Source organism: Paenibacillus arenosi (assembly GCF_014841135.1).
In the GTDB taxonomy this organism is placed as follows: domain Bacteria; phylum Bacillota; class Bacilli; order Paenibacillales; family Paenibacillaceae; genus Paenibacillus_B; species Paenibacillus_B arenosi.
Window position 1 is genome coordinate 519,044 of the sequence record NZ_JACYTN010000002.1, and the last position, 57,671, is coordinate 576,714.

The window sequence follows — 57,671 nt, forward strand, 5'->3', positions numbered from 1 at the left end:
ACTCATGCTTTCAGCAATGGCTGCTACTTCTACTTCCACTTCCAAACGAGGGAAGATCGGATCACCCTTCTCTACTTTCGTACCCGTAGGAATGACGCCGAATGTACGCAGCTGCTCCCATGTCGCATATGCTTGATCAATACCTAACTGAGACCAAATACGTGCTGGAGTTTGCGTCAAGAACGGTTGCAACATCGTTGAAACGATTCTCAAGCTCTCTGCCAAGTGATTCATAACAGAAGCCAACTCAGCACGCTTCGCTTCATCCTTAGCAAGCGTCCAAGGCTGTGTTTCATCGATATACTTGTTGGAACGACTTACAAATTGCCACAGTGCCGTCAATGCAACTGAGAATTCCATCTTTTCCATTGCCTCTTCGTAACGATCAACCGTTTGAACAGCAAACAATTCCAAGCTCTCATCGTAAGCAGTAACTTTTCCTTCGTAGGATGGAATAACACCATCGAAATACTTATTGATCATAGCAACCGTACGATTTAGCAAGTTACCAAGATCGTTAGCCAAATCAAAGTTTACGCGCTCTACGAAGCTTTCAGGAGTAAAGCTGCCATCCGAACCGAATGGAACTTCACGAAGCAAATAATAACGAAGTGCATCCAAGCCGTAGCGATCAATCAATACGACTGGGTCAACAACATTGCCTTTAGACTTGGACATTTTACCGTCTTTCATAAGCAGCCAACCATGACCGAATACTTTCTTAGGCAGTGGAAGCTTCAACGCCATTAGCATAATCGGCCAATAAATTGTATGGAAACGGATAATCTCTTTACCTACCAAATGCACATCTGCTGGCCAATAACGCTCATACAATTCTGCATTTTCCGAACCATATCCAAGCGCTGAAATATAGTTGGACAACGCATCGATCCATACATAAACAACGTGCTTCGGGTCACCTTTTACTTTTACACCCCATTCAAACGAGGTGCGAGATACAGCAAGATCCTCAAGCCCTGGCTTGATGAAGTTGTTTATCATTTCATTTTTGCGAGATTCCGGCTGAATAAAATCAGCGTGATTCTCATAGTACTCTAACAGTTGATCCGCGTATTTGCTCATACGGAAGAAATAACTTTCCTCTTTCACCAATTCAACGGAACGACCACAGTCAGGGCAATTGCCATCTGTTAGCTGACGCTCAGTAAAGAACGATTCACAAGGCGTACAATACCAACCTTCGTACGTTCCCTTATAAATATCATCTTGAGCAACAAGCTGATCAAAAATTTGCTGCACAACTACTTTATGACGATCTTCTGTTGTGCGAATAAAGTCATCATAAGAAATATCAAGCTTTTTCCACAGATCCTTGATGCCTGAGACGATGTCATCGACAAACTGTTGAGGCGTTTTTCCCGCTTCAGCTGCTTTACGTTCAATTTTTTGCCCATGCTCATCAGTACCAGTCAAGTAACGCACATCAAAGCCGCGGAGACGCTTATAACGTGCCATCGCATCCCCTGCAACTGTTGTATAAGCATGACCAATGTGCAGCTTATCACTTGGATAATAAATAGGTGTAGTGATGTAGAACGTATTGCTAGGTTTAGACATATTACTTCCTCCTTGAATTACATCTATATCTATATAAGTTAGAACACACAACAAGCATGTACCTTATGCGGACACAAAAAAACCCCCATCCGCTTGGGACGAGAGTTAACCTCACGTGGTACCACCCAAATTTCTGACGCATCCGTTACAAACATTTGCTTGTAGGACTAGCCAGCTTCATTGTCGCTGCATGCAGCAGCTCAGCATTCGGTAATGGGAATGACTCACTGAAAGCTAACTTGTCTTCACTACTGTATGTATAAACATAAGAGCGAATACCTGCTCACTTCCAGAACCTCCGAGACCATCTTCCATCGTGTAGCTATACCGGCTCACAGCAATTCCCGGCTCTCTGCAATAGCACAACAGTGTACTCATCTCATCATCAGCATTGGATATACATATTCACATTTGCAAATGAACACATTATTACTCAATATATCTTGAACGGCGTCCACTGTCAATTATCATCCATTCCATGTTGGCCTACTTTAGTTCGTATTAGCTCTGGATGAATTAGAATGCCCAGAATCTTGGGAATGTTCAGACTCAGCCACTTGCTCAGATAAACCCAATTTCTCATTTTTATGCCGAGGCGGTACAGGATCATAACCACCAGGATGAAACGGATGACAACAAGCTATTCGCTTCACTGCCAACCATGATCCTTTCGCAGCACCATGTACATCGATTGCTTCTAATGCGTATTGCGAGCACGTCGGATAGAATCTACAGCTAGGCGGCTTCAACGGCGAGAGAAAGCGACGATAGAAATGAATCGGAGCCTTTAGTGTAACCGCAGTCCACCTCTTAGCTTGTTTCATTCTTATTACACCTGCTCTTCTTTGTATTGACAAGTCTCACAATACCCAAACACCTCGAACTTATGCTTCACAACTTGAAAACGCTCGGGTACATCCGTTAAAGCAGGCATCGGGCAATAGTGAATAGGATATGTCTTCTCACATTGCAAGCAAATCATATGGTGATGATGGTGACTGGCCGAACAATGCGCCTTAAATTTCATACCTTCCTCAAATATAACTTGTTCCAGTACACCTAATTCATGCATGACACGCAAATTGCGATATACCGTATCAAAGCTAAGTCCTGAATATTGTTGTCCCATATATTCATATACATCTTTCGGTGTCAAATAACCTTCCGTCTCAGCAAAGAGCGTAGCTAATGTGCGGCGCTGCTCTGTAATCCGTAAACCTTGGCTCGACATCTTTTGCAGCATTTGCTCAGTCTTCAGCATCTTCGTCCCCCCTATCTTTATAATGCGTTAAGGTTGACACCTTGTCAAACGGCAAGAAAGACGCTGCAAACTGCAGCGTCTTTCAACGTACATAAACAATAGCGATAAAAACATCTATAAGGCCTAATGCCAAAAAAAGTTGATATTCTTACATAATCGTATGCTACATTGACAATGGTTCACTAGTATCCTTACGTACGCTTCGGAGGAAGCTGTGTCATAAATATATTCACTGGCATATTACTTGCCGCAGCTGGCGTGAACCAAATTTCGACCTTCTCTTCACGATCACCAGTACGGTATATCGGAGTTGCTTCATCTTTATTTTTCAAAATACCATTGATTGGTAGTCCAACTTCCTGTCCGTTAACCAAGATAGAGCCAGAGTACTGACCACCGCGGGCGTTAACACCAATAAGTGTGTTTGGAGCAACACGATCCAACACGACACGATACAATACTCCATAGTTACCTGCATTGTCCACATCTTTATTGGAAGTTGTATCCCAGCCGCCAATTTTTTTATCCGATTTGTTGTCTCCAATTACAATACGAGAAGATTCCTCTCCCACTAATTCAGAGACGGTCAGTGTACGGTCTGCATTATTGAATGATCCACGAATATGCGTACCATCTGACGGGAGAATTTGCAAGTTAGGTAGCTCTTTCCAAATATCCTTACTTGCATCTAGAGCAATAATTTTATATTCCAAGTTATTGTCTCCCAAGAAATCAGCATACATCGTGAATACTTGCTGCGGCTTAATCGCTCTACTGCTCATCTCAGGCATTAGAAGTGCAGATTGTTTAGGCTTCAAAGTCTGCTCTGAGATAATGCCGTGCTCACGGAACGACTGGAAGTAGCGCTGCGCTGCCGCTTTACCTGTCTGCTGAGGATGTAGACTCGGGCCTGCTGTACCCGCACGCTCCACTCGAACGACTGCATCTTCATCGGAAACGTTCTTAACGACAACATACAATTTGATATCAGTAGACTTCGCATTTTTATGATGGAGTAGAATACGAGTTCCACCTGCAATGTGGTCTTTATAAAGGATACCATCTTGTACGATGGATTCAGGGCTATTCGAACGATACAATGTACGCTGACCATGGCGCAATTGTGGCAATATTTCCTTCATTCCAAGAATAGATGATCCATCAAGTGGATATACATGACCGACTTGCGTATATATCTTATTGAACTCCTCAAATGTATACAAGGTTTCATTTGTAATGGTAACAGACTTCGTTATTTCTGCTGATAATCCATGCTTGTCTGTTACTTTCAACGTCACCTGATGCTCCCCAGGGGTAAAGAACGCTTGCTTATTGTTTGTCCATTCTACCTTATCGATCGCATCTTCATCATCATAACTTTCATTCGAATACTCGATCAGTTCACCCATCTTGTACTGACTCTTATTCGTTGTAAAGTCTACAACCGGTGGCATATTAGGCGGTTGTACGTTAATAGTAACGCTGTACGGCTCACTCCATACTCCTTTTTCATCGAGCACACGGAGTGAAATCACATACTGGCCTGCGTCAGAATAGAACGATTCTAGTCCTGTCCACTCATAATCAATAATTTGTAAACCACGCGGATGGAAGGATTGATTCTCAACCACAACTTCTGTCTGGCCTGCAAAAATATGTTCAGGTTTTACTTTGAACTTAGCTACAGGTGCAGCTGACATTTGCACAATAATACGCTTAGTATGTTGCTCCCACTTGTATTTCATTTGCATAGCCTGTAGGGCAGATGTTAATGGGACCATAAACGTATTTTTCTGCAAGTAGGAAGCACCGCTCATCTTGGTCAACTCGCCATTGACTTGATAGAAATCTGAATTCGATTTATATCGCAGCTCGCGATCTCCCTGCTTAATAATCGTTTCTTTCGTTGTATTATCGAAGTCTAGCTGAAAGCCAAAACGATCAACTAAACCACGAACAGAAATATAAGATACACCTTTTTTAACCGTAATTGGCTCTTTAGAATAATGGGTCACATTATTATGCACCATGACGTTGCTATTAGCCAAAATAACGAGTACATCTGAACCATATATCGTTGTATCTATATTATGCTCGACAGATTTCGGTTCTGTTGTGCCCGGATTTTCAATCGTTGAACCATCCGTTGCATTAGGATCACCGCTTGTTCCGTCAGAAGGCTGACCTGCGTCTGTAGAACCGTCGACATTAGGGTCTACAGCTTCTCCATTCGTTGCCCCGCCCTCAGTAGTTTCATTGTTGCCCGTTTGCTCCATACCATTTGAGTCTTGTCCATCCATTGACGATTGGTAGCCATCTACAGATTGCGACTCAAACGTTTGAACTTGTGTAGTATCATTCATCTCTCTCTGCTCTAATGCACTTGCTACTGGAATCACAGCAGCACATTGTAGCGCTACTAAAGCCATAGCAATTGTGCGTTTCCATCTAAAATGACTCATTCCTTCGCTCCTAACTCCTAAAGTAATCCTCGTCTGCTCTCGTAACGTCGTTGGACCGATCATCTTGTTCAAGGAGACATAGTAATAGACGTCACGAAGAATAGAAAAGTTTCTATAAATATGCTCATTTGTCTAAAGACACATTCTACCTTTATTGACAGAACAACGCCTACTATTATACCTGAATCACGTCTATTAACCTAGCACTTTTTTACACCTATGCAAAATAATCACACATAAAAAGGCCCGCATGTCATCAGTCATGCGGGCCTCAACAGTATGACTAAAAATTCGACTAAGCTATCGGTTGCTTGCTATCGTTTAATCCATATCCGTAAGGATAGTCAGCATTAATAGTAACAGGAAGTTTGCCTTCCGCCTGTTTACGACCAACTAGCACTTCTGCCAATGCCGTCATCGATGCAGGACGATTCTCGTAGCAACACAAGTACGTTTTCACAGAGTCAAACTGATTCAAGTCGTAAGGATTGCGAGACGACGCTACAATAACCCGTTCATGGCTATTCGCTAGTTGATTTACAATCTCAACTTGCCCAGCATGAAGCTGGGATACCGCATTATACGTAACGATAACAATTTGCTCATAGTCGGCAGCGAATTGGATCGCCGCAGCAACTGCATCGGCATCTGGTTGTGTTCCAATTCGATACTCGGTAACATCGCCAAGGTATGGTTCCAATCCTGTAGCAACTGTGTACTTTTGCACAATTGGCTCATCAACCTCTGTATGCTCACGTACTTCCGGCCAAATAACTAACGTCTTCAATTCAGATTGAAGTGGCAGCAATCCTTCATCCTTAATAAGGGTAATACTCTTTTCACAAATTTGCTCTACAACTGCCTTCGCAGCATCGGTAGCAAACTGTTCAGCAAAGTCAGCTGTCACTTCAGGCAATATGTCCATTTGACGACGCTGCTTCAATTGAAGGATACGTTCTACAGATGCGTTAATTTGAGCTTCGGAAATGCGGCCAGCACGAGCAGCAGCAACAAGCGCTTCAAAAGCTGCTGTCTGTTCAGCGAATCTATGGCTAACTAGTACAACGTCTGCTCCCGCCTCAACTGACATAACTGCACCCTCAGCAACACCATACACATCAGATATAGCTTTCATTTCCAAACAATCCGTTACAATAATACCTTGGTATTGCAATCTATTACGCAGCAAGTCAGTCAATACGCGACGTGATACAGTAGCTGGACGCTCTTCAGGTTCAAATGCAGGGAACATAACATGCGCTGTCATAATCAGGTCAACACCTGCAGAGATCGCTTGCACAAAAGGTACCAGTTCCAAATTCGTCAACCGTTCTTCGTCATGAGCTACAGAAGCTAACCCATGGTGCGAATCAACAGCAGTATCTCCATGTCCAGGGAAATGCTTCGCTGTAGCAGATACATTCGCATCCTGAAGACCACGAATTTGAGCATTACCAAGTTGTGAAACCAAATCAGGACGTTCACCGTACGAACGCACCCCAATTACTGGATTTTTTGCATTGTTGTTAATATCAACACTTGGAGCAAAGTTCATATTAATACCCATCTTCAGCAACTCTTCACCGCAAATACGAGCTGCATCATATGCCAGCTGTGCATCGCGCGTTGCACCTACAGCCATATTTCCAGGAATTAATGTAACATCATCCCAGTCTATACGAGCTACCATTCCACCTTCTTGATCAATACAGATAAAGAGTGGAATTTCCGTCTGCTTCTTTGAAATTAATTGCAAATCACGTGACAACTTGCAAGTCTGCACTTTGTTATCTAAATTACGACGGAAATAAATAATACCCCCAAGATGATGCTTCTCAATTAATGTCGTAATGTCTTCGTCAACTTCTAATCCTTTAAATCCACACATGACCATTTGACCGATTTTTTGTTCCAGCGTTAGTTCACTAATATTCATAATGAATCCCATCCTTATGAAATAATATATTTTTGTAGTTTATACACTTGAACTTTGAGCTTCTTTCTCACGATATTCAGAAGGTGTAAGCCCCGTATATTTCTGAAATACTCTGGAGAAATATCGACGCTCTGAATATCCGACCAAGCTGCCAATCTGGGTGATGTTCTTATCGGTCATGAGCAGCATGGATTTTGCTAGTTCCATGCGCTGTTTGGTTACATACTCAACGAAGGTCTCACTATAATAATTTTTGAACAATAAACTAAAATAACTACAGCTTATGCCCAAATAGTCAGCAATCTCATCAATGCCAATGTCGGAGCTTAAATTGCGTTGGATATAGTCTTTAGCGGCAATCATCATTAACTCGCTAGACTTCTTATTCATCGCATGTTCCTTCGTCTGTACAACAAGTTGCGAAATAACGATCATTAAATCTTTTACACTTACACAGTGCTGAAGCCTCTCCCATGCCTGTTCTTCTTCTTGCTTACTAAGCAGCTCCAATTCACGCATTTCCCTCAATAGATGAATGATAACGTAATGAAGGAACTTCTCAGCTCGTACAATTGAATGCTCTGACATTTGTAACAGACTGGATTGAAGCGCTGCAAGGCCCTGCTCTATCTTCTTTTTATCGTTCTGCTTCATCCCCGATACGATTTCCTCAACGGGCTGCCACTGCGATACAGATGCAGCTTGTCGAGCGATAGAGCTCTCGTCAACCGAGACAAGGACTTCATCATCAGGATGGAGAAGCAGGACGCGCTGAAGACGCTTAAACGTACTCGATAAGCCCGTCATCGGCACAGGACCAGAATCCCATGCGAGACTAACCGTAAACTTAATGTGATTGCGTACCGCATCTTGAATCATGGAAGACCAATTCGCCACATCTTTTTCTTCCACTTCGAAGCGGTCTTTATAAAATTGAACCAGGATACACCATTCACCTTCACGGGTTTGGAGTACAGCATACTTAAGCCATTCATCACCTTGCAATGCATCTTGTAAAACATTTCGTACAGCAAAATTCCACAATCTGCGCTCATTGTCACTCCAAGAAACCGTCTGCTGCGCGTATTGATCTAAGTCCACTAGTAAGACCGTATATACAAGCTGGTCAGCCTGATCCTTATCATCGACAGTAAAATAACTTGGATGACCAGCAGAGAAGCCCATAATTACATCAAACATCATCTTCTCATACGCAAGACTGATAACTTTGCCCCAACGGCGCTCAGCCATCTTCTTCTCCATCTTCCGATTGCGTATAATGTCTGCAACTTTACGTACTGTATTTTCTAACTCTTCATAATTAATAGGTTTCAAAATATAATCTCTTACACTATGTTGGAGTGCAATACGAGCATATTCAAATTCCTGATATCCAGTCAGCATGAGCACTTCGACCTCTCCGCCCAGCTGCCTCACTTCCTTCAGGAACTCCATCCCGTCCATTACTGGCATTCGGATATCACATAGAATCAAATCAGGCTCATGCTCTCGGACAAGGCTCAGCCCTTCTACTCCATTACGAGCAGTTCCAACAATTTGAATTTGCATATTTTCCCACGGAAGCACAATTTTCAAGTTGTTTAGGATCGGAACTTCATCATCTATTAAAATAGCCTTCACACTCATTTGTTCTCACCCTGCTCATATCTCGGTATTGTACATTGTATGATCGTTCCTTTATCAGGAGCCGAACAAATAATTAGCCCATATTGACTTCCATACTGAATGCGAATACGGTCAGCCACACTTCGTACACCTAAACCACGGCGTTCCATATTTAGCGCCTTTTCTTCTTGCGGAATAAGTGATTTCGAATCATCATCTTGCATATATTGGAACCGCATTAATTGCTTTGCGGAAATTCCTATTCCGTTGTCTTCTACTCTCAATATTATTCTTCCATCAATCGAACATGCCGATATACGAATTAAACCTGTATAAGAGATGCCATCAAATCCATGTTGAATGCAGTTCTCGACAAGCGGCTGCAGCGTTAATTTTTGAATCATACAGTGCATTAATTCCTCAGGAACATCGAACTCAAAATTAAATACATCTTCAAAGCGGAACTTTTGTATTTCTAAATAGCTCATTAAGTACTCAAGTTCCTGACGAATGGTAATCTCTTCTTTGTCCTGAATGCTAATACGCAATATATTCCCCAATCTATGTACCATATGACTAACTTTGCGCCCTTCATTCTGTATAGCTAGCACATTGATCGATTCTAGTGTATTAAATAAAAAATGCGGCTTAATTTGAGCTTGAAGCACTCTCATTTCTGCTTTGTTTTTCTGCTGTTGTTCCTGCTTCACCTGCTCTAGCAAATCAGTTACTCTATCAATGAGACGGTTGAAGCCACGTGATAACAAGCGAAGCTCATCTTGCCCTTCCTCATCCACACGCGCTTGAAGGTCGCCCTCTTCTACTCTCCTCATAAATCTAACCGTACGAACGATATGCTTCGTAACCCGATTCATGAACAAAAATAGAAATAGCAGCGCACCCAGCATACAAATAAGCATAATAATCGATACCCATTTAATATATTCCGTCATCTCATTGGATAAGGAGTTCCATGAACGGACAGATACTAAATGCCAACCGTATTCAGGAATCTCATAAAAAGAAAGAACACTATCCTGATCATTAAACTTGTCTTTGTAACTGTGATAGCCTTCCTTCATCTCCAACGGCTTATCCAAATAATTAGGGAGTTTGTTACCGTTCAATCTCTTTTCATTATCGAACAATATTAGCCCATTCTCGTTCACGATGAAAAATCTAGAATTCCTCATTTGTTCCACATGATAAAAGTTATTAAAAAACGTCTCGATATCCCAGTCGTTTACTTGAACGATAAGGACCCCTAAATTTTTGAGCGTATACAAATCCTTAACAACTTTAATTTGTGTAAACACTTGCTCAGACCCAGTCAGCTCAGGTATTTCATTTGGTCCAAGCCAAACAGGTGACCCCTTACTATTCATTACCTCATCATAGATAGGATGCTTGATAAATTCTTCGAAAGGCATCGTTTTAAAGTTTTCTTTGGCGAATATTGGGATAATGTCAGTATAACCTGACCCTGGATAATATGTATAGCCTTTTAAATTATACAAAAAGGCATAGCTAATGGAAGGATGATTGAACAACAACCGCCGAAACACCTGCTGACGGTTATTCATCTCCAAATAGTCAATCCCTTTTAAATCGGTAACTTTTAATGGCGGCTGAACCGACTCAGTCCCGCTGCTACTATTTTTACTAGCTTCTGTCTCTTCCGCCCGAACTAAGTCTTGATCTTTCACATTCGGAGAAATTAACGCAAGTTGAAAAATATTATTGGCTATTCCGTTATCAATAATTTTCTCGACTTCCTTAAATACGGATCGAATGCTATGTCCCATCGCCTGCATAGAGAATTCGGTCTGTTCACTGTACTTCTTCTCTATCATTTTAAACGTAATTGTAAACGTTATCGTCCCCAATAAAAATAAAGGGATAATGATAAGAAGAACAAAGCCGCTAAACAATTTATAACGTAAGTTCATTCTTCTCACTACCCCTTTAGTCTCTATTATTGTGACGAACCTTTTCCAGTTTACCACGCCATAGAGAACAATTCACTTGTATTATTCGATTATGTTCAACTTTTTTTATCCTTTTACGCCGCCCGCTGTTAGACCTTCAATAATCTTCTCTTGCAAGAATGCATAGATGACCATTACAGGTACGACACTGTATACGATACCAGCACTCATTTGAGCATAGTTCGTATTGTAAGCATCACGGAAACCTACCATACCTACTGGCAATGTACGCCATGTATCATCACTTAGGAAGTAGTTAGCAAGCAAGAACTCATTCCAGTTACTCATAAAGTTTACGATAAATACGGTTACTAATGCTGGTACACTCAACGGCATCACGACTCTAGCAAAAATACCAGGTGCTTTCAATCCGTCGATAACAGCTGCTTCCTCAATTTCTGAAGGTATAGATCGCATAAACGCTGCCAATATAATAACCGTAAACGGAATTGCTGACGCTGTGTAAGGAAGAAGCAACGCCATTGGTGTATTCAACCAATCAAGCTGTTTAAGAATACCATATATCGGCAACAGCAATGCATTTCCTGGAATCAACAAACCTAATAAGATAAATTGGAAAGTAATGAAACTGAGCTTGTTATAACGCATACGAGTAATTGCAAAAGATGCGAGTGAGCCAATAATCAGTGTAGCTATTGTAGCTACCGTTGAAATCCACAAACTATTCCAGAAATATCCCCCGATATTTGCATTAACCCAAGCTTTTACATAATTGTCCCAAGCGAATTCCGTCGGAATACCGAATGGATTACTTGAAATAGCCCCGTTATCTGTCTTTACAGAAGAGAAAAGAACAAATAAGAATGGGAATAAAATAACAACCAAGTACCCTAGTAGAAAGATATGATTTACACTTTTCTTTAGTAGTTTAATCATTAGTATTCAATCCTTTCTGCTCTACGTGCAATCAAGAACTGATATGCAAGCGTAATGAGGAGCGTGAAGATGAAAATAAGGACTGAAATACTATAACCATAACCGTATTTAAAGCTTGCAATCGAGTGTTTCATCATATACGTTGTCATAACATCTGTGGAACCAGCAGGTCCACCTTTTGTCATTACGATAATAATATCAGCTGCTTTCATTGCACCAGCAATGGAAAGCATGATAACTACCGAAACGATTGGCATAATCAATGGAACTGTAATTCTGAGAGCACGTTGAATACCTGTTGCTCCATCAATCATAGCAGCTTCATCTAATTCTTTAGGAATAGAGAGGATTGCTGCCAACACCATAACGATATAGAATCCGGTCCACTGCCAAGCGTTCGTAATAAGAATTGCGATCATTGCCCACTTTTCATCGGACAACCACATGATCGGATCTATGCCAAACACTCCCAAAATCTTGTTCAACAAACCGACATCCGGGTCATAAATGAATCCCCACAAGATTCCGATTACCGCTGTAGACATAACAGATGGCATAAACACTGCCGTCTTATATAGACCTCTCAAACGCTTGACATTGGAGATGAGCAGTGAGAAGAAAATAATTAACGGAACTTGGACGAAGCATGAGAATAAGATAAAGAATCCGTTATTTTTGACTGATGCCCAGAAATCAGCCTTGCTCATCACTCGTATATAGTTATCGAACCCGATAAACTTATAGTTTGCAAATCCGTTCCAGTTTGTAAAGCTGTAATAGATTGCTACTATTACAGGATAAATAAAGAAAGCAATGAACAGTACAAGAGCTGGAAGCAAAAATAAGAAATACGTAATTGGACTTCTAAGTGCTTTGTTCATGATTTCCCTCCGTCCGTTCCAAATATCGAGAGATCTATCCCGAAATAACAGACTATAATGTATAGAGCACCACCCCCTGCTAAGTAGGGCGGTGCTCTTGTAGTAGATTTATTCTACTTTTTTGTATGAAAGATTATTCAGCAGCGATTGCCTCATCTTGAACTTTTTGTACTTCATCGCCCACTTGTTGAGGTGTAGCTTGACCGCTGATCATTTTTTGAATTTGTTGGCTAAGTGCAGTGTTCACGTCTGCTTGTACTAGAGCGTCAAACGCAGGCCATGTGTACTTAACTTCACCCATTTGAGCTAGAATAGCTTCAAGCAAGTCGTTACCTTTAGCTGTTTCGTTCAACTTCGCTTGTTCAACTTTCATAGAAGGAATAACTCCATCTTCTTTCAAGCCACGAAGCTGCATTTCTTCATTGTACAAGTTTTTGATGAATGCTTTGATAGCTTCACGCTTCTTAGGATCATCAATTGCTTTTTGGGAGAACGCATATCCGTTGTTAGAGTCGAACATGATGCTGTAGCCATCGCCTGCGTTAAGAGGAGGCATCATGAAGAAACCAACTTTTCCGTGCATTTTACCAGATTGAGCTTTGTCAGCAAATACAGATGTAGCCCAAGAACCATCGTACATCATGATTGCTTCTTCATTGATGATTTGGTTACGTTGTGTAGCGTACTCAAGACCAAGCTCACCTTGTTTGAAGTAGCCTTTCTTCAACCAGTCAGCATGCTTAGCAAACGCTTCGATCATTTTCGGATCGTTCCACTTTGTTTCGCCTTTAGCGAAGCCTTTCGTAACATCAGCACCTGCGTAGTAAGTCCACAAGTTGTTTGTTGTCATCAATGGAACCCATGCATCTTTGGAAGCGATTGCGAATGGAATTTTGCCATCCTGTTTCACTTTCTCCGCGATAGCTTCTAGTTCAGCCAATGTTTTAGGAATTTCGATTTTGTTCTTTTCGAAGTATTCTTTGTTATAGAAGTAGCCTTCGATAGAAGCTCCTACCGGCAAACCGTAAATTTTACCATCCTTTTCCCATTGCGTATGGGATAGGAAATCGTCCTTAATACCCAACTCGTCAAGAATTGGAGCGATATCAGCAACTAGTCCGTTCTCAGCATAAAGCTTAACGTCCGGGCTACCAAAAGCGTCGAAAATATCAGGTGGATCTCCGTTTGTCATCTCCGCGCGTAGTTTCTCTTTACGGTTAACTTCTGATTCAACACCGTCCAACTTGACGGACAAACCAGCAATTTCACCTTCTGTTTTCTTAACTACGTCTTGAAGAATGTTAAAGCGGTTTTTCTTGGACTCCCCTACTTGCGTATGGCGAAGCTTCAAATCAAATGGCTCACTGCTCGTTTCTGTCTTTGTCTCTGTCTTTGTTTCTGGCGTAGTTGTGCCGTTTGAAGAACCGCTCTCTTTAGCGCCTCCGCCGCAACCCGTCAATGCAGTTGTAGCGATGAACAAAAGTGTCGTTAGTAGAACTAGACCTTTTTTCATCTCATGACCTCCCTTAAAGTTTGTTAAGGTTTTTTAATACGCTTTCATTATAAACCGCGATGTTAATACTTGTAAGGATGATAATTCGACAGCAGAGGGATAAAATTATCTACTATCCAAATAAAATTGTGCACCTTAACAAAAAAAGACCCTTATAGAACGACTATAGAACTATTCTATAAACCGTCTAAGAGTCCATATTAACTATTTCACATGTATTTCTTCACCTTAATAGCAGTTCTACGTACCTATATTTATCTAAGTTGTCCGAATCTCAATTGCTTCTAGCAATAATCTGAGTGCCTGTTTATCAATTTTGCCATTCAAAGTAGTAGGAAGAGCATCCAGAACAACGATGCGTTCAGGCAGCTTATAGTACTCCAGTTGTTCTGCCATAAACAGCAGCAGTTCTCTCTCTTCTACCTCTCCTGTAACAGCAAGCACGCTTGCATACTGTTCATCAGGCTTCAATAGGATAGCCATCCGAACATTCGGATGACTCACCGCTGTCTCCTCAATTTCAATTGCACTCACACGATACCCTTGCTGTTTAAAAACATCATCAGACCTGCCCTGATAATAGAGATAACCATCTTCATCTGCATAGAAAAAGTCGCCTGTATACAATTGCCGTTCACCTGTCTCTTTAGCTATACTGAATCTTTTAGCCGTAAGCTCAGCTAGTTTCCAATATCCCGCCATGACATGAGGACCACTAACGACAAGCTCACCTATTTCAAATGGCGCTGCCTCAACGCCCTCCTTATTTATCACTTTGCATGTTGTACCAGGAATCGGCTTACCAACAGAACCAACCTTCACCCGAGCTTCTTCAGCAGGTAAAATAGCAACTCGCTTGCACTCCGTCAACCCATACATCAAAAATATACTGCAAGCCGGATACAAATTACTTAATGAATCTACATAGGAGGATGGGAAAGCTGCTCCTGTATTGGTTACAAAGCGTAAAGCAGGAAGTTGTGAACCTCGTCTTTGTGACAACTTCAACAAACCGTCAGCCATTGCCGGCATCAGCGGAAGTCCTGTAACTCCCCAGGCATAGAGCTTTTTCAGCCACAGTGGGCCAATATCCTTTTTATGACCTAGGGCTAATGTAGCTCCTTCATAGCAGACTAGAAACATTTGATACAGTCCATAGTCAAAGGAGAGTGGCAAAAAGTTACCGATGATATCCTCATGCTGCACCTGTAAACATTGCTGAATGGAAGAGGCAGCAAACAGAACCTGTTGATGAGTGGAGATAACCGCTTTTGGATTGCCTGTACTTCCAGACGTATAAATGAACAAAACAGGCTGATCCACGTTTACTTTCACGTCACTTTGTGAGCCTAATCCATGATCTCCAGTTGCTAGCTCACACGGCTCGTACTCTAGACCAAACTGATCCCATAAAGATGCCTCATCAGCTGTGTCCAATATCACGACAGTCGATTGAGGAGAGCCCAACAATTCGGCTGTTGCTGGTGCCGCAAAAATAATGTTCGGTTCACAATCACTTACGATATAGGATAAGTTTTTGCTCTTCAATTCTTCATGGATCGGAACAAATATAGCACCAAGGCGAGAGGCAGCAAACAGTGCCGCAAGTACGAAGCTGCTGTTCGGCATTGCACATAAAATACGGTCTCCAACTTGTACGTTTTGCGATTTCAACCATCTACATAAATGACTGCTTCGTTGCTGCAATTCAATATAATTCCATGAAGAAGATTCTGAAAGGATAGCCGCTTTGTCTGGATAACGAGATGCCGCTGTATCCAGCAGATCATGGATATAATGGTTCATCGCAACATCGACTCCTCCCTCAACGGACTGATCAAACTAATGTCTCGCAAAGTGCCATCTTGTGTGAGCAGCAGTTCCGGCGGTAGACGATGTGATAAAAAATGGACATTGGCATAGGTAAGTCCATACGCACCAGAATTAGAGAATACAATTAAATCGCCTTGATTGACCTCTGCAAAATCAACACCGCTTTGCATAATATCCATAGGTGTGCACAGTGGACCTACTACGGTATACAAGGTGGAATCGGGTTGTTCGCCAGAAATCTCCACCTGCCCATCGGCTGATACTTTTAGCAGTGGAAGTGGCTTCTTAAATGTCCTTCCGAGACCAGTACGTTGATTCGTCCCACCGTCAATAATCAAATAATTTTTGTCCTTTGATTGTTTCTCATACAGCACACTTGACACAAAATAGCCCATGCGCGATACGATATAACGTCCTGATTCAATAAACACATTTGGGATTTCAAGATCTGCATTTTCATTCAATTTCTGCCGCAGCATTTGCTCATACAATTGAATTGAAAATGGTTCGTCCTCAATAAATGTCGGAACTCCATAGCCTCCACCAAGACCAAGTGTAGTAAGCTGGAACTGATAAACTTGATGAAGCTGACGATACCAATACAGCATCCGTTCAGTTGCTTGTTCATAATACTCAATACTAAAGTTTTGAGTGCCTTGATGGGTATGAATACCAACAAGCTTAAGATGTTCGCACTTATTAATAATAGAAGCGGCTTCTTCTATACATTCCTCATCAATGCCAAATGGACTTGCACCACCGCCTGCCGCCATCCTAGAGCCTGTTGAATCAAGGCTTAAATTCAGACGCAGTGTTATCGATGCGATCATACCAAGTTTAGCAGCAACTTGCTCTACGACAGCTAACTCTTGCAAATGCTCTACGTTAATAATTCCGATTCCGTTACGCAAGCATATTTCCATATCCTCAACCGTCTTACCTGGCCCTGTAAATACGATACTCGCCACATCCGCTCCTAGCTCAATGGCACGATGAAACTCACCAATTGAAGCAATCTCCAATTGTGCACCCCATTTCAGCAAATGCTGAATAACGACCGGATTCGGATTTGCTTTCATAGAATAATACAAAGACACAGATGATGGTAGATGATTGCGTAGCTGCTCATAATCCAACTTCAGTTGAGCTTCATCGAACAAATAGAAGGGCGTCCCATATTGAGCACTTGCTGTGTTGAGCGCTTGAATAATTCTATCATTCATCATTTTTATCTCCTTATATTCTAATCTATTAGTTGCTTATTTCCGTTAGACAAGACAGCGACGTTTAGACAATATGCTGTATCCATTGTCTGTCTTGAGCCAAGTAACGAAGCGGATCATCACCAAACCATTCCAGAGAAGCATTTTTACCCGATTTATGAATCGCTCGTAAAATCGAAGTGTAATCCACTTGACCATCAGATAGCGGAACGATGCCATAACGACTACCGCTTGGCGCATACACATTGTTGGAATCAAAAACTTTACAATTATCAAGGGATGTAATGTTTTTTAAATGAAAGTTTTCGACCCAATTTTGCAATTGTCCATAGCTTGCCAATGGATCATCTCCCGCTTCCCACAAGTGTAGAAAATCCAAATTCACTTTCACTGCATCGTGACGGACTTCCTTCATCAACTGCAAAGTTGACTCTGTGTGATCAGCAAGTGTATAAGGATGCGTCTCTATTAGAAGCATGATGCCTGCAGCCGCACAGCGATTTCCGATAATCTGAAGATGATTCACGATCATCTCTCGTTCATGGCTATTCACCGATTGGCTAGCTGCTTTGCCCGCAAAAGTACGAATCTTATTCGTGCCAAATTGATGAGCTAATGCGATAAGTTCATCACATTTCAGTATCGAGGCATTCCTATCAACTTGTGGTGAGACATCTATATAGTCACTAATCATAGAAATCTCAATATGATAAAGCTTTAATAAAGAGAGACAATGTTCGATTACAGCTGCTCCACCTTGGGAAAGTGACTTTGCATGAACCCCCCACAATTCAATCGCCTGAAATTGCTGCTCATGAACATATTGAGCAATATCTGCAAATGACAGGAGCATGTGCCTAAACGATATCGTGCACACCGATACATTCATGAAGACACCTCTTGAGATATAATGTTTTGCATAAACGCCGCTTCTTCTTTTCTTACCGCTTGAACAAGCTCATCAATTCTATTAATAATCGCAGCATCATCATTCATCTTATACTTCAATAGCAGGAAGCTAATGCCGTTCCATAGCTTAATTATTTGCTTATGCAGAATTTGCAGCGCTTCCTCTGCACCGCTTGGGATGCTCTGAAGCTGCGTCATATACCCCCATACGATCGTTCTCATTTTAATGAGAGAAGCGATAGACAATATGTTTCGCTCTGTCCATAGTTTTCGTTGTGAACTGTCCCATTCTCTCCCGACATGCAAATGGTCAATAAATTGATCGAACGCTTGTGCATCATAATGCATCGTAAAGTACTTACTTACGAGTACAGAATCATCATACTGGGAAGATGGCTGATTCACCCCTGCTTCAAATGGCTGTATCGTAAAGCAATAATATTGCTGCTCAACCATTGCCGCTGCTTCTAACTGTTGTCGAGTAACTAACCCAATATGTTCACATATAGGATCTGTTACGCAAAAAGAATCTGAATCTTCATCATATCCAGAAACTAATACATAATGGTCAAATCCATTTGCTTCAAAGTTCAGCATATTACGTGGAAAGAACGGCAGCTTTGACGCTTTGCATTGATACAAAAATAAACAGCCATTTTTAAAATGCTGCTGCATCTCAAGCAGGCTTCCTCTACAAATTAGAAATTGCAAACTGCAATCCCCAAACGTTTCGATCCTGCTCCTCATCACATTTCGTCCTGCATATAGGACGTCACGATAATAAGTCATATTCCAATAATGCATTAACAACCGACTAGGATCCCTACCTATCAATTTCAGCGAAGTTGCAATAGAAGACATTGCACACTCCAAAGCTCCAAGCTTTATAAGATGGGAAGGATTCACTTCACCGTATGGCATTATTTTACTCATACCACTACTCCCCTCTCCGCCTGCTCTGTTTGTACCTGTACTTGTGTAACGAAAAAAGGGACCTTTCCACTTTCGGAATTTGAAAGAATACGAGATACCCGTTCGATCGAAACATCCACTTCAATATGTAAAAAGTTGCCAAGTAGTGTGTGCAGACTTTTTTCTAGATGCTCGAGCTGAACATGTTCATCCGCTGCAACTCGGAGCGTAAAAGAAGTATAGGCAGTTTGCACAATCTGAAATTGACGAATGCTTTGCTGCTGAAACAAATCATAAAAAAACTTATCGAAATATCGAAAAAATGCTGCATTCACTTGTCTATTAGGCAGAATAATTTGTGACATTCTCATCGGCATCAGATGGATACACAAACCTCCCGAATGTTCATCTCTCCATATTTTCCCGATATCACCTGTTCGATATCGAATATAGGGTACTGTTCGCATTACGAGTGAAGTTACAACAATTTCTCCGTATTCTCCATCAGCAACCGGTTGAAGTGTATCAGGATCAATAACTTCTACGAATACAACCTGCTCATCTACAATAAATCGTCCATCAGGGGCTTCAAATGCAATGAGCCACATCTCTTCTAATCCGTAATAGTCAGCCAAACGTACACCGAAGACCGATTCTACAAATGCTCGTTGTGATGGTATAACCGACTCTCCCCAGTTCTGGATAAATAACAAGCCTGGCGGAGGTTGGATTTGCTGTTCTTTCATGTACTGAGCCAACTGAAATAGGGATGAAAAACGCCCTTGAATAAAATGAGGCTGCTGCGCGCTCATTTGCTGTACATAGTGCTGCATCATTTTCGGCTCATCACTCATGCGATTACTTAATAGCAGCATCCGGTGGCGAAGTGGCACTCCCCAACGCCGTCGATTGCGAAAAATCGCAGCCGACAGCTTGCACTGCTCTTCTGCCGATCGAATACAGCGATAAGGAATACCTGTCGTCCCAGATGTGTAGGAGTCATATATTTTGCCTTGAGGCATACGCTCGAGCTGATCTCGATGCTTATTGATCAGTTGCTTATTGGAAAATGGGAGGTCATGAAACGCAAATCCCTCCCCTTTCCACGGGAAGTAGTAAGGAACTTGATGAGCAATCTCATGTTTTAACTGTTCTACGATCGGAACGAGGCTCGAATGACTCATGCCGGCACTCGATCTTTCACAAAGACCACCGTTGAGCGAACAGAATGAAAATACTCAGGATCGAAATCATCAATAGATAGCTCGAAGCCAAATTCCGATTCCAATTCAGCCAATAGATCAAGAAATAACAAAGAATCGAGTCCTAAATCTTCAATTAACTGATGATCATCCACAATGTTCTCTGCATTCTTTTTTACTATTTTCGCGATTACATGAACAACCTTAGTTTGAATAGAATCAATGGACGTATTTGTCATGATGTACCTCCAAATACAATGGTTTAAGCACTGCGCGATTAATTTTTCCACTTCTCGTCTTGGGAATCGTAGGGACGATTACAATTTCTTTTGGGCGTTGAGCCGGCTGAAGCTTATGCTGACAATATGAATGCAATTCCTGTTCACCGATATTTTCTGGATTGCAAACGACCAAAGCTATAATTCTCTCTCCCCAGTTCACATCTTCAATAGATAGCACAGCTACTTCGTCTATCATCGGATGGATGGACAGCACGAGCTCGATCGCTTCTGGATAAAGGGTATGACCGCCTACATTCATCGCATTGTCCACACGACCTGTCACGTATAAATACCCATCATCATCCACGTAACCAATATCATTCGTCCTTAATCCGTGTTCGGTTAACACAGCTTTACTGCGCACTTCATCCTTATAATAGCCAAGCATGACATTAGGGCCCTGTACATAAATTTCCCCCGTAGTCCCAGCCTCTACTTCCTGTGAATCATCCCGAATCTGCAAAACAACACCATCCAATGGAAGCCCTGATGCTCCCGCTTTATCGGGTGCATCATTCAACGTAAATATACACACCCTTGGTGCTGCTTCTGTCAAACCATAACAAAGCATAATTTGCGTACTCGGTAATCTGAGGAGGAGTGACTCTACGGTGTTATGTGCCGATTTCCCACCGATAATTAGTAATTTCATCAAACTGCCCATTGAAGGGAATGACCATGAGCGATTTTTGTCCAAAGCAGTGATAAGCGCCGGCACCGTACAAACATAAGTAATTTGCAGCTTATCTACCCATCGGATCAGTTCAAGTGGATGCCGAATCGAGCATAAGTAAATAGATGCTCCAGCAAACATGGCCAGCAATAATTCGCCTGTAAACGTTGAGCTATAACCTAATGATTTAAATAATAGAACGCGATCTTTGGCCCCTAGCTTTACAGCGCTTTGAATTTGCCTCAAGTTGGCCATCATATTGGCATCACTTAACATAATTCCTTTAGGTAGACCCGTTGAACCTGATGATAGGAAAATAATAGCTGTTTGATTTAATTGTGAAGAAATGCCTTCCCTCTCAAGATGAACCTTTGGCTCACCATAAATATGCCAGCGATCTTTCCCATCAATTTCGATAATGTGACATCTCTTGCATTTGTCCATAAGTTGAAGCTCACCACCCATATGCTGCAGCTTCGAACTAGGTAAAATGATGAGATCAGGCTCCATCCACTTCACTATGCGAATCACTTCATCAGGAACGGTATACTCATGAAGCGGAACGGGAATACCGCCAGCTAATATAACAGCGAATAAAGATGTTAGTGAGTAAATCGATTGATCCATCCACACCAAAGCAATAAATGGAGAATCGCCAGCCCCCAGCTCTTTCCTCCAGCCAGAAGCCCACTGCTCCGCTTCGTGAATCATGTCTTTATAACTGAGAAAGTTAGTTACATTGCCATTGTCTGTTTCGTAGACACCAGCCTCCTCATTCCAGCGATGTGATTGCAACCATGACTTCAGCGTTGTTGTATTCATCACACACGCTCCAATTCACGAGATTCGGACAAGTCTTCCTGACGATACGTCGTAAGCAATTCGAAATAAAGTTGTCCTCGTTGCATAAGTTCTTCATGACTTCCTTGCTCAACGACACGCCCTGCATCCATAACTACGATTACATCGGCTTCGGCTACCGTCTGCAAACGATGGGTAGAAAATAATACCGTCTTATTCGATGCACGAGCACGCAGCTTATCCATAACATGCCGCTCCGTTTCCACGTCAAGTGCAGAAGTAGGCTCGTCCAATATTAAAATGTCTGCATCTTTAACCAATGCCCTAGCAATACCGATACGCTGCCTTTGCCCTCCTGACAATTGAAAGCCTTTATGGTAAATATGCGTGTGAATTCCGTCTGCAAGTGAAGCAATTTTATCATCCAAGCGAACGGCTCTCACCGCCTCCATAACTTCCTCTTCAGTTACTGTCTCCTTGCCCAGCGCTATATTTTCATAGATCGTACCTGGAAATAGAAACGGCTCTTGAAAAACAATGGCAACTTGTTCTTGAAGCTGACTTCGTGAAAGCAATTCATGCCGCTGATCTAGCAATGTAATAGTCCCTTCATTAGGTTCATGGAAACCAACAAGCGAGTAAAATAAAGTAGATTTCCCCGAACCACTTCTTCCGATGATGGCGACTGTCTGGCCTCTTTGAATGGTCAAACTCATCTTATCGATAATCGGTTTATTTTCGAGTACGATCGATAGATTGTCCAATTCAATAGCTGGTCTACTTCCACCCTCTCGACGAATGACTCCATTTAATTCAGAAACAGTCTGCGCATGCTCGACTGGAACATTGAAAAACTCCTGCACACGTTCTAGCGCTACCTCTGCTTGTTTGACTTGTGTAATCGTTTGATTAATTGCACGTAAAGGATGAAGTACATTATTTAAATAAGCCGCAGCCGCAACGAGCATACCGACCTTCAGCACGCCATCGTTAACCAAAAATCCTCCAATGCCATACATAGCGACCACAATTAAGCTAATGACAATTAAAGTCGTCTGTGTTGAGAACATTTGGAACAATGTTTCTTTCGTACTCGCATGCACTAATCCTTTGTACATGGCCGCATTTCGTTTACGCTCCCACTTTTCGAGTCCAAAAGCACGTATTTCTTTCGAACCTTCAACACATTCATACAAATGGGTCCCAATGTCTTCGTTATGGGTACGTATAAAATGAGCATACCTGGATAAGGATTTCTCAAATAGCTTAGGAATGACCAATACGATCGGAATCGTAATTAATGCCAGTAAACCAAGCTTCCAATCCAATGTAAAAATCATTACAACGGCAAAGCCAATCGTAAACCATTGGGTTACATATTCAACGATGACATGGTTCACATAATTGGCCATCGTAAATGAGTCAAAGCCAATTAATGCTGCATATTTACCTGCACCGTGCTTGTCTATTTCATGGATCGGAATGGAACGGGTATGGGCAACAAGCTTCTCACGAATATCAAGTGTATGTGATATCGTTAAGTTGCGGAAAATGGTGTAGCACACGATTGAAGCACCAGCACTAACGACTGCACACAGAATGGTTAACGCCAAGTACTGAAATAACAAAGGAGCTTCAAAACGTACTAAAATATGATCAATAATAAAGCCAAACAAAAGTGGTTGCAGCATTGATGCAATCAATGATAGTAGCAAGGCTGCATATGCCAGCACCGTTTTACCAGTTCTAGGGGTCAGGTAACAGCGAATCTCTTGCAGTAACTGGTATCGATTCATGTTATTCCTCCATCGGCAAAATGCCTAATAATCGGCTTGCACAACGGCATCCACTGTTCATAGCTACATGTAGATGGCTCTGCTAACAATGAAAGAATATGATGATGTTCCCAGTCCACATGATGCAAAAAAGGCGTAGAGTAGTCATGGATCTCTGAAAGCGGCTGTTGAAGCAAGCTGGCGTTCGGCGGATCAAACGTGACCATAGGCAAGCTCGCTTGCGTTGTAAGATGTTCAACGATGCGTGGCATAACGGTCTTATAATCAAATCTTTTTGCCTGTTCTCTAGCCTCATACCGCATATTAGCCAGCAATCGTTCTTCTGAAAGAAGTTTACAGATAATAGAAGCGCCTGTATGAACATCAATTTGTGGCGTAGCGGCTTCCCAATCCACAGGAATAAACATACCATCTACATGCTCCGTTACAACATCTTTAAAACCATCCCATCTTGTACAAATGACAGGAATGCCTGCTGCCTTCGCCTCAAGCAAATTGTAGCCGAACGTTTCCCCAGGATCGGTCGATAAGTTAATCAAAATATCCGTATCAGCTAACAATTTCTCCTTTTGCGATCCGTATACGGCTCCAGTCCACGTAACATAGGAGGAGCTTTCAAATTGACTCTCTATATCGCGGATACGATGTTGATATTGCTCCAGCTGCACCTGACTGGCTCCCGTGTATTCACCTGCAATCGTCAAATGCACATCATATCCATTCATTTTTACGAGATGCACAAGCTCGATAACGTGATGAATATTTTTGACATCCTCGACCCTACCGATACAAAGAATTCGCTTGGCTCCTCCTTTATCTATTACGGCCAATTCGGGCTCATCACAATCAGAAACCGATATACATAGAGGCTCTTGCACAACCATCTTATACACTGAAGATATATTCAACAGCGCACGATAAGCACTGTTCGTCGTACACAACAATGTATCCTCAGGCCGGATCAAGGGAGCTATGGCAACCCACTGCTTGAGCCAATACTCAGAGCCTACCGAATGAGCAATAATAAAGAATCGAAGCGGAATATGTCCTTGATTACGAGCGTGCATTAAATAAGGAATAAGGGCAGGCACATTGACGTACATCGTGTTCACGCCTGTTTGTTGAACCCACAATCGCAAACGTTCTACTAACGTAACTGTTGACTGTGGATATTGCTCATGCCAATGAGGAATCGAGCCCCCAAATAATTTCATCATCTGAAATGGCTTGATGACCACAAGTTCAGCATGTTCCTTCATAAAAGCAACCCATTGGTCATCTACAGCCCGTTCATTAACTCGCTTCGGTTGTCCATCAATGTAACCGATTCGAATGAGATCTGTTGATAAAGGAGACTGTGCAGAAGTCATCGATACAGTGTGCAAATCACTTTGAGTACTAGACATGAAATTGCTCCTGCCTGCATGTTGCTTTCCATTGCTCATAGAGCTCATGCAGTTCATTCTTGATGCTCATTTCCAATTCATCTAATACATCCAACTTCTGAGTAAGAAGCTCCATCATTTGTGCACTCCCTGTTACGGATACTTTTATCGCCGAATATTGTAAAGAAGTCCAACCCTTCACTAACTTTTTTACTTTAGCCAGCATTTCTTCATAGGCCGCTTCATCTAGTTGCAGTGCAGTGTTAAAGTAAGAAAATGCGTAATCATAGCTATGCTTCCGTAGAACGATTAATCCTAATTGCTTAACAGCAGGCATAAGTAATGGGATTGATTTCCCATCACGCTCTTCTACGATTTCATGGAACAACTGCTTCACACTTTTCGGCAGCTCATTGTAATCTTTTTTGAATTGGGTATCGAAGTAATGGATAATATTCATGTGAGTCGGTTCTTGCACCTGTCCATGATCAATAAAGAAACCGCCACCATATTGATTTTTCAAAAAGGCCTCGGCTACGTGATATTCTTCAACTTCCCCCTCCCACTCAAAGTCAGGATCATTAATGTACAATGCACCTGATGGGAGTCGTTGTAAGATTACATAATGAGGCAGCTGCTGTTTATGATAGAAGAGCGTCATGTAAGGCATGTAATACATGTCCAACTGAACTATGATTGAGCGTGATTCAGGACTACGACGCAAATATTGATGCAGCTTCCGATAATTTTGTTGTCGATTCAGGTGGTGCTCATACCATTGAGAGACATCAACGTTAAACAGTTGTGTAAACCAATTCACTTCATGATCGTGATGTATCTTATCCGAATAATACGTAATGATTCCTTGTTCCGTAATCTCAAACGGAGCATCCCATGCACCAAAAAACAAGGGTCTCGTATCTACTTTATTCATTTTTTCTATTAGGTGAGAAAAGCAGCTAAGTAAACAATGGACCTGTTCCATATTGTGAATTAATTGCTAACTGAAATTTTTTCAGAAATCAATGCCGCAATGTCTTGGACAGAATTAAAACGCTCTACCGTCATTTCATCATCTTCTAGGAAAATATCGAATTTTTGCTCAATCTCTACTACTAAGTTAATAAGTGTTACTGAATCTATCCCTAGCGCACTAATCTCCGTCGCTTCTGTCATTGTCTCTACAGCCTGTGGCTTCGTAGACATTGCTTTTACTCTCTCCATTAAGAATTGTACGATTTCTTGTTTTTGCATATTAACTCCTCCTCATGTTTTGAGCTTTGTATATAGAATGAAATGATGAAGCCCTAGTTAAAGAAATCATGAATGGCTAGCGTGAACCGTTCGTGGTTCCAGCGTCTTTATAAACCCAATAAGTGATTCCACGGTTACGAATATGGAAGGATCAAGCTCATCTTCAGGAACAATTAAGGATAAATCTTCTTCAATATGGACGATTAGTTGCAGTAACATGACGGAATCAATACCAAGATCATCATATAGATGCATCGATGGCTTCAACTCTGGAACATCTTGCAGCTTAAGCTTGTCTACCATCAACTGTTGGAGTTGTTCTAATATTGATTTGTGCAAACTAGCTTCCCCCTTTTTCTAATAACCTTCGTGATATTTTACCCGATGGCATCTTGCGGATTTCAGCAACAATTTCGATTTCGGCAGGAACTTTGTAAGGCGGCAAATGTTGAATGCACCAATCTCGAATTGCCTTTACTTCTATTGGCTCCTTCAACACAACTTGCGCCTGCACAGATTCACCTATAATCGGATGGATACCTCGGTAAACAACCGTTTCATCTACTTCTGGAAGCATATTTATAGTCGTTTCTACCTCTTGAGGATAAACTTTGAGACCTGACACATTGATCACATCATCAAGCCTACCCACTACATGCAGCTGACTATCTTGACTCCAGAACCCTATATCTTTAGTACCATGCGTCCATTCACTAGCAGCAATCACAATTTCAGTCGGATTGTCCGCACTGTCTCCTGCTTGTACCTGTAAATGACGCAATGGTGTTCCTACATCGCTGCTGGAGCTTATTTGACGCGATAGACTTATACAGCCTGTCTCGGAACAACCATACTGCTGCATTACATCATTTGCACGAGCTTGCAGTTGATTCAGCAACTCCGTAGACATAGGCGCACCAGAGCTCATCACACGATCCATTTGCGTAGCTTCCGAACTGAAGCCCAACAGTACATGGTATAGGGAAGGAATTCCGTACACGATATGCTTTGGATTCTCTCGAATGATATTCCATGTTAGCTTCGGATTGCGATTCGTAATCATAATAGGTGTGGCTCCTCTTGCCAATGAGGCAAGTACACCGCATATCAGACCATAAGAATGAGACAGGGGCACAAGTACAATCGGAACCTCATCTTCTTTTGCCCCCAGCCCTTCGTTATACGCTGCTATTTCTTCATCAATATGTGTCCATTTGCGCTTAATTAGCTTTGCATCTCCAGTTGTTCCTGAACTGAACTGATAGAGACATGCATCTTCCTGAAGTGGTGCGGAAAGATTTACAGGGAAATAGCTGTCATAATCGCCCCATAGTAAACCATGGCATCCCGCTTGATGAGCAAGCTGAATGGCTGTCTGCTGTGGCGTTTCCCCGTGTATGAGCAGCATCGAGCAATGTTGGCTACGAAGATATCGGATACAGGCAAGTAAGTGAGTTGGATCAGAAATGCAGAGTGCTAACACTTTCCCCTTAACGTGCATCATTTCTTGTTGTTGACCGACGTTGATCAGCAATTGTTCGAAGTCTTTTCTCGTTACTTCCACACGATTGACTCGGATCATGTAAGCTCCTCCATATGGTCGTATTAAAAAAATTAGGCTCGGCTCATGATAATGTCAGCAAGAAAAAAAAGGATATAGCTTACTTAGGAGAGAAAAGTAAGCGCTTTAAAATGTTGTATCTATTGAAGTTTATACTTTCAAGAAGGGTGCGAGCATCACGGTCTAGCGTGAAACTTAATTTAGAAAATGCAGAAGTTAAAATGAGTTTGAGAGAAAAATTGTAGAGTAACCATATTATTAGATCTATTGTTAAATGTTATTATATGACAATTTATTCACATTGCGTAAGGGATATATTTCCACAAAAATAGGATAAAATCTTCATATAATCATACACCTTCTGGTTTAAATTGTAAACAGCGCAACCCTTTCTCTAGAAGAGCTGCGCCGAGTTCCTATATAACGAGATATGTGACTACGAAACAGAAGGATACCTTTTATCTGAGTCTATTTCCACATTCGTTTCTGTAGCTTTACCTATATCTTGCCTCCCCTTCTCAATGAGCTGAATAGCTCGCTCCACTTCTTGTTCCGTTGGAGAAGCCACACCTGCTAGCGGATATTGCAACCCTAGTTGTTCCCATTTGAACGTCCCCATCTGATGATAAGGAAGCAACTCAAACTTTTCTACACCATTCAACGTTCCAATAAATCGTCCCAAATTCAACAAATCCTGCTCATCATCACATTTCGTCGGAACAAAGACATGACGGATCCACATTTTTTTGCTATTTTCCGACAACCAACGAGCCGTTTCTAATGTTCTTGCATTCGATACAGCCGTTAAGTCTAGATGCTTCTTATTATCGATATGCTTTATATCAAGCAGAACTAGATCAGTCACCTCATAAAGATCCTTGAGTTTATTCACATCATTGACCCCGTTTGTATCCAGCGTGGTATGAAGATTCCACCGTTTCTTTACTTCACGGAACAATTCGGCCACAAATGGGGCTTGCAGCGTCGGCTCTCCTCCGGTTACGGTCAATCCACCATTAGAGGATCTGTAATAGCTTAAGTAAGGCTCGATTTCATTCAACACTTCATCTATAGTCATAACTTTTCCGCCAGATAGGTCCCATGTATCACGATTATGGCAATATTGACACTGAAGTGCACAGCCTTGTAAAAATAAGACAAAGCGAATTCCAGGCCCATCTACAGTCCCAAACGTTTCAATGGAGTGTACTCGTGCGTTCATCTGCGATCCATCCCTTTCCCCTCTTGAGCACGCAACTCGCATTCAAGACATTTTCATTGACAAAAAAAGGGCGCAGCCGTCAGGTTCACGACCGAGACGGTTCGTTTGTTCCGACTTATTGCGCCCTGCCCTGTTACTTTCGAACTTACTTCCTTATCCAGTCAACTTATATTCAAGCTGAAACTGTTATCTCTCAGTTACATAGCACCGTGGAAAGTACGATTAATAACATCCATTTGCTGCTCACGAGTGAGTTTAATAAAGTTAACGGCATAGCCTGATACACGAATGGTTAGTTGTGGGTAGTTCTCTGGGTGCTCCATCGCATCCATAAGCTGTTCACGATCGAACACGTTCACGTTCAAATGATGTGCGCCACGTCCAAAGTATCCATCCATCATCGCAACCAAGTTAGCCTTACGACCATCCATATCTTTACCAAGCGCTTTCGGTACAATCGAGAACGTATTCGAAATGCCATCCAAGCTATGTTCATACGGCAGTTTCGCAACCGAGTTAAGGGATGCTAGCGCACCTTTCTTATCACGGCCATGCATCGGGTTCGCACCAGGTGCGAACGGCTCTCCTGCCTTGCGTCCATCTGGCGTTGTTCCCGTTTTCTTGCCGTATACAACATTCGATGTGATTGTCAGCACCGATTGGGTTGGAAGTGCGTTACGATAAGCTTTGTGCTTGCGAATCATATTCATGAACGATTCAACCAATTCAATGGCGATGCCATCCACACGGTCATCATTATTGCCGTAGCATGGGTATTCGCCTTCTACTTCGAAGTCAACCGCGATGCCCTGTTCATTGCGAATTGGTTTTACTTTCGCATGTTTAATTGCACTTAAGGAATCGGCTGCAACCGATAATCCCGCAATACCGCATGCCATCGTGCGTAAAATTTCTCGGTCGTGCAATGCCATTTCAATCCGCTCATAAGCGTATTTATCGTGCATGTAGTGAATGACGTTCAACGTATTCATATACAGTTTCGCCAACCACTCCATCATCTGTTTAAAACGTTTCATTACTTCATCGTAGTTCAAATACTCACTCGTAATTGGTGGAAGCTCTGGACCAACTTGAATGCCTAATTTCTCATCTTTACCGCCGTTAATTGCATACAGCAAAGCTTTCGCTAAGTTGGCACGTGCACCGAAGAACTGCATTTGCTTACCAATCCGCATCGCGGATACACAGCATGCAATACCGTAGTCATCACCGAAGAACGGACGCATTAAGTCATCGTTCTCATATTGAATGGAGCTCGTTTCGATTGAAGCTTTTGCACAATATTTTTTGAACGCTTCAGGCAGCTGCTCTGACCAAAGTACCGTCAAGTTCGGCTCTGGCGCAGGCCCTAAGTTATATAGTGTATGCAAGAATCGGAAACTGTTTTTCGTTACGCGAGTTGTACCGTTCATCGCCATACCACCGATAGATTCCGTTACCCATGTTGGGTCACCTGAGAACAATTCATTATAATCAGGAGTACGGAGGAACTTCACGATACGTAATTTCATAACGAAATGGTCAACGAGTTCTTGCGCTTCTTCTTCCGTCAGCGTACCTTCTTTCAAATCACGCTCAATGTAGATATCAAGGAACGAGGACACACGTCCAAGCGACATCGCTGCACCGTTCTGTTCTTTAATCGCTGCTAAGTAAGCAAAGTAGAGCCATTGGAACGCCTCAGCAGCGTTCATTGCCGGCTTTGACATATCAAAGCCATGCATTTCAGCAAGCTGTTTCAGTTCGCCCAGTGCGCGAATCTGCTCCGAAATTTCCTCTCGATCGCGAATCGTATCTTGATCCAATGCATCCAATTCGAGATTGTCCAAATCCTGCTTTTTCTGCTTGATTAGGAAATCCACACCGTACAAAGCTGGGCGACGATAGTCACCGATAATACGGCCACGTCCATATGCATCAGGTAGACCTGTAATAACACCCGATTTGCGTGCTAGACGCATATCAGAAGTGTAAGCATCGAATACGCCTTGGTTATGCGTTTTACGTATTGTTGTAAAGATATCAATGACTTCTTGTGGCATTTCAAAGCCATAAGCTTTACAAGCATCAATCATCATCTTGATACCGCCAAATGGTTGAATAGCACGACGGAACGGAGCATCGGTTTGTACTCCAACAACTTTTTCCTTCTCTTTATCCAAATATCCAGGTTGATGCGATACGATAGAAGAAGGAGTGTTTACATCGACATCCCACACGCCACCGCGTTCCCGTTCTTCTTTGGATAATTTACTAACAATATCCCATAGTTGTTTCGTATTTTGCGTGGCACCTTGTAAAAAAGATTCATCCCCATGATAAGGTGCAATGTTCTGTTCGATGAAATCATTTACGTTAACTTCTCTGCCCCATTTACCTGTTGTAAATCCACGCCAAGGTTGAACTGCTGCTGCTTTAAAATCTTTTTCAGCTACCGACATCTGAATCCCTCCAAATTTAGTAGGTTTTCTATTTACATCCTGCTTATGATGCAAGCGATTTGCTATGCCTTTATTGTAATACTTTTCACAAAGTTATTATGTGATTAATATCACAATATGATTTTTTTCTTCTTTTTTATCCACTATTAGCTGGTCGTCTCATTGAAAAAGAAGAGACAGCAGAACTCGCTCATCCTGCTGTCTCTGTATTACTTAGAATCGGCCATAGAAAGCATTGCGGTACACATCCGCGAGCTCCGTCACTAGTGGAAGCTTCGGATTCGCAGTCGTACATTGGTCCTCAAACGCACGGTCAGCCAAATAGTCCACTTTCTCCTCAAATTGCTTCGCATCAAAGCCAATGGCTTGGAAACACTCCGGAATGCCCAACTTGCGATTCAATTCACGAATGGCTTCGACTAAGCTGTTCACACCCTCTTCCGTTGTGCTCGCCGGCAAGCCAAGAATGCGCGCAATCTCTGCATAGCGCTTATCCGCTACAAAGTGGTCGTATTTCGGGAACGACGCAAACTTCGTCGGCATTTTCGCATTGTAGCGGATGACATGAGGCATTAATATTGCATTTGTACGACCATGTGCTGTATGATACTCCGCTCCCCATTTATGAGCCAAGCTGTGGTTTATTCCTAAGAATGCATTGGCAAATGCCATACCTGCAATCGTAGATGCGTTATGCATTTTTTCACGTGCAAGCGGGCAAGCTTCATTTGCCGATTTCTCCAAATACTCAAATACAAGCTGAATCGCTTTTATCGCTAATCCGTCTGTATAATCATTCGCCATGACAGACACATAAGCTTCAATCGCATGTGTCAGTACGTCCATCCCAGTATCCGCAACTGCAACACGTGGAAGGGAGTAGACAAACTCTGGGTCGACAATCGCTACGTCTGGTGTCAATTCATAATCAGCTAATGGATATTTGGTATTGCCGTGCTCCTTATCCGTAATAACAGCAAACGATGTTACTTCCGATCCCGTGCCCGACGTTGTCGGAATGGCTACAAACTTCGCCTTTTGACCAAGGCGCGGGTATTTGTAAGTACGTTTGCGGATATCAAGGAACTTCTGCTTCAAGTTGTTGAAGTCTGTATCTGGATATTCATAGAACAACCACATTGCCTTCGCAGCATCCATCGGCGATCCCCCGCCAAGTGCGATAATACAGTCTGGCTTGAATTGCGCCATTAATTCCGTACCTTTTCGAACCGTAACCGTTGATGGATCCGGCTCGACATCAGAAAATACTTCGATAACAACTGGATTACGACGTTGACGTAAATAATGCTCTACCTTTTCGACATAGCCAAGCTTCACCATCATTTCATCCGTAACAATAAGCACACGGCTAATATCCTGCATTTTCGCTAGGTATTGGGTAGCTCCTTTTTCGAAATAAACTTTATTAGGTACTTTGAACCACTGCATATTCACTGTACGCTTCGCCACCCGTTTAATATTGATTAAGTTGACCGATGTAACGTTGTTCGATGTTGAGTTGCGACCATAAGAACCGCAGCCGAGTGTCAATGATGGAATGTTTGTGTTGTACAAGTCACCAATCGCTCCATGTGTAGATGGAGAGTTGACCAATATACGTCCTGTTTGCAAACGATCGCCAAATTTTGCAATCACTTCATCATCATTGGAATGAATGACAGACGAGTGACCCATACCGCCGAATGCAACAACTTCAGCTGCACGATTGATACCTTCCTCAGCCGTCTTCACTTTATAGCAGGCTAATATCGGACTGAGCTTCTCAGCTGACAGCGGGAATTTAGCTCCTACACCATCGATTTCTGCGATGAGAATTTTCGTATGTGCAGGTACATTTAATCCAGCAAGCTCTGCTATCTTCACAGCAGACTGACCCACGATGGTTGGATTAACTGCACACGTTTCGCTTTTAATAGCCATCGCCTGAAGTTTAGCTGTCTCTTCTTTATTCGTGAAATAACAACCATACTTCTGAAGCAACTGCTTCACTTCTTTATATACAGGCTCTTCGATAATGACTGCCTGTTCGGATGCACAAATCATGCCATTGTCAAATGTCTTTGATAGAATTAAATCCGTTACAGCCTGTTCCAGATTGGCCGTCTTCTCAATAAAGCAAGGCACGTTACCTGGACCAACTCCAAGTGCTGGCTTACCTGCGCTGTACGCTGCGCGAACCATGCCTGATCCACCTGTAGCGAGTATGAGTGCCACATCTGGATGGTTCATCAATGTATTTGTCGCTTCCATCGAAGGAAGCTCAATCCATTGTATACAATGCTCTGGTGCACCGTATTTCACAGCAGCTTCTGCTAGCGTTTTTGCCGCCTCTGCACTACATCTTTGAGCGGATGGATGGAAAGCAAAAATAATTGGGTTCCGGGTTTTGATGGAGATTAACGCTTTGAACATTGTCGTTGAAGTCGGGTTGGTTACGGGAGTTACCCCCATCACAATGCCAACGGGCTCTGCTATTTTCACACAGCTTTCATATGCATTGTCTTCGATGACACCGACTGTCTTTGTATACTTGATGTGATTGTAGATATATTCAGTAGCAAAAATATTTTTCGTGATCTTGTCCTCATAGACACCACGGCCCGTTTCTTCTACAGCTAACTTTGCTAGCTCCATATGACGATCCAAACCCGCCAATGCCATTTGACGAACGACAAGATCCACTTGCTCTTGATTCATATTCATAAATGCTGCCTGTGCTTGTTTAGCACGATCAATCAGTTGTTGAATATGCGCTTCCACATTTGGTGTTCCTTTTTTATCTGCAATTTGTTTCACATCAGCTTTTGTTGACATCGTTCTCCGCCTCCATATTTGGATTCATGCCTAAGCTCAAAACAGGCAAGGTAGATACTTTATCGAGCCAGGCCGGATACCTTATTTTGTTTGTGAATCATTTCACAAATTTAGTGTACCTCATCTTTCTTTGTTTGGATGTGACATTTATCACACCAATAAAACCATAAAAAATAGTATAATTTTACACAAGTTCTATTACACCTAGTCAACGCAGTTTGCAGCAAGAAATATCACAGAATGTACATATATCAGAACGACGCTAAAGTAAGATGTCAAACTAATGAAAATCGCATCATATTGTAAAAATATTTGAAATTTTAATTGTTAATTAAATTGACAATACTAACGGGAACGTCCAATATAGAAGTATCATAAGATATAGTGAAAGATGTCACAAAGTTAAGATTACTGTAATTTATTTTATATACCTCAACTCATTTACACATAGACATTATCAAGAACGGAGTGGACGATATGACAATGACAACCCCTTACGACGAGCATAGCAACATTATGTGTTTCTCAGAACAGAATAGAGAGCGATTAATGGAGATATCCAAAGAACGGACCTATCCAGAGGGATCTCATTTGTTCTGGGAAGGAGACGCAGCCGATAAGTTGTATTTTCTAAAAAGTGGTCGCGTCAAAGTCACAAAGTCAACAGATGAAGGAAAAGAACTCATCCTTTATATGTATCATGCTGGGGATATTGTAGGTCAAGTCGATCCGTTTCATGCAAGTAAACACAGCTTTACAGCAGAAGTGCTCGAAGAATGTGAAGTTGCTGTTATTGAGCAGCGTGATTTAGAGCTTGTTATTTGCCAGCATTGCGACTTTTCACTTGATTTTATGAAATGGATGAGTGTTCACCATCGACTCACACAAACAAAAGTTAGAGACTTGATGCTGTATGGCAAGCCTGGGGCACTCTGCTCTACCCTAATCCGGTTATCCAATACGTACGGGGAAGATTTAAAAGATGGCGGCATCCTCATTAATAAAAAAGTGACACATACTGATCTTTCAAATATGATCGGCGCTACTCGAGAAAGTGTGAATCGCATGTTGAGTGATTTACGCAAAAAAAATGTACTTGAATATGATAACGGTATGATTATCATTCGTGAATTAGAACACTTGCAAGAAGTATGCCATTGTGAAATGTGTCCAAAAGCGATTTGCCGTATTTAACAAAATAACCGAACAAACTAAAAACCTCCAAGTTCCACGCAATTCGTGGATCTTGGAGGTTCTTCTATATCGTGTCATTATGAGCTTGTCTTCGGCTTTAATTCTAATACGATATGGTCGTTCGCATTAATGGTCATATTTAAAATATCTTTATGCTGTACTTGTTCTCCATTTACTTTTAGAGACAACTTGTACTTATCATCTAATTCGTGCTTGCCAAACTGGACGATGCGCTTCTTATCTTCAGACAATTTTACCAAATCAAATTCTGCAAAGACACCTGCTAATGTATCCGATTGCTTCCAAGGGATGAGATAAGAATTGGAAATTTCATTTAGTGTATCTCCACCATCAATCGTCAAGGTTACGCTCGGTTCAGTAGCACCACTCGTGCCGACATCCAACTTCTTCGCGTATACCGTTATCTTATCATTAAGGGATATGACCGAGTCGAACGACTGGCGAGCTGTAATTTCCTTATCATTGAGCATAACGCTCCATCTCGTCTTGGAATCTAATCCAACATCTACGACAGAAGCGATTCCCGCTCCGTCTTCCTTCATCTTGACCTTACCTGTACTCAACAATGCTTCTCTAAGTGTTAATTGTTCATGCCAGTCTATTTGAACGCGGTCCTTCACATTTGGTACATAGGTGCCGCCGTCTATAACAAGTTCCACTTGTGGTTTGCTTGCTTCACTTGCCTGAGCCTGTTGAGCAGTTTGTGATGCATATTCTGAAACCTTTGTTTCTGTCGAACAGCCCATTGCAAATAGAGCTAAAAAGCAGCATACCCACCCTGTCATTCTCTTATGTCGTTGTGGTGTTCTCATAGTATCCTCTCACTTTCCGGCTTACGAGTCACCAAGCCTGCCTCTTATTGACTATATTATGCACGAAATGTGGGACAAAAAAGTTTCAAACCCGTTACAATCCGCCGCGCTGCCCATTTTATAGTAAAATGACATCAAGCTAATGAATGTAAACATATATGCACGGATAAAGGTTTATCTTGCAATCCCCTGTAAAATAACTCGTAAATACGCCCTTCTTGATGCCAAAAAATACAAGCTTTGCATAACGATGAATATGAGTACAATTGTAAATCCATAGCTCATAGCATCTACGTTCATAATATTACTTAGCGTCTTCATCGCAAACATCGTATGCAGGCTCCCGATTATACACGGAAGGAAAAAAATAATACCGATCTGCACATTTACAACTCGCTTGATTTCCTGAATAGAGAGTCCAATTCGAATAAGCGATTGATAATAGCTCTTATCCTCTTGTAAATCGTTAAACATTTTGAAATAAATAATACTGCCGCTGGCTACAAAGAACATCAAGCTAATAAAGATCCCAATAAAAAATCCTAGCGACGATGTCTGCTGCACCTCATAGTTATCAGTGATTCGACTTGTCATGTAATAAGAATTCGGTGCATCTGCCAATCGCTCTAATTCTTTCACTAACCAATAAGATTGTTCCCAATTGGTCCAATCCACCATTATCACCTTACTTATAAGCTTAGGAGATACCTGGTTATATAATTGCTCCCACTGAAGATCCGGTAGAGCTAACACGTCACCACTTGCATATCTACTAGGAATCAGTGTATCGTCTATTTTTTGATTAATTGTAAGGTTTAGTGACTGTTTCAATCCTTCTAATTGGATTTCAATTGTTCCTGGATTAATTCTATTCCCGCCCTGAAACAGCTCGTTTACTCTTTGATCAAACCAATATACATCCTCATCAAGCGGTTCCAATGTCTGTCTGCCTATTGTGGTAAGCAGTCTATTCAGGTCAGATTGACGAATAAGAGAAACGGCTCCTGTACGACCATAAATACTGTTCGATGTAGCTTCAATTATTTCTAACTCTTCAACAGCAGTAATTTGATGTTGATACTGCTCTGCCACTGTTTTAACTTGATCAATTGTTAGCAAAAAAGGCTTGTCATGCACCTTCAACATGGAAAACGCAAACGAATGCGAGGCACGGCTATGCTGATGCATAGATCGATCCAAGGCATAGACAGAGGCCGAAGAAGTCAAGACGACTGCAACGAGAATGGAGATGTTAAATAGTACGCGTGCATTCTCCTTTACGCGATGAGCTGCACGGGATATATTCAACAAATTTGTCCCATTGTAGTACCAGCTGCGATTCAGCTTCAGCACTCGAACGATTAACACACTGAACTGTGTATATAAAAAGTAAGTACCCGCTATGGCAAGTACAAAAATAGGAAACATTCTCGATCCAAGATGCTCCACATGGGTATGCCACGCTAAGTAATAGCTGTATACAAGGCTGACAATAGACGATATGCCTAACAACCAAGAAAACCGCAGTTTCTGATCATTCCCTTTCTCAGAACGAATCAACTCTACGAGTTCCTTCTTGCCCACCTTGCGTAATGTCCACAATGTAATAAGTCCAAACAGTGCCATATACGCAACAGCTGTAAAAATCGCAGCATCAATAGGAAAATAAAATGGCAAAGGTGATTCGAGAATCATGTAGTAAGACATGCTCATTAAGAACAGCTTTAATAATATCGTACCTGTTCCTATACCTACTGCTATGGAAGCTATCGCTATTAATAAGTTTTCATATACAAACATAAGCCGCAGCTGCCACTTAGACATCCCGAAAAGTGAGAACAATCCCACTTCTTTTTGACGCGAGCTAATAAATCCCGATGACGAATAGAGTACAAAGAAAAACGATATCCCAAAAATGAGTATCGAACATGTGACGATGATGCCTTGCCCAATTTCCCCAAGCTGGCTCTGTATTTGCACAAGCCCCGGATGATACATATACGAGATATACAAAAAAAATATCGTCACGGAAAACGTACAACTCAAAAAATAGGCACTGTAGCGATGCCAGTTGGACGTAATATTACGTAAGGCGAGTGCTCGGAATGTCATCGAAGTTACCTCCCAACAAGCTCAATGTATCAAGAATTTGTTGGAAGAAGGCTGGCCTGCTTGAACCACGTCTTATTTCTGTAAATAACTTTCCATCTTTAATAAACAAAATGCGCTTGCAATAGCTAGCTGTGAACGGATCATGGGTAACGACAAGCACGGTGGTTCCCAGCTCCGTATTTAACTGCTCTAAAGCATCCATGGCCGATTTAGCAGCTCTTGAATCCAAATTTCCTGTTAACTCGTCTGCAAGCAATAAGGACGGCTCATGAATAACAGCGCGGGCAATCGCCGTGCGCTGCTTTTGTCCACCAGATATTTCATACGTACGTTTATCCAATATATTTTCAATGCCAAGGCGTTCCGCTATAAACTGCACTCGACGCTCAATTTCACTACTTGAGACCTTGTCCAGCGCTAATGGGAGAATCATATTTTCTTTGATCGATAATGAATCGATAAGATTAAAATCCTGAAATACATATCCCAATTCACGACGACGAAACTTCGATAGATCCCTGTTGGACATTTTTAACGGATTATGGCCATTAATTGAAATTCGCCCGGCGGTCGGTTTGTCTATCGTTGCTAAAATGTTGAGCAGCGTCGTCTTGCCACTGCCTGACGGACCCATAATCCCAACGAATTCGCCTTGTTCAAGCTGCATATTCACATCATTTAGCGCGGTGTAGGTCATCTTTCCTCTGGAAGCATATATTTTCGTTATTTGTTCGACCTTCAAAACTGTCGTCATTGATTGGCTCCTTCTTTCACGTACATGTTCATTCCGTCAAAGTAATCCTTTATGAATCGTGCGTGATTCAAATCCGATGCTGACTTTCGTTCCGACTCCGATCTCGGATGTAATCTGTATTCGATGACCTAGACGATTGCACACCTGCTTCACCAAGTATAACCCCATTCCGGTTGCATCCCCTTCCTTACGCCCGTTCTCCCCTGTAAAGAAAGCTTCAAATACACGTGGGATATCATGAGGTGCAATGCCTATTCCTTCATCAATAACATGCAGCCACACTGTATCATCATTCTCAGCCATTTCGATTTCAAAATGTAACGATTTCGCTCCTTCTTTATCTTTTGAATACTTGATAGCATTCGTCACAAGCTGAGTCACGATAAAACTCAGCCATTTGCTGTCACTTTCGACGAGCTTATCTTCACCTAGTACTTTCGGGAAAATACGGTAACGAATAAACATTTTCTTATGCTGGTTAATGACTTGTCTAATATCGTGGTGCAGCGACACTTGTGAGACATGCAGATCAAGCTCAAACTTATCCAAACGAGCCGTATGTAACATGAGTTCCAATCCCCCTGTAAGGCGGTCTGTCTCTTCACTTACATTTGCCAATAACGCACGAGCTTCTTCTTCATTCATTCGCTGCGCGGGCTGCTGTGTAATCAAATGAAGCACCGAGACAGGCGTCTTCATATGATGAACCCATTGGTTTGTAAAATGTACATGCTGCTCGCGCTGCTGCCTCATCAGCATCATTTGGTCTGTAAATGCGCTGTATTGACGCTGCAAGAGCTGGTACATAACCTGTTGTTCTTCGGTTACTGGATTCTGTAAACATAACGAAAACTCATTGTCATTTTCATGGATACGAGCGTAATTTATTTCTTTGTACCATTCCCGCTGTCGCAAGTAGTCATAAATAATTCCTACTCCGACAATAAAAACACCGAGTACAAACACATACACAAGACTACTGCTGCGAATCACGCGCGCCCCAATTTGCATATCAAAATGAACCACGATTAGCGACATCATTAGGGATAGCATCCATGCCGTCACAAGCAGGAACCGATCTTTTACATATTTCCAAAAAGTCATTCGACTACACCGTCTTCATGCCAATCCGTCAACAGTCGATACCCTTGTCCTCGAACCGTTTCAATCACTTTATCCAAGCCAAGCCCCTCCATCTTCTTACGAACACGAGTAACATTAACCGTCAACGTATTGTCATCTACGAAATCTACATCGTCCCATAGAGCTTCAAGTAAGGTATCACGTGGCACAATCGTATCCGCCTTTTCCATAAGACAGCCAAGTAAAAGGGATTCATTTTTAGTTAGATCGACGCGCTTACTTTGCCATTCCAACGTATTTTTCGTACGATGAAGCAGTAAGCCATTTAGATTCAATTCTTCACCATTGGTAGCACTGACAGCGGCATATTCACCATAGGTACGACGAAGTACACTTTTCACCTTTACCAATAGGATATCTAAGTGGAATGGCTTCGTAATATAATCATCTCCGCCATTTTCAATCGCCATAACTTGATCCATCTCTCCTGCACGCGCAGATACGAATATAATAGGTGCGTTCGTAACCGTGCGAAATTGCCTGCACCAATAGAATCCGTCATAAGCTGGCAAATGGATATCAAGCAAAATAAGATCTGGCTGTATCTCAATCAGATCTTCCTTTAACGCTTTAAAATTTGTAGCTCTCGTAACCAAATAATTATATTTTTCTAACGATGATTGAAGCATGGAAGCAATCTTGTCATCGTCCTCCACGATCATGATGCGATACATCTTTGTTCCTCCGTTCGTGAATCCTTCTGTTTAACAACGCAGTTTGTAAGTAATGAAGCAAGTTTCATTCATGAAACACTCCCTATTCATCATAGCATAATGCAGTATCGGATAAAACTTACTCAAACTTATCATTATCCCACTTATTGTAATTAATTTGACATAATTATGAACTTTACTTATACTCGGAAAAGGAGGTGAAAGCGCTTACGAACAAGATGCAAATATAACCACCAAGAACTACACCTAACGATAATAACTATAGGTATAGACAGGAGGTTACATACATTTATGAAACCTGATATTAATTATGCTGAGATCGCTCAATCCACGCAGTTCAAGTCTCTCATGCGAAGCAAAAAGAAATTCATTCTGCCAATGACCTTGTTTTTCTTCGCCTTTTACTTCACCCTTCCTATTCTCACCTCTTACACAACGATATTGAACCAATCTGCATTTGGACCTATCACATGGGCGTGGGTGTTTGCCTTTGCTCAATTCATTATGACGTGGACACTCTGTATGATCTATGCCCATCGTGCTGCTCGATTTGACCAAGACGTGCAGCAATTAAAAAATGAATGGGGCGGTGAACGAGGATGAATATGACCGCTTTCCTGCTATTTTGTGTCATCGTATTGCTTACAATGGTCATCACCTACTTTGCTTCCAAGAAAACGAACTCCGCTTCGGACTTCTACACAGCGGGCGGTGGATTAACAGGTTGGCAAAACGGACTCGCTATTGCGGGGGACTATATGTCAGCCGCTTCTTTCTTAGGGATTGCTGGCTCCATCGCATTAGTTGGATTCGACGGATTTTTCTACTCTATAGGATTCCTCGTCGCTTATCTCGTTGTATTGTACCTAGTCGCTGAGCCGCTCCGTAACTTAGGCAAATATACGTTAGCAGATATGATAGCAGCGCGTTTTCAGGCTAACAAAGTGCGCGGTGTTGCTGCCCTTAATACGATTACAATCTCAACCTTTTATATGATCGCCCAGCTTGTTGGTGCAGGTGCTCTTATTAAGCTGCTGCTCGGTATCGACTATGTATGGTCGGTCATCATCGTAGGCTGTCTTATGACCTTGTACGTTGTGTTTGGGGGCATGCATGCTACATCATGGGTCCAAATTATTAAAGCCGTACTTCTGATGGGTGGTACGTTCCTACTCTCCATGATCGTGTTCTCCAAGTTCGACTTCAACCTAATTAAAATGTTCGAATCGATGAAAACTGCCACTCCGCTAGGCGAACAATTTTTAAATCCTGGTAACAAGTATACGAATTCTTTAGACACCCTCTCACTGAATTTAGGTCTCGTGCTAGGTACTGCTGGCTTGCCTCACATTCTCATTCGTTTCTTTACGGTTAAAGACGCACCTACTGCCCGCTCCTCCGTTGTATACGCAACATGGGTCATCGGTCTTTTCTATGTCATGACCATCTTTTTAGGGTTTGGCGCAGCTGCATTTGTCGGAGCTGATCTTATAACAGCAGCAGATAAGGGCGGTAATATGGCAGCTCCACTGCTAGCTCGAGAACTTGGTGGAGACTTCTTCTTTGCCCTCATTTCTGCTGTTGCCTTCGCCACCATATTAGCGGTTGTCACAGGACTTGTCCTATCTGCCGCATCTGCCTTTGCACACGACTTCTACAATCACATCGTTCGGAAGGGCAAAGCCAGTGAAAAGGAGCAAATGTCAGCTGCGCGTTGGGCATCAATCGGGGTATCTATACTCTCGATTATTTTAGCTCTGCTTGCTTCGAAGCTGAATGTAGCTTTCCTTGTTGGTTTGGCTTTTGCCGTTGCAGCGAGCGCTAATCTTCCCGTTATCCTATTTACTGTATTTTGGAGAAGATTCAACACAGCTGGAGCAATCGCTGGTATGTTGACTGGATTGCTATCTGCTATCATCCTCGTTGCAATCAGCCCAAGTGTATGGGGACCAGAAGGAAAAGCGATTTTAGTTGGAGAACCTCTCATTACGTTAACGAACCCAGGCATTATTTCCATACCTCTCGGCTTTATAGGCGCATGGCTTGGTACAATATTGACCAGTAGATCGGCGAATAAAGATAACAATCGGGATGCCAAGTTTGACGAGGTGCTCGTTAAAGCAAATACAGGGATTCATATGTAACCCAATTACATAATTCGGTTACGAAGACTCTTTCACAGCTTCCGCTGCTGCGGAAGCTGTTTTGTGTTGTCTAGCTGTGCTGCAGAATTTAAAATAGAGGTATACCATAAGCATGTTAGGTTCCTACCTACAAACAAGTAGGAAACATGGTACATAGAAGGGGGATTCAGATGGATATCCGGCAATTAACCTATTTCGTACAAGTAGCCAAATGCTTAAATATGACCCAGGCAGCCAAGAAATTACATGTTTCCCAGCCTGCATTAAGCAAAGTCATCAAAAACTTAGAAATGGAATTGGATGTGACCTTAATCGACCGTTCCAGCAATCCATTGACTTTGACGGATGCAGGCGCTGTATTGGCAGCTGAAGCTGAACAACTGATACAATCTTTTGAAGCATTGACGCAGTCGCTATATGATACAGTACGATTAAATAAAGGAAACATCCGTATCGGAATTCCACCTGTTATCGGAACTAGCTTCTTTCCTGCCATTATCGCATCTTTTCGCGAAAAATATCCTGGTATCCAACTCACACTAATTGAAGAAGGAGCAAAAACAGTTGAGCGCAGCCTACTTGACGGTACGATCGAGCTAGGCATCGTAATTTTGCCAGTAAATGAAGAAAAGATTACAGCCATCCCCATTATCGAGGAAACTTATATGCTCGTCGTTCCTCATTCCCATCCACTCACAGCGTATGAATCCGTGCGTGTGCAAGATTTAAAGCAGGAATCGTTCGTTCTATTAAATCATACGTTTATGCTCCATGACCATATTTTGTCCGTATGCAATCAAGCCGGATTCGTTCCCCGTGTGACTTTCAATAGCTCACAATGGGATTTTCTTATTGAACTAGTCGGCTTACAACAAGGGGTCACCATCTTGCCCCGTCCTATTCTTACACGTGTTCAGTCCAATCTCGTGAAACAAATACCTATCGATCATCCTACTTTCCGCTGGAGAGTGGCGATTGTCTATAAGAAGCAGCGGTATGTATCCTACTCCATGAAAGCTTTCATTGAGCATACGCAAGAGGTAATGACCCGCATGTTTCCTTCCATACCAGCGTCGCATGGGAACTAGTCATTATTTCTACTCACTTCCATTCACTATATCGATCAAGAAATAACAAAAGGCAGCTCTCCCCTTCTCACCCAAGAGGAAACCTGCCTTTTTTGGTTATCGGTAGCTGGTTTTGTCGGTTTACAACCATCCACTAACTAGTCGTTTCCGCCTCTACACCAACTTGCAACCAAGCTTTCACTTCATTTTCAAAAAGATGAGGCTCCAACACACCTGCCATATGTCCTTTATCACTTTGGATCATATGGAGTTCAGCCTCCTTGCCCTGCCTTTTCAATATATCAACTACTTTCTGACTGTATTCAGGTGGCTGTAGCAAATCTTGTTCACATGGAATCATAAGGACACGCGCTTCGATACGAGAAAGAGCCTCCTCCAAAGAATCAAATCCTCGTGACACATCCTGCATCATCGTAGCTCGGGCTGTATATAACCAATGATTCGCATCAATCAGTGGAATATTGCTCGCAATCTTATCATACAGCGCACATTCATAGGAGGTCATCGTCTCTACACACGCATAGGGGGCCGCTTCCTTGCTATCTCGTGGATATGCATGTTCTTGATAGCTAGCCGTGAACGCGTTCATATTCATCATCTGGATGGCCAAATGCAGCCCCTCCAACGGCTCCTGCTGTTCACTGTATTCTCCGTTGTCCCAGTTTGGATCAAGCTTAATGGTTCGCATCGCATGCTGCAATACGTTGAATGAAGTCATGATTGGATTTTGCGCTGCTGTAATTACCCCAATCACATTGTCCATCATTGTCGGGTATTGCACAGCCCAGTGCAAAGCAATCATCCCACCAGCAGACGGACCCATAACGGCTACAAGATGCGGAATGCCCAACTGTCTGATTAATTCATATTGAATACCTGCCATATCACGAAAAGTAAAAGCAGGGAACGTCATCCCATATGCTCGACCCGTTTCCGCATTTATACTTTTCGGCCCTGTCGTCGTAACATAAGGATTGTTGGCCTGTACGTTGCAAAGATTATCCGTACAAATAACAAAATATTGATTTGTATCTACCGCTTTTCTAGGCCCAATGAGTCCATCCCACCACCCGGATACCGAATCATCAGGGTTGTATTTTCCAGCTGCATGGGAGTTGGCACTAAAATAGTGACACACAAGGATGACGTTCGATTTCTGCTCATTTAATGTACCGTATGTCTCGTAACCTAATGTAACAGGTATCGTAGCCCCACCCTCTAATGTATACGCTTCCAATGAAAAAGATTGCTTCACTACTCGCTGCATATCCATACTCGGTTCCTCCATTTTATCATCGCTATGATCGATTATGACCCGTACACACTATGCTGATGGCTGTACATGAGCCGTATCTACCGCTGTCCTGCGCTTGCCTGTCTCTGGCAATAAGAAAGAACCGATAAAGAACGTCAAGCTGAATCCGATTGCTAAGTATATGCCAGATTGAAATCCACCCATATCTATTGTAAGGCCAACTAAATAATAAAGTATTGTCTCGATGATGTACGCAAATGACCAGAAAAATCCCATCATAACGGTTACTTTGGACGGAGTCATGCCCGGCAGCTCCTGTGGTATCGTAACAAGTGTTGTCATTGGTAGGAATGTGAAAAATCCAAGTAAAAATGCCGCTATAATTGAAAAAACGGGGGAACTCGTTGTGACCATAAGTAAAGCGGATACAGTCATCGCTAATCCCGACCAGCGAATAACAGGTAGGCGCAAGGCAAATTTTTTAACCGCCATAATGCCAAACACAGTACCTACACACCCGGCAATGGCCATAACTGCAGTTAACGTCTTCGCATCCATTGCGTTCGTTTGTGATAGTGGGAAAATCGTCAAAATGACTAAATACAACAATAAGCAGCCTGAATAAGTGAATGCGCAAATATAATTGAACTTGTCTTTCAAACCTTCCCTAAACGTGTATCGTTGTCCGATATCTGCGACCTGCTGCTTATTCTGGTAAATCTCAAAGTCTTCACCTAAAAGCAGCCATGCGACAAATAAAAGAAAGCTCGTTCCGGCGAATACAAGGATCGTATTTTGCCATGAATCAAGTGCTAATATAACAGGTGTAACGACAACCATCGCAATAAGACTGCCGACGTTGTAGGCAACAGAATTGATTCCGTTTATCATCGGACGCTGCTTCGCCGTGAAATAGTGGAACACAATAGGGCCGAAGTAAACGATGAATAATGCACCACCGATCCCCATCATAAATCTGGTTAGTACAAACAGCCAATAGCTCGTTGCAAATGCTCCCAGCGCTGACAAGCTAATTAATAAACTGCCCAAGGCAATCGCTTTTTTTGGCTTGAGCTTTATAAGCACCCAAGCGGCCATTAAATTGCCCACAATTTTAGCAATCGTGATTGCATTTGTAATTAAGGTCGCATTGGCAAATGTCTTAATATCAAAACTCTCCATAATTTGTGGTGTCAGCGTCGATCCTGCGATCCACGAAACGGCAAACAATGCGTATGTCAGAAACATAATCATTTCAATCAAGTAAGCCCTTACCGATTTCTGATTGCTCGAATTGGTCATTAACATAACCTCCTCATGTTTATCTGCACATGCACGAGTTACAAAGCTACACTGACATCAGCCGTTGTTCGTTTCCCCTCCTTTGTGTCTTGATTTACAGCCTTCGTGGCCGTTTCAAACACGAGCCCCATTGGCTGGTCGCAAAATATCCGTGCATCCATGACGCGGATCGGCTCCGCTAATTGTGGGCGAAAATCCATTTGTGCAAAAATATCTCGTTCCAAGTCAATACCGGGTGCAATTTCTACAAGCGTTAGCCCTTCAACTGTTAGCTCAAATACCGCGCGCTCTGTTACATACAACACACGCTGCTTGTTTATTTGGGCTACTTCGCCACTGAACGTAATCTGCTCGACGCTCTGTATAAATTTTTTAGCCCGCCCTTCTTGCACAATAACCAGCTTCCCGTCCTCAGCCTTTACTTCCAATCCACCTGCCGTAAATGTGCCGCAAAACACCAGCTCCTTAGCATTTTGCGTAATATTTATAAATCCGCCACAGCCAGCAATTTTAGGGCCGAATTGGGATACATTAATGTTGCCTTGTTTGTCGCATTGGGCTAATCCAAGAAAAGCAGCATCAATTCCTCCTCCATCGTAAAAATCGAACATGATCGATTGATCAATAATTGCATCGGGCACGATCGCGCATCCAAAATCAAGTCCACCGACTGGACTGCCACCGAACACGCCTGGCTCTACCGTAGGAACGAACCATCCATCCTGACCTTCTTCTTTTAATACTTCGGCAATTACTTCGGGAATACCTATACCGTAATTCAACACTCGCTTATCACTGTTTAACACCATCGCGGCACGACGTGCAATCATTTTCCGTACATTTAACGGATAATCAGTTTCCCTAGACTCGGCGATGATATCACTGCGAATGAAAGCTTCATTAAACATCGTGCCAAACGTCTGCATATGATTGGACATATCGTGAGCCACTACAACCGCATCAACGAAAATATGGGGAATTTCAACCGACTTCGGATCGATAGACCCGTTTTTGACCATTCGCTCGACTTGTATGATTACGATGCCACCGTTGTTTTTGGCATTAATCGCCATAGAGAGTACGTCTAATGTTAATGGTTCCTTTGTAAAGCTAATATTTCCAGCCTCATCCGCCTCTGTTCCTTTCAGTATGGCAACGGTAAGTCGGGGAGCTTGGTACGCTAAAAATGGCTTTCCCTCCACATGCATTTTAGAGACGATGTCATCCTTCGTTCGTTCATTCAACTTCCCACCCTGCAAATCAGGATCAACGAACGTGCCAAGACCAACATGAGTAACAAATAACGGTCGTCCAGCAGCACCCTCGCGGAACAATTGGGCAATAACCCCTTGCGGCAAATTATACGCTTCGATCTTGTTCTCAGCTACTAATGGCTGAAGCTTGGGAGCCATCCCCCAGTGACCACCAATTACCCGTTTAATTAGTCGCTCATGAGCATAATGATTTAAACCTCTCGTTTGCCCGTCTCCAATGCCCGCTGCGTACAATAGAGTCAACTGCTCAGGCTTGCCTGTCGCAATAAATCGACGTTCGACCGCTTCGTGTATTTCTTCCGCAACCCCCGCCCCAATAAAACCACCGATGCCTAATACTGCTTCATCTGGAATCATTGCTGCGGCTTGTTCTGCACTCAACATTCTCACCTTTCGCTTCATCTATCCCATCCCCTTGCGTAAGCGTTTATGAACTGCTTATGGCAGCTAGAGCTTTGATTAGCCACCTATTCGTTTTACAATCATTGCTGTACCCATTCCGCCTCCTACACATAAAGTAGCCAAGCCATAGGTCACTTCCCGCTTCATCATCTCATGCACCAGCGTTGTAGCAATACGTGCACCAGAGGCACCTAACGGGTGTCCAAGTGCGATTGCACCTCCATTAACATTCACTCGCTCCTCAAAGAAGGCATCGCTCACATAATGCTGCCGCTTTAATTCCTCCAGCACACCAAGAGATTGTGCAGCGAACGCCTCATTCAGCTCTATCAGTTCCATTTGATCAAGCGTCATACCACATGACTGAAATGCATCTGTTATTGCAGGTACTGGCCCCATACCCATGACTGCTGGGTCAACACCACCTTGACCAACTGCAATGATCTCAGCCAACGGTTGAAGACTATAATTCCGTACTGCCTGCTCCGATGCAAGCAAAAGCATACTCGCGCCATCATTTAATCCCGATGCATTGCCTGCCGTAACCGTTCCAGCATCCTCAAAGGCAGGTCGCAGCTGAGCGAGCTTATCCAGCGATGTTGCTCGATTCAGATACTCATCTTCACTTACAACAATGGCGCCCTTTCTATTCACAACTTCAATAGGCACAATCTCATCTCGAAATCGGTCAGTATCTTGTGCAGCGATAGCCTTTTCCTGAGATCTCATTGCAAATTGGTCCTGCATCTCCCGTGTAATACAATAGCGCCGCGCAATATTTTCTGCTGTTACGCCCATATGGTAATGATGAAACGCATCGGTCAGCCCATCATGCAGCAGAGAATCGACCATACTCAGCGCCCCCATCTTATGACCACTTCGTACACGTTCTGGAAGTAGGAACGGACTTTGCGACATATTTTCAACACCGCCTGCAACGATGACATCAGCCAGACCAGCTTTAATATGCGCATAAGCAGTCATGACAGAGCGCATTCCGCTGCCGCATAACATATTCACGGTGTAAGCCGGAACTTCTGCAGCCAATCCAGCCTGAATAGCGGCTTGCCGGGCTACATTCTGACCGTGCCCAGCCGACAACACATGACCGACAATCACTTCATCCGTGTGATCAACTAATGAACCAGAACCAGATCCAATAGTCGTGAACAATTCCCGTATAACTGCTGCCGTCAGCTGTGCCGGTGAAATACTAGACAAGCTGCCTAGAAAAGAACCGATCGGACTGCGTTTCGCTTGTATGACAAATACTCGATTCATTTGCACGTCCTCCTTTACAGGCGCAAGCCGCCGTCAACCGATAGTACATGGCCATTCACAAAGCTGGAATCTTCGCTCGCCAGGAATAAGGCAGCATTGGCAATATCCTCTGGCTTACCTAACCGACCAAGCGGAGTATGTTCTAGAATCGGCTGCAGTACTTTATCTGGTACAGAATCAAGCATCTCCGTATGAACAAAGCCCGGAGCAATCGCATTTGTCCGAACATAGGCTCCTTTACGCGTAAATTCTTTTGCCCATGTATAAGTCATTCCGATCACGCCTGATTTGGTCGCCGCATAATTCGTCTGTCCGATATTGCCATGCAAGCCGACGATGGAAGATATATTAATAATGGAGCCGTGCCCCTGATTCATCATGATAGGAGCAACCGCCTGTGTCATTTGAAATACACCTTTTAAATTCACATCGATCACTTGATCCCACATTTCCGACGAAATATGATGAATGAGTCCATCTCTCGTAATGCCTGCATTATTAACGAGTACATCAATAGCGAGATTAGATACAGTCAATTCGCGTACGAACCTTTCAATATCATCTCGCTCTAACACGTTCAGTACCACATGTTCCAATCGTTCATGCTGATCCTCGCCGATGTTCCTATCAATCGAATAAACTTTACTTGCACCTTCCCTTAAAAACACACGGCATATTTCTCGCCCAATACCTCTTGCACCGCCTGTTACTACTGCAATCTTGTTTGTCATTTTACCCATGCTTGCAGCCTCTTTTCAGTTTTTTGTAAACGCTTTCGTAAAAGAGTGTAACGATACAAACAGAAAAAAGGAAATACCTAATTGGCATTTCCGGTATAACAAAAAGTTATGAGATAAAATAAAAAACCTCCTGCCACCTTCAGTAACTAGAATACGAAGGGCAATCAACTGCCTTCACTCTCCTAGACTGATAAGGAGCAAGAGGTTCTATGGATTAAATATTACGTCCAATTACTCGTTCGTTGCTGCGTCCGATTGTGAAAAGGTAACGAGCAAGCCACCTTCGCCTGCATAGGTTCCAATTACCGCTCCCATGTTCACAAGCAGCACATTTTTGAACGGATAGCTTTCTTGAATCATATTCATAAATTCACGAGCACGCTCTTCGCAGTTAGAATGAGCAAACGCAATCCATTCACGATCAGCGTGATGCTGCCAAGCTTCTTCCACTTTTTCAATAAGACGCTTTACTGCTCGCTGTGTCCCACGAACCTTTTCGATCATTTCAACAGATCCGTCATCAGCAGCTCGCATCACGAGCTTAATATTCAACATCGAAGCTACCGAGCCTTTCAAACGGCTCAAGCGACCACCGCGAATAACGTTCTCCAACGTATCCAACGAAAAGAACGTATTCGTTTGCTTCGCCAACTGCTTCATCTTGTCATTCAATTCTTGAAGACTTTCGCCTGCCTTAGCCATGATCGTAGCACGGACGGCAAGCAAGCCTAGACCGATCGAAGTTGTCTTTGCGTCAATTACTTCCACCTTGTTAGGATGTCCTTCTTCTTCGTACATTTCTTTCGCCATTAGAGCATGATTATACGTGCTGCTCAACGTAGCAGACAAGCATAGAACAAAAATGTCTTTATCGGCATCAAGAGACTTGAACATATTATAGAAGGCAGCTGGTGATGGACTAGATGTCTTCGGCAGCTCGCTCTCTTCCTTCATACGTTGGTAAAATAGTTTGGATTCCATGTCCGAGGTATACATGTCATCTCCGAATTGGACATTCAACGGAACGATGTGTATTCCGAACTTACTAGCCAATTCCGGTGTCAAATCAGAGCTACCATCCGTGATGATATGAATAGTCATGATAATCTCCTGTCTATCGTAGTGTTTACAGCATCTTCTCTGTCTGTACCATTCTATTATTATAAAGGTGCTAGCTTCATCTTGACAACGGTAAAAAGAAGGCATAAAACACCAGTCTTACCCACTTACATTAACAGGGTGCCTACAACAATTGAGATACCAATAATAATGCAGCGCAGCAATTGGGCAACTGCTACATTTCCTTTTTCAATTTCTTCACATACGCGGAACGCTGGAAGAAGCTTATCTACAAGGAAATATACAAGGCATAGAACAACAATGCCCACAGCTGACCATGCCAACATCATGAACCAATCACTGGTCGAATAGGATACCATTGCCACAATAATACACAATCCAAGTAGCTTGCTGCCCATATAAATGCCCGCAGCTTCATTCCCTTTCCCGATTTCCTTTTTATCATCAAATCGAGTCAATCTACTAAATACCCAAGCACCTACTAAGAGTATTACGATGAGCAGCAGCAACCCTATACCTACATTACCCAAATCTACTAAAAATGAATTGAATGAACTCACTTCTTTTCCTCCTCCTGTCATCAGTTCAGCTTATCTATTTGCTAGCTTCCATACTGCCGCAGGGCAAAAGCGTGCCAAATCCCCAGTTATTCTTCCACCCAACCGAGGTAGCACACCACCAAATCGACCATTTGGCGTGTAAACCCCCGTTAGTACGAAGCCATCCACATATCCCTCTTCCGTCTCCAATCGAGCAGCTTCCATCGGGACATATTGCTGATATATTTTGAGCTGATCGTTATAATATCGCATTACCTCTTCTTGCTCTTCTACTGTACATTCTGATAAATCAACCTTGCGGATCGTATCTTCTGTGTGGAATTGCTTCCCGTCTTCCCCATAAATGCTCGTTCCTTTCCCTTCACGTCCCCAAATGCTTTTTTGCACATAAGGCTGCTGTCGTTCGCGAAAAGGAGTTGCATTCAAATACGTTGGCAGTAAATAACGCTGAATAACAACAAGTTCTTCCTCCGTATAAAGCCGCTCTCCTCTAGCTTCACTTAACGTTTCATGATGTTCGAAACACGCCCACACAAATGCTAGAAGCGCTTTGCTTTGCAGGATGATGGATTGAGGGGGGTTCATTATCGCAAGTCGCCCTTCCTCCGCAAGCGCTAACACAGCTTCACCAACCGGATATCCATCAGGAGCAAGATCATCCATCAAATACTCTAGTGGATATAGGCGATACCAGATATCAACAGGACGGTCATTTGCAATTAGACCACGAGCGGGTTCTACGCGTAATTCTTCAAGTGGGCAATACTCTACTTCCCATCCTAATTGCTGCATAAGACGCATCACATATGCCGTATTAGCCTTATCTTCTTCGTGATTTGCAAATGAGCTGCATACTACGCGCGTACCATATCCTAGCTCCCTATACTGAACTAACATTTCTCCTAAAGCCTGCTGCAAGCGATGCTCTAAGTCAGCTGAAGGGTTATGCAAATGAATCTCGAGCGAATGATCGGCTGCACGACTATCTGCCAGCAACTGTTCAGCTAAATATGCTGTCTCAGGTATGCCTGTAGGCGTATCCGCATTATTCTCAATACACTTCCAGCCCTCTGGCCCTTTAATCCAGTCTTGTCGAGCTATTCCGCTAAAGGCAAAGGAAATTCGAGAGCTTCCCAACAGCTTAGCAGGTATCCCTATTTGCTGTGCAAGGATTTCATCTGGCAGCTCTTCCTGTACAAGGCGAAGTGCTTTCATGAAAATTTGATGTAACTGCTCTGACGCTGTACGAAGCTCTGCTATTTCATCTTCCGTGTAAAGCATGACATGTGTCATACAATATTCCTGCTGATGCATCCGAACATAAGGAACATGCTGCAAGCGCTCCGCATGAAACGCCTCGCTAGCTGTTAACGGTAAGCTCATTGTCGGTCGCACACGCTTAGCTTCTTTACGTTCCATTTCTATCCCCCACTTGAATAGCCGCTTTTCCCGATACCTGAGTAAGAGTTATAAAATTTCGTACCTTGCTTTGCATAGGAGGATTTAGAACTATACCCATTCATGACATACCAGTTGCTGCTGCGTCCACCACTGCTGCTTCCGTCATCATCGCAGTCAATTTCCCAGTGTCCGTTTTTTTCTTTTTCATACACACATTCCTCATAAGCAGTCGGCTCTACATCAGAGTCTCCACAAGCCGTCAATGCAAGCGGCATACAACCAAGCAATGCATACGCCCAAGCTCGCTTTTTATTCGTTCTGGCTGTCGTTGCTCCTTCTTCTTTCATTTCCATTCCTCTCTTCTCTTCCTCATTTGCTTACTCCCTAAGCACAGAACTCGCTTGTTAAGCTAGACTTGCTTCGCAAACAGCAATAAGGTATTCCGATCCGTATCCAACACCGTTAACAACATTTCTACTTCTCTTTGATCCACAAAGGCATAATGGTCTAGCAGCAATGAGGCTGCATCCAATGGTCCTTGAGGTTGATAAGAAGATAGGAGCTGAAAACACTGTTCCTTCCACAAATGCCACTCAACTGTAAATTGTTCTGCAACTTGACACTGACCATCAAAAATAGCGCTTTGAACTCCTGAAATATAGTCTTTCACATTTTTTCCGAGAAATGGTATAATATAAATAGCTGCCTGCTGTAACTGATTCGTCTCATGAGATATATGCTCCCAGAGTCGATTACGAATGAGGACCGCATCTGTCAGCTTGCAGACGAACATATAGTCACGTGTGACATTCCAGTTCGAAATAATCCTCTTTTCCTGCATCAGGTCTGAATCCCATTCTATATAATGCAGCTGTATCGTATTGGGCTGAATATGGCCCACCTCCCTTTCCACCTTTTACATACGCTCTATTTGAGTGTTGGTTCCTAAATTTATACAACATCTTCCCTGTGCGCTGTGCTCTAAACAGAAATAAGACCGAAGGGGCTCCCACGGTCTTGATGGCTATACCTTTGAAATATAGGCATCTTCTATTCGATGTTGATGACTATGATTGATCCTTGGAAGGGCATCCAGACTGAGTAAGTTCTTGGTCATCTAGCCACAGTGCTGCCCATTGTTCAACAGCTTCCATAACTGGCTTCAATGCTTGCCCCTTCTCTGTTAGTTCATATTCAATACGAACCGGTGTTTCTGGGTAGACATTTCGAACAATAATGCCTGCTGTCTCTAGATCCTTCATGCGTTCGCTCAACATTTTGTCGCTCATCGTCGGAATAAGCGTAGAAATATCTTTGAAGCGCTTTGGTCCTGAGACAAGTGCATGAATAAGCAATCCATTCCAACGTTTCCCTAAAATGCAAAAAGCAGCCTCGAACCTTGGACATAATAGCGGTTGGTGTTCCATCTATACCATCCCTCCTTATCGCTAACAAAATGTAAGTATATTTCATGTTATCATAATTCAGTGGAAAAATAAATATCTCGCAACCTATACTTTGACTGTTTCTGGTATTCTAGATACAGATACACTGCATGGCAAATAGGAAGGAGCAACAAATTTCAGATGACACAACTACAAACGACGTCACAGCCGCGCATCACGGTAATTGGCAGCTTGAATATGGACCTAGTGACGGTAACCTCTAACGTGCCGAATGCAGGTGAGACCGTTCACGGTGAACGTTTCGCTACAACTTGCGGTGGCAAAGGTGCCAATCAAGCGGTCGCTTGTGCCCGACTCGGTGCTCAAGTAACGATGATTGGCTGCGTCGGTGACGATGCATTTGGCACTATGATGCAAACTAACCTTCGCAATGAAGGAGTAAATACGGAAGGCATTCGTACCATTCCCAATCAGACATCGGGTATAGCAGCCATTACCATTGCTGAGGGAGACAATCGAATCATTATCGTAGCTGGAGCCAATGAAGAAGTCACTCCAGCATACATTCAAGATTATGAGTCAATCATTGCCCAATCCGATCTCGTTCTCATACAATTGGAAATCCCACAAGACGCTGTCGAGAAAGCGGTCGCAGTAGCCAATCAGCATCAAGTTCCAATCATGCTGAACCCTGCACCAGCGATTCATCTCGACGAGTCATTCCTTGCTCAATTGAGCTGGATTACACCAAATGAGCATGAATTGGACATCGTAACTGGTTCACAGCCTAACTCTATTCCAGAGGATACACAGTGGCAAGAGAAGCTTAGCCACTCCCCTACGCGTATTATTATGACAAAAGGAGCGGATGGGGCCTATTGGGCAGACGAAGCTGGGCATATCCATCATAGCGAAGGATACAAAGTGACCGTTGTAGATACAACTGGAGCAGGTGATACCTTTAACGGTGCATTAGCTGTCGCATTAGCAGAACAACGCGGCCTACCAGAGGCGATACAATGGGCAACTGCTGCTGGAGCAATGTCCGTTATGAAGTTCGGTGCACAAGCTGGAATGCCGACCCGTGAACAGCTAAATAACTGGATTCTACAATCTTCTACAAAAAAATGTTAGTCTAATCGCAAACATCCTTCTTTAATCCTCTTGCCCTTATGGAAATGTTGGAATAAAATAAAATCGGTATAACTTTACAATTCAGGCATCATTCCACAAGGGTAGGAGAATCGTCATGGCAACTATCTACGATATTGCGAAGCAAGCGAACGTATCAGCAATGACAGTATCGCGTGTCATCAATAACACAGGACGCGTGAGCGAGAAGACTCGTACAAAGGTTAAGCAAGTCATGGAAGAAATGCACTACATCCCTAACTCCGTCGCAAGATGCCTCGTCACGCAAGAGAGCAAAGTATTGTCCCTGCTCATAACAGACATTTCAAACCCATTTTTTACGATGATGGCACGCGGTGCGGAAGATATGGCGCATAAGTATGGCTATCGCCTTATGTTCGGCAATAGCGACGAGAATCTGGACAAAGAGCGCCAATATGTTGAGATGATCTTATCTATGCGTGTAGACGGCGTATTATTTGCTCCAAGCAATGATATGTCAATTGAACATTTACGCTGGCTTGAGCGTCAAAATGTTCCATTCGTCCTGCTCGATCGCGAAGTCCCTGGTATCGCTTGTGACACCGTGCTTGGTGACAGCCGTATAGGTGCGAAGCAACTTGTAAGAGAACTTATTAAGCGAGGGCATCAAAAAATTGCTCTTGTAAACGGTTTAGAAAATGTCTCGACAGCGAGAGAACGTAGACTCGGGTATGAGGATGCTCTAGTAGAAGCTGGGTTACCTATTGAAGATAGCCTCATGATGAATTCAAGTTATGTGCACGACAAACAGCAATTTTCCTTATCACACTGGCTTCAAGCTGAACCGGACAAGCGTCCTACTGCTATTTTCGCTGCAAATAATATGTTAGCAATGAGCGTACTGAACAAATTAGAAGAAGAAGGAATCAAAGTACCAGAACAAATTTCAGTTGCTAGTTATGACGATCTAGGCATGCTTGAACAGGTAAACCCTTTCATAAGCGTCGTATCCCAACCCGCATACGAATTCGGGCAGCAAGGCATTCAGCTGCTGTTAGAGCGTATTCGTAATCGCAACCAAGCGCCTACATCCGTTAAACTACCCTGTCAGGTTCATATTAATCGTTCTGTTCAGGATATTTCTGCTTCATCACTTATTGCAACGTACTAAATGTATAAAGGAGCTATTTGATAGCCCGCTAGAGTGACTTTCCCCTAGTCTATCATTCGTTTATTCGACCTCCTATACATGCCTCAGATGCTCATTTAACTTCAGGCGTTCCATTCAGTGCCCCATCGATTATTGTTGATGAAATACAAAAGCTGGACGTCGCCACCGTTCAGGCACGTCCAGCTCTATATGCAGAAATAGTTACAATCAATATAGACCTATGAAAATGAAGCCATTATCCTTTAACTGACCC

At 42.7% G+C, this 57,671-nt stretch carries 49 protein-coding genes (2 of these 49 running past the window's edge); 6 read left to right on the top strand and 43 right to left on the bottom strand.

The window, feature by feature from the left end:
* From metG to adhE, 26 genes are all read right to left on the bottom strand, one after another.
* Positions 1–1,578: the 5' portion of a methionine--tRNA ligase gene (gene metG, locus IFO66_RS05515; RefSeq protein WP_192024142.1), read on the bottom strand. The gene continues 423 nt to the left of window position 1, outside the view; the window shows 1,578 of its 2,001 coding nt (coding positions 1–1,578); it begins with the start codon at positions 1,576–1,578; its stop codon lies off the left edge, out of view.
* Positions 1,579–2,069: 491 nt separating this feature from the next.
* Entirely contained in the window at positions 2,070–2,402 is a 333-nt protein-coding gene (gene yidD / locus IFO66_RS05520) for a membrane protein insertion efficiency factor YidD (RefSeq protein ID WP_192024143.1), read from the bottom strand.
* Between the two features lie 5 nt (positions 2,403–2,407).
* On the bottom strand, positions 2,408–2,839 hold the full coding sequence (locus tag IFO66_RS05525) for a Fur family transcriptional regulator (RefSeq protein WP_028596125.1): 432 nt from the start codon (positions 2,837–2,839) through the stop codon (positions 2,408–2,410).
* 191 nt (positions 2,840–3,030) lie between these two features.
* Positions 3,031–5,301, bottom strand: a complete 2,271-nt coding sequence (locus IFO66_RS05530; protein WP_192024144.1) for a copper amine oxidase N-terminal domain-containing protein — start codon at positions 5,299–5,301, stop codon at positions 3,031–3,033.
* Positions 5,302–5,596: 295 nt separating this feature from the next.
* A complete protein-coding gene (nagZ, locus tag IFO66_RS05535) occupies positions 5,597–7,237 on the bottom strand; it encodes a beta-N-acetylhexosaminidase (protein ID WP_192024145.1) in 1,641 nt (546 codons plus the stop codon).
* 39 nt (positions 7,238–7,276) lie between these two features.
* The gene (locus tag IFO66_RS05540) at positions 7,277–8,884 is read right to left on the bottom strand and encodes a response regulator (RefSeq protein ID WP_192024146.1); all 1,608 of its coding nucleotides are present in this window, start codon (positions 8,882–8,884) and stop codon (positions 7,277–7,279) included.
* Positions 8,881–10,812, bottom strand: coding sequence for a sensor histidine kinase (locus IFO66_RS05545; protein ID WP_192024147.1), 1,932 nt, complete (start codon positions 10,810–10,812; stop codon positions 8,881–8,883). Before IFO66_RS05545 ends, IFO66_RS05540 begins: the two co-directional genes overlap by 4 nt.
* Positions 10,813–10,917: 105 nt before the next feature.
* Positions 10,918–11,748: a carbohydrate ABC transporter permease gene (locus tag IFO66_RS05550; protein ID WP_192024148.1), complete on the bottom strand. Its 831-nt coding sequence runs from the start codon at positions 11,746–11,748 to the stop codon at positions 10,918–10,920.
* The gene (locus IFO66_RS05555; protein ID WP_192024149.1) at positions 11,748–12,629 is read right to left on the bottom strand and encodes a carbohydrate ABC transporter permease; all 882 of its coding nucleotides are present in this window, start codon (positions 12,627–12,629) and stop codon (positions 11,748–11,750) included. The genes IFO66_RS05550 and IFO66_RS05555 overlap by 1 nt, the downstream gene beginning before the upstream one ends.
* Before the next feature lie 133 nt (positions 12,630–12,762).
* Complete coding sequence (locus IFO66_RS05560) at positions 12,763–14,142, bottom strand: ABC transporter substrate-binding protein (RefSeq protein ID WP_192024150.1); 1,380 nt, start codon at positions 14,140–14,142, stop codon at positions 12,763–12,765.
* 258 nt (positions 14,143–14,400) lie between these two features.
* Positions 14,401–15,948: a class I adenylate-forming enzyme family protein gene (locus tag IFO66_RS05565; protein ID WP_192024151.1), complete on the bottom strand. Its 1,548-nt coding sequence runs from the start codon at positions 15,946–15,948 to the stop codon at positions 14,401–14,403.
* On the bottom strand, positions 15,945–17,201 hold the full coding sequence (locus tag IFO66_RS05570) for an alanine racemase (protein WP_192024152.1): 1,257 nt from the start codon (positions 17,199–17,201) through the stop codon (positions 15,945–15,947). The genes IFO66_RS05565 and IFO66_RS05570 overlap by 4 nt, the downstream gene beginning before the upstream one ends.
* 61 nt (positions 17,202–17,262) lie before the next feature.
* Positions 17,263–18,087 carry a sugar phosphate isomerase/epimerase family protein gene (locus IFO66_RS05575; protein ID WP_192024153.1) on the bottom strand — a complete coding sequence of 275 codons (825 nt, stop codon included), beginning with the start codon at positions 18,085–18,087 and terminating at the stop codon, positions 17,263–17,265.
* Positions 18,084–19,040 carry a hypothetical protein gene (locus IFO66_RS05580; protein ID WP_192024154.1) on the bottom strand — a complete coding sequence of 319 codons (957 nt, stop codon included), beginning with the start codon at positions 19,038–19,040 and terminating at the stop codon, positions 18,084–18,086. Before IFO66_RS05580 ends, IFO66_RS05575 begins: the two co-directional genes overlap by 4 nt.
* On the bottom strand, positions 19,037–20,203 hold the full coding sequence (locus tag IFO66_RS05585) for a phenylacetate--CoA ligase family protein (RefSeq protein WP_192024155.1): 1,167 nt from the start codon (positions 20,201–20,203) through the stop codon (positions 19,037–19,039). Before IFO66_RS05585 ends, IFO66_RS05580 begins: the two co-directional genes overlap by 4 nt.
* Positions 20,200–20,460, bottom strand: coding sequence for a phosphopantetheine-binding protein (locus IFO66_RS05590; protein WP_192024156.1), 261 nt, complete (start codon positions 20,458–20,460; stop codon positions 20,200–20,202). Before IFO66_RS05590 ends, IFO66_RS05585 begins: the two co-directional genes overlap by 4 nt.
* Positions 20,441–21,997 carry a class I adenylate-forming enzyme family protein gene (locus IFO66_RS05595; RefSeq protein ID WP_192024157.1) on the bottom strand — a complete coding sequence of 519 codons (1,557 nt, stop codon included), beginning with the start codon at positions 21,995–21,997 and terminating at the stop codon, positions 20,441–20,443. Before IFO66_RS05595 ends, IFO66_RS05590 begins: the two co-directional genes overlap by 20 nt.
* On the bottom strand, positions 21,997–23,772 hold the full coding sequence (locus IFO66_RS05600) for an ABC transporter ATP-binding protein (protein WP_192024158.1): 1,776 nt from the start codon (positions 23,770–23,772) through the stop codon (positions 21,997–21,999). Before IFO66_RS05600 ends, IFO66_RS05595 begins: the two co-directional genes overlap by 1 nt.
* Entirely contained in the window at positions 23,769–25,178 is a 1,410-nt protein-coding gene (locus IFO66_RS05605; protein WP_192024159.1) for a glycosyltransferase family 4 protein, read from the bottom strand. Before IFO66_RS05605 ends, IFO66_RS05600 begins: the two co-directional genes overlap by 4 nt.
* Positions 25,171–26,142: a DUF6005 family protein gene (locus tag IFO66_RS05610; RefSeq protein ID WP_225445503.1), complete on the bottom strand. Its 972-nt coding sequence runs from the start codon at positions 26,140–26,142 to the stop codon at positions 25,171–25,173. The genes IFO66_RS05605 and IFO66_RS05610 overlap by 8 nt, the downstream gene beginning before the upstream one ends.
* 8 nt (positions 26,143–26,150) lie before the next feature.
* A complete protein-coding gene (locus IFO66_RS05615) occupies positions 26,151–26,411 on the bottom strand; it encodes an acyl carrier protein (protein WP_192024161.1) in 261 nt (86 codons plus the stop codon).
* 66 nt (positions 26,412–26,477) lie between these two features.
* The gene (locus IFO66_RS05620; RefSeq protein WP_225445504.1) at positions 26,478–26,750 is read right to left on the bottom strand and encodes a phosphopantetheine-binding protein; all 273 of its coding nucleotides are present in this window, start codon (positions 26,748–26,750) and stop codon (positions 26,478–26,480) included.
* Position 26,751: 1 nt separating this feature from the next.
* The gene (locus tag IFO66_RS05625) at positions 26,752–27,993 is read right to left on the bottom strand and encodes an AMP-binding protein (protein ID WP_225445505.1); all 1,242 of its coding nucleotides are present in this window, start codon (positions 27,991–27,993) and stop codon (positions 26,752–26,754) included.
* Positions 27,994–28,408: 415 nt separating this feature from the next.
* Complete coding sequence (pflA, locus tag IFO66_RS05630; RefSeq protein ID WP_192024162.1) at positions 28,409–29,194, bottom strand: pyruvate formate-lyase-activating protein; 786 nt, start codon at positions 29,192–29,194, stop codon at positions 28,409–28,411.
* Between the two features lie 197 nt (positions 29,195–29,391).
* On the bottom strand, positions 29,392–31,656 hold the full coding sequence (pflB, locus tag IFO66_RS05635; protein ID WP_192024163.1) for a formate C-acetyltransferase: 2,265 nt from the start codon (positions 31,654–31,656) through the stop codon (positions 29,392–29,394).
* A gap of 213 nt (positions 31,657–31,869) precedes the next feature.
* Complete coding sequence (gene adhE / locus IFO66_RS05640; protein ID WP_192024164.1) at positions 31,870–34,491, bottom strand: bifunctional acetaldehyde-CoA/alcohol dehydrogenase; 2,622 nt, start codon at positions 34,489–34,491, stop codon at positions 31,870–31,872.
* 477 nt (positions 34,492–34,968) lie between these two features.
* Here adhE and IFO66_RS05645 point away from each other — a divergent pair, with 477 nt between their 5' ends.
* Positions 34,969–35,685 carry a Crp/Fnr family transcriptional regulator gene (locus IFO66_RS05645; RefSeq protein WP_192024165.1) on the top strand — a complete coding sequence of 239 codons (717 nt, stop codon included), beginning with the start codon at positions 34,969–34,971 and terminating at the stop codon, positions 35,683–35,685.
* Between the two features lie 77 nt (positions 35,686–35,762).
* Here IFO66_RS05645 and IFO66_RS05650 read toward each other — a convergent pair whose 3' ends face one another.
* The 5 genes from IFO66_RS05650 to IFO66_RS05670 form a co-directional block, all read right to left on the bottom strand.
* A complete protein-coding gene (locus IFO66_RS05650) occupies positions 35,763–36,518 on the bottom strand; it encodes a hypothetical protein (protein WP_192024166.1) in 756 nt (251 codons plus the stop codon).
* A 174-nt stretch (positions 36,519–36,692) separates the two neighbouring features.
* Complete coding sequence (locus tag IFO66_RS05655; RefSeq protein WP_192024167.1) at positions 36,693–38,630, bottom strand: ABC transporter permease; 1,938 nt, start codon at positions 38,628–38,630, stop codon at positions 36,693–36,695.
* The gene (locus IFO66_RS05660; protein WP_192024168.1) at positions 38,602–39,384 is read right to left on the bottom strand and encodes an ABC transporter ATP-binding protein; all 783 of its coding nucleotides are present in this window, start codon (positions 39,382–39,384) and stop codon (positions 38,602–38,604) included. The genes IFO66_RS05655 and IFO66_RS05660 overlap by 29 nt, the downstream gene beginning before the upstream one ends.
* A 36-nt stretch (positions 39,385–39,420) precedes the next feature.
* Positions 39,421–40,488: a sensor histidine kinase gene (locus tag IFO66_RS05665; RefSeq protein WP_192024169.1), complete on the bottom strand. Its 1,068-nt coding sequence runs from the start codon at positions 40,486–40,488 to the stop codon at positions 39,421–39,423.
* A complete protein-coding gene (locus IFO66_RS05670; RefSeq protein WP_192024170.1) occupies positions 40,485–41,201 on the bottom strand; it encodes a response regulator transcription factor in 717 nt (238 codons plus the stop codon). Before IFO66_RS05670 ends, IFO66_RS05665 begins: the two co-directional genes overlap by 4 nt.
* A 291-nt stretch (positions 41,202–41,492) precedes the next feature.
* On the opposite strand from IFO66_RS05670, the gene IFO66_RS05675 reads away from it, so the two are divergent.
* The 3 genes from IFO66_RS05675 (at position 41,493) to IFO66_RS05685 (ending at position 44,433) form a co-directional block, all read left to right on the top strand.
* Positions 41,493–41,804 carry a DUF485 domain-containing protein gene (locus IFO66_RS05675; protein WP_192024171.1) on the top strand — a complete coding sequence of 104 codons (312 nt, stop codon included), beginning with the start codon at positions 41,493–41,495 and terminating at the stop codon, positions 41,802–41,804.
* Complete coding sequence (locus tag IFO66_RS05680; RefSeq protein ID WP_192024172.1) at positions 41,801–43,345, top strand: solute symporter family protein; 1,545 nt, start codon at positions 41,801–41,803, stop codon at positions 43,343–43,345. The genes IFO66_RS05675 and IFO66_RS05680 overlap by 4 nt, the downstream gene beginning before the upstream one ends.
* 170 nt (positions 43,346–43,515) lie before the next feature.
* Positions 43,516–44,433 carry a LysR family transcriptional regulator gene (locus tag IFO66_RS05685; protein ID WP_192024173.1) on the top strand — a complete coding sequence of 306 codons (918 nt, stop codon included), beginning with the start codon at positions 43,516–43,518 and terminating at the stop codon, positions 44,431–44,433.
* Positions 44,434–44,566: 133 nt separating this feature from the next.
* Here IFO66_RS05685 and IFO66_RS05690 read toward each other — a convergent pair whose 3' ends face one another.
* The 11 genes from IFO66_RS05690 to IFO66_RS05740 all read right to left on the bottom strand — a co-directional run bounded on the left by IFO66_RS05690 (position 44,567) and on the right by IFO66_RS05740 (position 55,155).
* Positions 44,567–45,700: an alpha/beta fold hydrolase gene (locus IFO66_RS05690; RefSeq protein ID WP_192024285.1), complete on the bottom strand. Its 1,134-nt coding sequence runs from the start codon at positions 45,698–45,700 to the stop codon at positions 44,567–44,569.
* Positions 45,701–45,757: 57 nt separating this feature from the next.
* The gene (locus IFO66_RS05695) at positions 45,758–46,990 is read right to left on the bottom strand and encodes an MFS transporter (protein WP_192024174.1); all 1,233 of its coding nucleotides are present in this window, start codon (positions 46,988–46,990) and stop codon (positions 45,758–45,760) included.
* Positions 46,991–47,028: 38 nt separating this feature from the next.
* Positions 47,029–48,666 carry an acyl CoA:acetate/3-ketoacid CoA transferase gene (locus IFO66_RS05700; RefSeq protein ID WP_225445506.1) on the bottom strand — a complete coding sequence of 546 codons (1,638 nt, stop codon included), beginning with the start codon at positions 48,664–48,666 and terminating at the stop codon, positions 47,029–47,031.
* Positions 48,667–48,723: 57 nt separating this feature from the next.
* Positions 48,724–49,947: an acetyl-CoA C-acetyltransferase gene (locus IFO66_RS05705; protein WP_192024175.1), complete on the bottom strand. Its 1,224-nt coding sequence runs from the start codon at positions 49,945–49,947 to the stop codon at positions 48,724–48,726.
* A 14-nt stretch (positions 49,948–49,961) separates the two neighbouring features.
* Positions 49,962–50,687, bottom strand: coding sequence for a 3-oxoacyl-ACP reductase FabG (gene fabG, locus IFO66_RS05710; protein WP_192024176.1), 726 nt, complete (start codon positions 50,685–50,687; stop codon positions 49,962–49,964).
* Between the two features lie 231 nt (positions 50,688–50,918).
* A complete protein-coding gene (locus IFO66_RS05715; protein ID WP_192024177.1) occupies positions 50,919–51,788 on the bottom strand; it encodes a DegV family protein in 870 nt (289 codons plus the stop codon).
* Between the two features lie 125 nt (positions 51,789–51,913).
* Positions 51,914–52,327: a DUF350 domain-containing protein gene (locus IFO66_RS05720; protein ID WP_337912571.1), complete on the bottom strand. Its 414-nt coding sequence runs from the start codon at positions 52,325–52,327 to the stop codon at positions 51,914–51,916.
* 30 nt (positions 52,328–52,357) lie between these two features.
* Positions 52,358–53,746, bottom strand: a complete 1,389-nt coding sequence (locus IFO66_RS05725; RefSeq protein WP_192024179.1) for a glutathionylspermidine synthase family protein — start codon at positions 53,744–53,746, stop codon at positions 52,358–52,360.
* A gap of 2 nt (positions 53,747–53,748) precedes the next feature.
* Positions 53,749–54,081 carry a hypothetical protein gene (locus tag IFO66_RS05730; protein WP_192024180.1) on the bottom strand — a complete coding sequence of 111 codons (333 nt, stop codon included), beginning with the start codon at positions 54,079–54,081 and terminating at the stop codon, positions 53,749–53,751.
* 56 nt (positions 54,082–54,137) lie between these two features.
* On the bottom strand, positions 54,138–54,629 hold the full coding sequence (locus IFO66_RS05735) for a hypothetical protein (protein ID WP_192024181.1): 492 nt from the start codon (positions 54,627–54,629) through the stop codon (positions 54,138–54,140).
* Positions 54,630–54,795: 166 nt separating this feature from the next.
* Positions 54,796–55,155 (bottom strand): winged helix-turn-helix transcriptional regulator, encoded by a 360-nt coding sequence (locus tag IFO66_RS05740; protein WP_192024182.1) that lies wholly within the window; start codon positions 55,153–55,155, stop codon positions 54,796–54,798.
* A 159-nt stretch (positions 55,156–55,314) separates the two neighbouring features.
* Between IFO66_RS05740 and rbsK the strand changes: the two genes are divergently transcribed.
* Together rbsK and IFO66_RS05750 are read left to right on the top strand one after the other, a co-directional pair.
* The gene (gene rbsK / locus IFO66_RS05745; protein WP_192024183.1) at positions 55,315–56,268 is read left to right on the top strand and encodes a ribokinase; all 954 of its coding nucleotides are present in this window, start codon (positions 55,315–55,317) and stop codon (positions 56,266–56,268) included.
* Positions 56,269–56,383: 115 nt separating this feature from the next.
* Positions 56,384–57,418, top strand: coding sequence for a LacI family DNA-binding transcriptional regulator (locus IFO66_RS05750; protein WP_192024184.1), 1,035 nt, complete (start codon positions 56,384–56,386; stop codon positions 57,416–57,418).
* A 235-nt stretch (positions 57,419–57,653) separates the two neighbouring features.
* On the opposite strand, the gene IFO66_RS05755 is transcribed toward IFO66_RS05750, so the two are convergent.
* Positions 57,654–57,671, bottom strand: partial view of a carbohydrate ABC transporter permease gene (locus IFO66_RS05755; RefSeq protein WP_192024185.1) — the 3' end only. 858 nt of this gene lie beyond the right edge of the window; only the last 18 of its 876 coding nucleotides appear in the window; its start codon lies beyond the right edge, outside the window; the stop codon is at positions 57,654–57,656.

Excerpts from the sequence above, each read along its gene's own strand:
- IFO66_RS05560 (WP_192024150.1), bottom strand. The coding sequence starts at position 14,142 with ATGAAAAAAGGTCTAGTTCTACTAACGACACTTTTGTTCATCGCTACA.
- IFO66_RS05740 (WP_192024182.1), bottom strand. The coding sequence starts at position 55,155 with ATGGAACACCAACCGCTATTATGTCCAAGGTTCGAGGCTGCTTTTTGC.
- adhE (WP_192024164.1), bottom strand. The coding sequence starts at position 34,491 with ATGTCAACAAAAGCTGATGTGAAACAAATTGCAGATAAAAAAGGAACA.
- IFO66_RS05650 (WP_192024166.1), bottom strand. The coding sequence starts at position 36,518 with ATGAGAACACCACAACGACATAAGAGAATGACAGGGTGGGTATGCTGC.
- IFO66_RS05580 (WP_192024154.1), bottom strand. The coding sequence starts at position 19,040 with ATGAGTAAAATAATGCCATACGGTGAAGTGAATCCTTCCCATCTTATA.
- IFO66_RS05750 (WP_192024184.1), top strand. The coding sequence starts at position 56,384 with ATGGCAACTATCTACGATATTGCGAAGCAAGCGAACGTATCAGCAATG.
- IFO66_RS05545 (WP_192024147.1), bottom strand. The coding sequence starts at position 10,812 with ATGAACTTACGTTATAAATTGTTTAGCGGCTTTGTTCTTCTTATCATT.
- IFO66_RS05725 (WP_192024179.1), bottom strand. The coding sequence starts at position 53,746 with ATGGAACGTAAAGAAGCTAAGCGTGTGCGACCGACAATGAGCTTACCG.
- pflA (WP_192024162.1), bottom strand. The coding sequence starts at position 29,194 with ATGAACGCACGAGTACACTCCATTGAAACGTTTGGGACTGTAGATGGG.
- IFO66_RS05570 (WP_192024152.1), bottom strand. The coding sequence starts at position 17,201 with ATGATGAATGATAGAATTATTCAAGCGCTCAACACAGCAAGTGCTCAA.
- IFO66_RS05590 (WP_192024156.1), bottom strand. The coding sequence starts at position 20,460 with ATGACAAATACGTCCATTGATTCTATTCAAACTAAGGTTGTTCATGTA.
- IFO66_RS05565 (WP_192024151.1), bottom strand. The coding sequence starts at position 15,948 with ATGAACCATTATATCCATGATCTGCTGGATACAGCGGCATCTCGTTAT.
- IFO66_RS05615 (WP_192024161.1), bottom strand. The coding sequence starts at position 26,411 with ATGCAAAAACAAGAAATCGTACAATTCTTAATGGAGAGAGTAAAAGCA.
- IFO66_RS05670 (WP_192024170.1), bottom strand. The coding sequence starts at position 41,201 with ATGTATCGCATCATGATCGTGGAGGACGATGACAAGATTGCTTCCATG.
- IFO66_RS05600 (WP_192024158.1), bottom strand. The coding sequence starts at position 23,772 with ATGAATCGATACCAGTTACTGCAAGAGATTCGCTGTTACCTGACCCCT.
- IFO66_RS05655 (WP_192024167.1), bottom strand. The coding sequence starts at position 38,630 with ATGACATTCCGAGCACTCGCCTTACGTAATATTACGTCCAACTGGCAT.
- IFO66_RS05680 (WP_192024172.1), top strand. The coding sequence starts at position 41,801 with ATGAATATGACCGCTTTCCTGCTATTTTGTGTCATCGTATTGCTTACA.
- yidD (WP_192024143.1), bottom strand. The coding sequence starts at position 2,402 with ATGAAACAAGCTAAGAGGTGGACTGCGGTTACACTAAAGGCTCCGATT.
- IFO66_RS05530 (WP_192024144.1), bottom strand. The coding sequence starts at position 5,301 with ATGAGTCATTTTAGATGGAAACGCACAATTGCTATGGCTTTAGTAGCG.
- IFO66_RS05645 (WP_192024165.1), top strand. The coding sequence starts at position 34,969 with ATGACAATGACAACCCCTTACGACGAGCATAGCAACATTATGTGTTTC.
- IFO66_RS05595 (WP_192024157.1), bottom strand. The coding sequence starts at position 21,997 with ATGAATACAACAACGCTGAAGTCATGGTTGCAATCACATCGCTGGAAT.
- fabG (WP_192024176.1), bottom strand. The coding sequence starts at position 50,687 with ATGGGTAAAATGACAAACAAGATTGCAGTAGTAACAGGCGGTGCAAGA.
- rbsK (WP_192024183.1), top strand. The coding sequence starts at position 55,315 with ATGACACAACTACAAACGACGTCACAGCCGCGCATCACGGTAATTGGC.
- pflB (WP_192024163.1), bottom strand. The coding sequence starts at position 31,656 with ATGTCGGTAGCTGAAAAAGATTTTAAAGCAGCAGCAGTTCAACCTTGG.
- nagZ (WP_192024145.1), bottom strand. The coding sequence starts at position 7,237 with ATGAATATTAGTGAACTAACGCTGGAACAAAAAATCGGTCAAATGGTC.
- IFO66_RS05585 (WP_192024155.1), bottom strand. The coding sequence starts at position 20,203 with ATGAGTCATTCGAGCCTCGTTCCGATCGTAGAACAGTTAAAACATGAG.
- IFO66_RS05525 (WP_028596125.1), bottom strand. The coding sequence starts at position 2,839 with ATGCTGAAGACTGAGCAAATGCTGCAAAAGATGTCGAGCCAAGGTTTA.
- IFO66_RS05685 (WP_192024173.1), top strand. The coding sequence starts at position 43,516 with ATGGATATCCGGCAATTAACCTATTTCGTACAAGTAGCCAAATGCTTA.
- IFO66_RS05605 (WP_192024159.1), bottom strand. The coding sequence starts at position 25,178 with ATGTCTAGTACTCAAAGTGATTTGCACACTGTATCGATGACTTCTGCA.
- IFO66_RS05695 (WP_192024174.1), bottom strand. The coding sequence starts at position 46,990 with ATGACCAATTCGAGCAATCAGAAATCGGTAAGGGCTTACTTGATTGAA.
- IFO66_RS05730 (WP_192024180.1), bottom strand. The coding sequence starts at position 54,081 with ATGGAAATGAAAGAAGAAGGAGCAACGACAGCCAGAACGAATAAAAAG.
- IFO66_RS05610 (WP_225445503.1), bottom strand. The coding sequence starts at position 26,142 with ATGGAACAGGTCCATTGTTTACTTAGCTGCTTTTCTCACCTAATAGAA.
- IFO66_RS05690 (WP_192024285.1), bottom strand. The coding sequence starts at position 45,700 with ATGCAGCGAGTAGTGAAGCAATCTTTTTCATTGGAAGCGTATACATTA.
- IFO66_RS05665 (WP_192024169.1), bottom strand. The coding sequence starts at position 40,488 with ATGACTTTTTGGAAATATGTAAAAGATCGGTTCCTGCTTGTGACGGCA.
- IFO66_RS05575 (WP_192024153.1), bottom strand. The coding sequence starts at position 18,087 with ATGAATGTATCGGTGTGCACGATATCGTTTAGGCACATGCTCCTGTCA.
- IFO66_RS05625 (WP_225445505.1), bottom strand. The coding sequence starts at position 27,993 with ATGATCCGAGTCAATCGTGTGGAAGTAACGAGAAAAGACTTCGAACAA.
- IFO66_RS05660 (WP_192024168.1), bottom strand. The coding sequence starts at position 39,384 with ATGACGACAGTTTTGAAGGTCGAACAAATAACGAAAATATATGCTTCC.
- IFO66_RS05550 (WP_192024148.1), bottom strand. The coding sequence starts at position 11,748 with ATGATTAAACTACTAAAGAAAAGTGTAAATCATATCTTTCTACTAGGG.
- IFO66_RS05675 (WP_192024171.1), top strand. The coding sequence starts at position 41,493 with ATGAAACCTGATATTAATTATGCTGAGATCGCTCAATCCACGCAGTTC.
- IFO66_RS05705 (WP_192024175.1), bottom strand. The coding sequence starts at position 49,947 with ATGAATCGAGTATTTGTCATACAAGCGAAACGCAGTCCGATCGGTTCT.
- IFO66_RS05715 (WP_192024177.1), bottom strand. The coding sequence starts at position 51,788 with ATGACTATTCATATCATCACGGATGGTAGCTCTGATTTGACACCGGAA.
- IFO66_RS05555 (WP_192024149.1), bottom strand. The coding sequence starts at position 12,629 with ATGAACAAAGCACTTAGAAGTCCAATTACGTATTTCTTATTTTTGCTT.
- IFO66_RS05540 (WP_192024146.1), bottom strand. The coding sequence starts at position 8,884 with ATGAGTGTGAAGGCTATTTTAATAGATGATGAAGTTCCGATCCTAAAC.
- IFO66_RS05700 (WP_225445506.1), bottom strand. The coding sequence starts at position 48,666 with ATGAAGCGAAAGGTGAGAATGTTGAGTGCAGAACAAGCCGCAGCAATG.